The following is a 57671-nucleotide window of genomic DNA, read 5'->3' as shown; positions in this document are numbered from 1 at the left end:
AACCTTAGACTCGCGCTTAGTGTTAACAGGATAATGCTCAGCTAAATAAGCGCTTATATCTTTATTAAGCGCAGTATCTGCGCCCGCATCAACCATATAGCTTATTAATGTTTGCCAGTCCTGCTGGCTATAACCCGCGCTGCGCTCAAGGTTAGTTAAACTATGGCAACTAGCACAAAGCTGCTCAACTACTGGCCCCTTATCGTTGCTCAGCACTGGTAGCGGTGCAAACAAAGTGCCCGACACAGCCATTACCAAAACGTATTTATTAAATAAAAATCGATTTTTACTCATAACGCCCTCCCTTGTTTTTTAATATTAAAGCATAGGGCGATGGTGTTTACTATATGTACAGACAAGCCGACTAGAAGGTAAGTTAATTTGCAGAATAAATGCCTCAAAAATAGACCTGAGCACAGTGGCACAGGCTTTACGTTAGTTACTTAGCTGATGCTTAAGTGTGCTTTAAAACGACTAAATTGCACAAAGAGAATAATAACCGCTTAAAAAACCTGATTTAAAGTCTTCAGAGTCTATCGGTATGTAAATTGCTGGTACTACTGTTCTTACTTAAAGAGTTACATATTGGTAACTCACGCTACAACTAAATAATCGAGGGTAATATGAGTAATAAACAGCTAATTACGACGATAGGTATAGGTCTGGCCGCTGCATCAGCAGGTATGTTAACAAGGAAAACTTTACAAAAATCGTGGGAAAAGGTTACCAACGAACCAGCCCCAAAAGATAGGCCAAGCGAAGAAACAGATCTTAAAGAGGCCGTTACATGGGCAGTAGTCTCAGGTATTGGTGCGGGTGTTGCAAGAATGGCCGTACGCTACGTACTAGACAAGCGCCGCTCCAAATAAACCTACCCAATTAATACCTATTATAAGTATTAAGCGTAATACGGTAAGGTTCTACAAGGCGCCTTGCGACAACCACTCCCCAGTTGTCGCAAGCAATTTGGCAAAAGCCTAGGTTAAGGTTACTTAACTATTGAGCTAAAAAATGGATTAATACCCAAATCGGGGTTCAGTGATGAAACTTAAAAAGTCCGATGGCGCGGCTGCGCAACTTATCCGACCTACATAGATTGAAAAACTGGAGGTGCCTTGCAATATGACCCTTTATTTTAAGCAGATACACTCTATTGGACATTAACTCCCTTTCAAAGTTGTTGCCTGCCTACAAGCTTGCGTATAATGCCCACATTCCGGCTGCATTTTTTAGCCGCTAACTTGGATTTTAATAATGAAAAAACTCTCTGCAGTGCAAATAAAACAGCAAGCGCTTGTACTCAATACTGCTGAAAAATTAGAAGAGCAAGGCCGCGCTGAGCTCCCAGACATGCTGCAATGCTGGTTTGATGTGGAATATCACTTATTTCCAAGTTCACTACTGCTGTATTTTCAGTTTGAAAACGAGCAAGCCTTAGCAGCCGCAGAGCCAGATTTATTAAAATGGCAAAAACGCTTAAGCGGCGCAATGCTTAAAAAAGGCGTGATTTTAAAGGATATGCGTAAACATTTAGTGTTTACCTTAAAAGGGCCAGATGATTAATAGAGGGTTTTAAAGGACTATAAAGCCTTTCGCTCGTATCGTCGAAGCGCATAAAACCATAATGAAAAGCCGTTGCATTGCTGTAACGGCTTTTTACTTTTATGAGAACTTAAAGTAGAACCTATAAAGATCAATTTTTGACTCAGGGATTTTTATTAGCCGATGATACTAATTGGCCGTTAAACAATACTAATGCACGGCAAAAGCAAATTTCAGTCGATTCAACGTTAATCGGTTGCCCTAAGTTAGTAATAATAGGATAGTAAATTACACATAAAAAATAGCCTTATATTAGGAATATTATGATCAAAGTATTATTAGCGACCAGCTTAATTGCCTCTTCATTCGCTGCTTTAAGTAATCCTTTAACTGTTGAAGAACAGCGTATCAACAAAGCCCAATCGGCAATGCCAAATGTTTTAAATGCATTTACCTCACAAGTATCAAATTTTGAGCAACAGTTTAAAGAACTTAACAACTTTAAAAGTGCAAAAGCATTAGTACAAAACTTTAGCTTTGAACTATGGGAAAACGCAAAACAACGCATAGCAAAAACCAATAACTACGACGACCGAGAGCTTTACTGGGCACGCTTGCTTTCAAGCAAAGTAATACGCACAACGTCACCTAAATTTTCAATTACGCAGACTCAACTAAATACTTTACTAACCCTACTTGAGGAAGGCAGTAGAGGCCGTACCGACCTTGCTTTTTCATCAGGCAGTACTAAAAAAATATTACTAACGGGTTTTGACCCTTTTTTACTCGATAAAAACATAAACCAAAGTAACCCCTCAGGTGTTGCGGCGTTATTACTCGACGGCCAAGTTATTAATTACAACGGCATAAGCGCAGAAATTAACACTGTTATGGTGCCTGTACGCTACGAAGACTTTGATCAAGGTATAATAGAGTCGCTACTTGCCCCATACTACGCACTTAATAATGTAGACATGGTAGTAACCGTAAGTATGGGCAGAACAGAATTTGATTTAGAGCACTTCCCGGGTAAACGCCGCAGTGTAACCGCTCCCGATAATGCCAATATTGTGTATGGTGGAACGCAAACAAGCCCAGTAATACCAAAACTCAATGGCCGACCACTCCCAGGCAACGAGTTTGTAAAATTTAGCTTGCCTGTAACTTACATGCAACAAGCCAAAGGCCCTTATAAAGTTATCGACAATCATGAAGTCACCACGCTTGAAAAAACCTATAAAGCGGGTTCGTACGGCGAGCTTAAAAATAGTATTGCGGTAAATGGCGGCGGCGGTGGTTACTTGTCTAACGAAATATCGTACCGAAGTATTCGCCTACGCGATGCGCTTAATTCAAGTATACCTACAGGGCATATTCACACCCCACGTATACAACAGTTCGAACCTGAAACAGAAGCTAAAATAGTAAAACAAATAAAGGCAATGCTAGAGCAAAGCTTAGTAGCGCTATAGTTTATAACTACTAGTTTAAGCGCATAAAAAGGGCAATAATATTGCCCTTTTTTAAATGGGGTTACTAGGGCAGGTTTTGCATTTTTCCTTAATCACAAATGGCAAAAAGAAAGACCTGACCCTGCTGATTTTTGACCGTTAACAGTTATTCTTCGATAGCCTTAAGCTTTTTATAAATAAAAAGATCATCTTCTATTTTAAAAATAACTAATATTAATAGCTTTAAGTAAAGTAAATACGAATTTTCATGCAGATAAACTTCAGTTGGGTTAGCCTGTGTACCATGTAAATAGCTATTTCTTAAGTCGTGCCCGTTTGTAAACTCACTTTTGTTTAAGTAGTAATTGAAATAGTTTTGCTCAGGTATTGCGAAAAGTGAACTTCCAAAAAGCACTATTCCATCCTTACTCATATTCATAACTTCGCCTTGAATATCGGCAGGATAATGGTGAAACGAGGCAACCTCATTTTCAAAGATATCTCTTAATATTAATATTCGGTTCCAATTTGTGACTTGAACGCAATTATTTTCATCGACAGATATATGATTCTTATCTATCAAATAATTTAAATGCTCATGCTGATGTTCTTCATAATTTCCAAACTTTATTTCTTCTTCACTCACCAACAAATCAACAAAATTTCTGTATTGCTTATCTTTGAAAGGGTCAACATAAGTCAACAAAGTCTGATCCGAAAATAGCAGATGGGTTAGCGAATCAACTTCTTGATTACCTTTGTTAATGTATATGTACTTATTATTATTTAAGCTTGGAATATCTTTGATTGCTGTAGGGCCAGATGACATTTGCAGGAGTTCAAAATCAATATATTCATTTTCTACGAATAATTTATATTGCTTTAATATCGATTCAAACTCAGGTGCGATTGTTCTTATTTTCTCTAAAGCAGAAGCATTTTGAGTAGGGACTGTAAAATTGGCGTTACTCGGTAAGTCAAATAATTCCGGTAAAGTATCAATGAAAACTGTTTTTAGAATATCCTCTAATGAATATTTAAGCCCTTTTAGTATATTAGAATATGTATAAATTTGGGCCATAGATGCCATTTCTAATTGTGTGAACGCAACACCATAAACGTATTCAGTTTTTGACCGAATTCCTAAAGTTCTTTCAAAAATTCCAAGCTGATTTTCTTTGCTCGTTAGAGATACGATATTCTGTTCATCCACGTACTCAAAAAGTGTCTTGAAGTTTCTATACAGAATATATGGGTGATTATTTTCTTTAATGTAATCTAAGCTAAATTCGTAATGGATTATACCCTGCTCAATCCAAGCATGTTTAATTTTAGAAGCATTTTCTGGATAACTAATAGCTACCCCGTATTCAAATGATGAACTAGAACCATTATCGAAAAAGTCTTTAATAGACTGTTGATATTTTCTCTTAGCCGCCAGTTTAGTTTTATCTGAGATGCGGAAGTCACTATGTCTTTTAGCATTCTGTATTATAGGCAGATAGTTAGTATTACAATGCTCTGAGTCGATGTACGAATAAATAATATTTTCTTTGTCTTGAACAGTTAAACAACTAGGGAGGTACAATTGAGTTTTATTAAAGCTATCTTCAACTTCATATATAGACAAAAGGATCTCAGCACTTTGCTGGGCACTTTTAAAATATTCGCAAAGGGTAATCTTATATTTATTAACCAATTTTTTTTGACTCAACAAGTACCTAATTTGATGTGGGTTTTTCTTTATAACCTCTTCTATTTGAGATGGTGATATTCTTTTAAACTGTTGATAATTACTTATTAATACCCAGAAGCTTTCATAGTAACCGTGAAATATACTTTCAAAATGTGGTAGGAAGTTACTATCATCAATATTAGTTATAAACTTACCAATTACAGTTCTGAAACCATTAACTTTTTCTTTATAAGCAGCAATGTCTTTTTCAGACCAATTTTTAAGGTATATCGCTTTTTCAAAAAACAGCGATATATTGTACAGTTCAAGTATATCGTTTATATCTTTGATATCTTCCAATAATTCGCTATTCAATAGAGGCTCTGCTTTTGATAAATAGTGACCACTCGACATGTCGTGTATTGAGTGAAATACAACTCTATCTCTATCTCGCTTACTCATAACTAAAATATACCACTTAACTTCGTATCAAAATTCTTTCTGCTAAACTATAGAGTTTATACATGTATTACAAATACTTAATGGAATATTTCACTAGTAATGATGCCATATATTTTTGTAAAATAAGTTAGTGTCCTATGTGAGCTAAAAATAACCCACTTCTACCAACAGCAAAAGGGTAAGTTGCTTTATATACTTCGGAGAGCTTTATACGACTAACATGCGTGTAAAGTTGTGGTGTAAGAATGCTAGCATGGCCTAACACTTCTTGAATGTGGAGAGGATCTGCGACATTGTCTAATATCTTAAAATACAGAGGGTCAGCTATTGTTTATTGCCAAGACCAAACACCAATCTCACGTTTAACACCCTCCCCCCGTCATTACGCCCTGAAAATAAGCAATTGATAAGTAATGTCGCGCATGGATGCGCGATAAGGCGAAACTAGGCCATGGATGGCCTATCTTCGCCGCTTACGTTCACATCAATTAATTATTTGAAGGAAATAGCGTGATGCTCGGGTGCGCTGAGAGTGTCCAGAGAGGGACCAGCGGCAGCCCCTCTTTGGCTGCTGTCGCCAGCGCGACAAAACCTTGAATAAGGTTTCTAATCTTTAAAAGGTACGAAACGTATTCGCGTTATCGGTGATGATAACCTCAAACACCTATTCAAATACTGATTCGGGCTCCCGCCCGCGCGTCAGCAAGCTGTACGCCTACAAGAAATAACACATACGCTTGGCTTTTGAGCGAGTAAGTATATTTGTGAGTCGTTGGGTTTCGTTTCACTCTATCCAACCTGCGCCCATATTATTTATGGCGAATCACCACGCACAAAAAAGCCGTTACATTGCTGCAACGGCTTTTATAATTTTGATAAATTCCCAAACTATAATAGAGCTTACTCACCATTAAAGATCAAAAATTAGTCTCTGCTGTGGTTGTTGAATATAGTTTGCAACTAATATTCGATAACTTATGAATACATTAAGATTTATAGTTGAGCGTACTGCATATTATGATTACCCATTAAATTGTACAAACTTTTCAAATTACCTTCTGACTCTGGGTCATCCCAACCTCTCAACCACCTTACTTCGATACCCAAATATTGTGCCCAAGCCACTGCTTTTTTCATTTCTCTAAATTTACCATTTTTGGCGCATGACTCTATGTACTGGTTAACAAGCAGATATTGATTCCGACCAGCACTATACTTAGCCTGATTAAACGCTTGCTCATAATACATATAAGATTTTTCGAATGATTTATGATGGTAGTAATAATTTGCATAACACCAATTACATAACCACCCCAAAACATTATCAAGCTCAGCTTGCTTCAATTTATTATGATAATTATCGATGTTATTCAAAGAATCATAGTTATTCTTTAGTAACATTCCTTCATTAAGCAACTCAATAAATTTTGATGGTATCTCTTTTATAGCTGGAGTTAATGCCAGTTGTGTTAGTACTTGGTGACCAGTAAAAGAGCCAACATGAGCTAAAACTAATTTAGCCTTTTCTATTTTGTTTAATTCTTGAAAAGATTCATGCGCTATATAACTTTGTAATACCTCAGTACCGTGCCTAACAGCTAATGCATAATGCTCCCAATACCTAGAAACCTCATAAAAATAACGCCGATTAATATCAACTTCACTTGTGAAACCGATAGATTTTTTTAAACCCTTTATTGATTTATCTAACTTTGAATTTATGCGGTATAACCTACCAGATTGACCTTTAACATGATCAATGCAACTAATTAAAAATTCACGACCAAAATTACTTTCCAGTTCTCTAAAACAATAAGAAGAAACCCGCCCAATAAATAAGATTATTTTTAAACGCTGCTTTTCTGATTTACTAAGTAACCTTCTTAAAGATCCATTAGAAGGACACTCCAACAACGACAATGAATATTCTAAATTGTTAAACAGTGAACTAATACTTGGAATTTGATCAGTTGTGCTCCAATGCTGAGCATTTTCTAAGTTCTGGTTTGCTCTGTAATCATCCACACTTTTATCTGGGTAGTGAAATGATGATTGGCTAATAGATAAAGACTCATAAATGAGTTGCCATGCTTTTCTTAATGGCCAGTTAATATTTTGCCCTTCAATATCGGGCAAAGCCCACTCTTTTAAGTTTGGTAGATTGAGCTTTGAGGCTGGCACATTTATTTTTAAGTAGTTCTTATAAAAAGAAAGTAAGACCCGATCTAATAAATATTGTTGGATAAACCATTTTGAAGAATTTCTTTTATTGAGATATGTACCATCATCAGCTAAAACACTTTTATAAGTGACGAGCAGCTCTTCGACAGCTTCCAATACCATAAAAATAACTCTCTCTTCACCTAAAGCACTTTCAAGCAATAATCTAAGTGAATCAATTAACTCTTCAAGCTTACCATCAATTTTCGAGCTTTCGTCAGCCAAACGTTTTAACTTGGTTTGCAGCTTTTTCTTATTGCTCTCGCTCAAGAATGAATTACTTCTATCCTTTTGTGCCAGAAGCCCAGTAATATTAAAAATCTCACGAACGAGATCACCGATAGTCGGAAATGTAGCTTTATTATTTTCCATTTAAATAAAGGGCCTCAAGGGCCCGTTCCTTATTATTTTTTGCCACTTTTAGGAGCAGCATTACCTCTATCTCCACCTGATTTATTGCCTGTAGTAGATGGCCAGTTACCACCAGGGTCTGGATGACTAGAAGCGGGTTTTGATGAATTTGGTTTTGACATAATAATATCCTCAATAATTAGTTAAAAAAATAAAAACAACACCTCAGCGTTGATTCGCCTAAAACTATAACTATTCAATTAAGTTCTGACTTCAGGCATTTTGGAAACAAAAAATAACTTACCAAGAACATCAACATTTCAAAATTCATATGTATAAATTATCTATACTTTGGCAAAGGCTTCACCTCTATCTTACTCACTTGAATTAAGGCTCTATTACAGTCTTTGTGAAGGGGTTAAATCTCGCCTTCATACATTAAAGTATTAGCTGATAAATATTGCATTTTGCTATGACCAAACACCAATCTCACGTTTAACACCCTCCCCGTCATCACGCCCTGAAAATAAGCAATTGATGAGTAATGCATTTCATGGATGAAATGAAAGCTATGCTTGCACATGGATGTGCTTTCATGGCGCTTACGTTCACCTCAATTAATTATTTGAAGGAAATAGCGTGATGCTCGGGTGCGCTGAGAGTGTCCAGAGAGGGACCAGCGGCAGCCCCTCTTTGGCTGTCGTCGCCAGCGCGACAAAACCTTGAATAAGGTTTCTAATATTTAAAAGTACGAAACGTATTCGCGCTATCGGTGATGATAAACCTCAAACATCTATTCAAATACTTATTCGGGCTGCCGCCCGCGCGTCAGCAAGCTAAACGCCTACAATAAATAACACATACTCTTGGCTTTTGAGCGAGTAAGTATATTTGTGATTCGTTGGGTTTCGTTTCACTCCACCCAGCCTAGAGGAACTACAGAGAGGTGCAGGTCTTGTTTCTTGCCAAGACCAAACACCAACCTCACGTTTAACACCCTTCCCCGTCATCACGCCCTGAAAATAAGCGATTGATGAGTAATGTCGCGCATGGATGCGCGATAAGGCGAAACTAGGCCATGGATGGCCTATCTTCGCCGTTTACGTTCACATCAATTAATTATTTGAAGGATTAAGCGTGATGCTCGGGGCGTCGTGGGGTTCCAAGGGGCGGTCGGCGGTAGCCGCCCCTTGGTTGCCGCCAGCAATCTGGCAAAAAACCTTGAATAAGGTTTCTAATTTCTAGAAGTGCCCAACGTATTCGCGCTATCCGTGATGATAAACCTCAAACATCTATTCAAATACTTATTCGGGCTGCCGCCCGCGCGTCAGCAATCTAAACGCCTACAATAAATAACACATACTCTTGGCTTTTGAGCGAGTAAGTATATTTGTGATTCGTTGGGTTTCGTTTCACTCAATCCAGCTTATGCAACTTGTGTTGTAAGGCGAAAGTTAAGTGCTTTCATCACTTTAAAAATAGTTTCCCAACGTGGCTTGGTTTTACCGTTAACTGCTTTATATAAGCTTTCACGGTTTAACCCCGTTGCTTTAGCAATATCACTCACGCCATGTTTTTTTACTAATAAGCCAAGTGCTTCAATAAAGGTATTTGGATCATCATCAGCTAAACACTCTTCTAAAAATGTATTAATTTCTTGCTGTGTTTCCATATAGTCAAACGGGTTAAAATCTGATGTTTGTAGCGTCATAGTAATTACTCCAATTTATTCAACTTGCTAAACAAATGTAGCCCAAAGGCTACATGCGTGCAATTTTATTTAAGGGATACCGAATTTTGATTTAGCAATCAACGCGTCAGCAAGCTAAACGCCTACAATAAATAACACATACTCTTGGCTTTTGAGCGAGTAATTATATTTGTGATTTGTTGGGTTTCGTTTCACTCTACCCAACCTACGCGCATATTATTTATGACGAATTACTATGCACAAAAAAGCCGTTGCATTGCTGCAACGGCTTTTTAATTTTGATAAATTCCCAAACTATAATGGAGCTTACTACCCATTAAAGGTCAAAAATTAGTCTCTGCTCTTAGTCGCGATAAGTCTCAACCGGTGGGCATGAACATACTAAGTTACGGTCGCCGTATACGTCATCAATACGTGTAACGGTTGGCCAGAACTTGTTTTTAGCTACTGCAGGCACTGGGAATGCAGCGTAAAAACGGTCGTATGCGCGGTCCCATTCGTTACCTAACACGTCGCCTTGTGTATGCGGTGCAAACACTAGCGGGTTGTTTTCGATTGACCATTCGCCAGAGATTACTTTTTCAATTTCGCCTTTAATTGACACCATTGCTTCGATAAAGCGGTCAATCTCACCTTTTGATTCAGACTCAGTTGGCTCAATCATTAATGTGCCAGCTACTGGGAACGACATAGTTGGTGAATGGAAGCCGTAATCTTGCAAGCGCTTAGCTACGTCCATTTCAGTAATGCCTGATAGCTCTTTAAGCGGGCGCAGGTCAACAATACATTCGTGAGCAACACGGTTGTTACGACCACGGTATAAAATTGGGAAGTGCTTGCTTAGCTCATGCGTTAAGTAGTTAGCATTAACAATTGCCATTTCAGTGGCTTGTTTTAAGCCCTCGCTGCCCATCATGGTGATGTAAGCCCATGAAATAGGTAAAATAGCGGCTGACCCGTAAGGCGCTGCCGATACCGCACCGTTACCAATGTTAGTACCTGGTACGTTAATTACGCTGTGGTTTGGCATAAATGGCGCAAGGTGCGATTTAACACCAATTGGACCAACACCTGGACCACCGCCACCGTGTGGAATACAAAACGTTTTATGTAAGTTTAAGTGCGACACGTCCGAGCCAATAAAGCCTGGGCTTGTTACGCCAACTTGCGCGTTCATGTTTGCGCCGTCCATGTAAACTTGGCCGCCGTGCTCATGAATAATGTCACAAATTTCGCGAATTGTTTCTTCGTATACGCCATGCGTAGACGGGTATGTGATCATGATGCACGATAAGTTTTCAGACACTTCCTCAGCTTTTGCTTTAAGGTCGCTCATGTCTACGTTACCGTTTTTGTCGCAGTTAACTACCACAATTTTCATGCTCGCCATTTGCGCTGATGCAGGATTAGTACCGTGCGCAGAGCTTGGGATTAAACATACATTACGGTGTGCGTCGCCGCGTGACTCGTGGTATTTACGAATCGCGATTAAGCCTGCGTATTCACCTTGCGCGCCAGAGTTTGGCTGTAGTGATACTGCATCGTAACCGGTAATGTTTACTAACCAGTCGTGTAGCTCGCCAATCATTATTTGGTAACCCTCTGCTTGATCTAGCGGGCAGAATGGGTGAAGGTTTGCAAACTCAGGCCACGTAATTGGGATCATCTCAGCAGTCGCGTTTAGTTTCATGGTACATGAGCCTAACGAGATCATTGAGTGATTAAGCGATAAGTCTTTGCTTTCTAGTCGCTTAATGTAGCGAAGCATGTCTGTTTCGCTGTGGTAGCTGTTAAAGTTTGGATGCGTTAGTACTTCGTCGTCACGTACTAAACTTGCAGGGATAGACTCGCTGCCATTTGCTTCAACGTCTGCTGCAATAGCGTCAACACTTAGGCCATGGCCTTCGCCTAAAATAATATCGAATAACTCAGCGATATCTGCACGTGTTGTAGTCTCTGATACCGAAATTGAATACTCGCCTTCGTGGTTTGTTGCAAAGTTTACGCCTTTTGCAATTGCACGCGCTATTACGTCGCCTTTGCTATCGCTTACTACTGTTAGCGTATCAAACCAAGTGCTGTGCTTAAGTGCGATGCCTTTAGCTTTAAGGCCACTTGCTAAAATATCAGCAAAGCGATGTATACGCTGCGCGATAGTTTTTAAGCCTTGTGGGCCGTGGTACACCGCGTAAAACGCTGCCATGTTGGCAAGTAATACTTGTGCTGTACAAATGTTTGAATTGGCTTTGTCGCGGCGAATGTGTTGTTCGCGCGTTTGCATTGCCATACGTAGTGCGTCGTTACCTAAACGGTCTTTAGATACACCAATAATACGACCTGGTAATGAACGCTTGTATGCGTCACGTGTTGCAAAAAATGCAGCGTGTGGACCGCCGTAACCCATAGGTACGCCAAAACGTTGAGCCGAACCAAGAACTACGTCTGCACCTAGTTTACCCGGCGCTTTTAACAGTAATAAACTCATTATGTCGGCAGCAACACAGGCAATCGCCTTTTTGCTTTGTACACCAGCAATTAGGTCAGTTATGTCTACCACTTCGCCTGATGTAGTTGGGTATTGGAACAATACGCCAAAAATGTCGTGGTTTACGGCATCTTCTGCTTTACCTACAATTATTTCAAATCCAAACTGCTCGGCACGCGTTGTTACTACGTCGATTGTTTGTGTGTGTACGTCGTCGGCAATAAAAAAGGCATTGGCTTTTTTAGCTTTTGATACGCGTTTTGCAAGGCCCATAGCCTCCGCAGCCGCTGTTGATTCGTCAAGTAGTGACGCACTTGCTAAATCAAGACCGGTTAAATCTAGGGTCATAGTTTGGAAGTTTAATAATGATTCTAAACGCCCTTGAGCAATCTCTGGCTGATACGGTGTGTACGCTGTATACCAACCTGGATTTTCTAGTACGTTACGTAAAATTACGTGCGGTACGTTAGTTGGGTGGTAGCCTTGGCCAATGTACGATTTGAAAACTTTATTTTTGCTGGCTACTGATTTTAAGTAGCTTAGTGTTTCAACTTCAGTACGGCTTTGTCCAACTGTTAGCGGTTGCTCTAGACGAATGCTAGCCGGTACAGTTTGGTCAATGAGCTCTTGCACACTCGATACTTCTAAAGCACTTAGCATATCGCTTACTTGTGCTGGGCTTGGCCCAATATGGCGGCGAATAAAATCTTGCTTTTGCTCTAGTTCTTCAAGAGATTTGGCGTTTGACATGTGTCCAGATTCCTATGATCCAAAAAATGTGGCTACTGCTGATGGGTAAACAGCAATAACTTAAAATTCTTATAATTTAACAGCTTACTTTGTATGGAAAAGTTAACTGTAAAATCATAAAAGCCCCGATATCTAAATAAAACACACGGGGCTTTTAGTTATCTACAAAGAATAATTATTCTTCGTCGATAGTGTGCGAGTAACCTTCAGCGTCTAATAAGTTGTCTAGCTCAGACTCGTCAGATGCTTTAATACGGAATAACCAACCGTCGCCGTAAGCGTCGTTGTTTACTGTTTCAGGTGAGTCTTCAAGTTCTTCGTTAATAGCAACAATTTCGCCACTGATAGGTGCGTAAATGTCTGATGCTGCTTTAACTGACTCTGCTACTGCACAGTCTTCGCCAGCGTCTACTTCGTCGCCAACTTCTGGTAATTCAACAAATACCATGTCGCCAAGAAGTTCTTGTGCATGCTCAGAAATACCAACAGTAAATGTACCGTCGCCTTCGTTACGAACCCACTCGTGTGAAGGTGCGTATTTTAACTCGCTAGGAATGTTGCTCATTTTATTTGTCCTTTGGTTTATATTGGGAGGATATCAATCACTGTAATTACACTGATTGATATAACCAAATTATTTAAATTATTGATTTACCGTTACGTACAAAGCTAGGCTTTACTACTTTAACGTTTACTAATTTTTTACGCATTTCTACTTGAGCTGTATCGCCTGTTGAACGTGGTACACGTGCAAGGGCTACACTAAAACCAAGTGTTGGTGAGAAAGTACCTGAGGTAATAACCCCTTCACCACCATCAACAATTACTTTAGAACCGCTACGCAAAACGCCTTTTTCTTCAAACACTAAGCCAACTAGTTTGTCAGTGCTTTTTTCTGCGCGTTGCTTAACAAGTACGTCACGGCCAATAAAGTCGCGATCTTCTGGTTCCCATGCAATGGTCCATGCCATGTTAGCTGCAAGTGGTGATACGCTTTCGTCCATATCTAGGCCGTAAAGGTTCATACCTGCTTCTAAACGTAGCGTGTCGCGTGCACCTAAACCAGCAGGCTTAACACCTGCGTCTAGCAGTTGTTGCCATAAATCGGCTGCTTGGTCGTTCGGTACTACTATTTCGTAACCGTCTTCGCCAGTATAACCCGTTGTGGCAATAAATAAATCACCTACTTGAACACCAAAAAACGGCTTCATACCTTCAACAGCAGCTTGTTGCTCAGCATTTAAAAGAGTGGCTGTTTTTGCTTTAGCGTTAGGGCCTTGCACTGCAATCATTGCAAACTCTGGGCGCTCTGTAACAGTTACGTCAAAGTCGCTCGATACGTTAGCTAAATGCGCGAGGTCTTTTTCGCGCGTTGCTGAGTTAACAACTAGGCGGTAAAACGTTTCACTAAAGAAATAAATAATTAAGTCGTCTATTACACCGCCTTGCTCGTTAAGCATGCCTGTGTAAAGCGCTTTGCCTGGTACGGTTAATTTTGCAACGTCGTTAGCTACTAGCTTACGTAAAAATGCTTTTGCTTGAGGCCCTTCAATATCAACAATAGTCATGTGTGATACGTCAAACATACCTGCGTCGGTACGTACGCTATTGTGTTCTTCTATTTGTGAGCCGTAGTTGATTGGCATTTCCCAGCCATGAAAATCAACCATTTTTGCGCCCGCTTCTAGGTGCTTAGCATGTAGTACAGTTTTAGAAGTCATAACATTCCTTCACGTTTAAATTAACCCTGTTTAGGGCGTGGCTTAAATAGATATAAAAACAGGTAAACATTGTTATGCTCGCCTGTTGTTTTTATTCGTTATGCGGCTTCACTATGCATAAGTGCAAAGCCTTGCGCTTGCATGTAGCTTTGCCATTTTTGTAATTCTTGTTGTTTAGCTACTAATACAAAGTGTTGTTCGTCGTTTTTATCAATGGCGGTAATAAATACATCACCGCTTTGTGCACCGTAGCAAAGTTGCGCGTCAGAAAGGCGCAAACCTGGTGTTAATTTAAAAGCATTAACTAGGGTATCAAATGCGTTGTCGCCACTTAAAATAAAGCTTGCTAGGTCGGTGCGTACTACATAATCAATATCAAAACGTAATTGCTGCTCGTTTATAAGCGCTTGTAGTTGAAGGCTTGCGTTGTGTGGTAGTACGAATCTAAAGGCGGTTTCGCTAAAGTAATAAACAGCAAAACTGTAGTCAGAATTATAGTCGCCATCAAGCGTGCCTTTTAAGCCTAAACCGCTGGCGGTAAGCTTAGTTAAATCAAGGCCTAAAATAGTGCTTAAAAATACACTGGTTTCGGTTCCGCTAAAATCCATTACAACGTGATTGTTGTTAGTTTGCAAAGCGTTAGTAACCGCACTACTTGCGTTGCTGTGGTGGGCAAACATTATTGGGTTAAAAGTCATAACAAACACCTGTGTATTTTCGATTACAAAAGTATATTGCCCACGTCTATCAACAACAAATTGTAATTATTTATCAATTGATAAATAATACTTATATATATGGCTATATAAATTTTAATTTTAAATATGAAAAACATATCAACAGACGGTTTACGTACTTTTGTAATGGTAGTTGAAATAGGTGGCTTTGCTAAAGCAGGCGATTTACTTGGCCTGTCGCAACCTGCTGTAAGTTTGCAAATCAAGCGCTTAGAAGACGTGCTTGGCTATAAACTATTTAAAAAACAAGGGCAGCGCCAAGTATTAAACCAGTACGGCGAGCTATTATTGCCTATGGCAAAACAAATGATGCAACACAACGATGCTATTTTGCAGCAGTTCACCTCAGAAAACATTGCAGGTAAAGTGCGCTTGGGTATTCCGAGCGAATTTGCAGCGCGTATTTTACCCTCAATTATTGGCGACTTTGTGGCGCTCTACCCTGAGGTGTCGTTAGAGGTTAAGTCGCGTTTAAGTAAGCATTTGCTTTCGGCTTCTCGCCAAGATCAGTTTGATTTAGTACTTGCGCTAAATGAGCGACTCAACTCTGATAAGTTTCCTATTTTTATGCAAGACGAACTAGTGTGGGTGGGCGACCTGTCACTTGCGCATAATGAGGTGGTTACCCTAGTTACCGCACCAGAGGGATGTATTTATCGTCGCCGTGCTACTGATGCATTAAAAAGTGCAGGCATTAAATACCGAATAGTTTATAGCAACGCCGATTTAACCGGCCTTATTGCTGCATTAAAAGAAGGCTTAGGTATTACGGTACTTGCCAAAAGTACAGTACCGAGTGAGCTTAACTATCAGGTTCAAACCAAGCATTTACCAGCTCTTGGTAATATTGGTATTAGCTTGGTTAAAAGTTCGGGTGAGTCGGAAAATGCGGTAGATAAACTCGCTGAATTTATAGCTCTACGCTTGGGCTAGCGCTTACGTAGCACATATAATTCGTTCAGCCTTTATAGCTAGTAAAGCAATTACAAAATAATACAAAAGAAACAATTTAGTTAATTAAGTTGCATAAGCAGGTGTTTTTAGTTCTATTAAACTGAATAATTAAATAGTTAATAACATTGATTCGTATTCGTTAACGTGTTCAAATTGCGCCAATTAAGATAGTTGACATGATTAGGAACACAATGAACCCTAAGTTTTTAGTATCTACTTTAGCAACTGCGGTTGCTTTGTCTTTTAGTGCTACTGCAATAGCAAAAGACACCAGCAATAAAGAACAACGCTTTGAACAAATTACTGTTATTGGCTCTCAGCAAGCAATTAACGATATTCCTGGTTCGGCTACGTTTATTTCTGAAGAAGATCTTCAAAAATTCCAGTTTACCGATATTTCTCGCGTTTTAGCGTCTGTTCCGGGCGTTTACGTGCAAGAAGAAGACGGTTATGGCCTTCGTCCTAATATTGGTATGCGCGGTACAGGTACTGGCCGTAACGATAAAATATCAGTAATGGAAGACGGTGTATTAGTTGCACCAGCACCATATTCAGCACCTTCTGCATACTACTTCCCTACTATGGGTCGTATGGAATCTATTGAAGTATTAAAAGGCGCAGCCTCAGTTAAGTACGGCCCGCGTACTACAGGTGGTGTTTTAAACTTACTTTCGCGCAGTTTACCAACTGAGCCAAATAGCTCAAAAGGTATGGTAGATGCAGCCCTTGGTAGCGACGGTTACTACAAAGGCCACGCTTACTTTGGTAAAGAAAAAAATAACACAGCGGGTTTAATTGAAGTATTTACTTACGGCGCAGACGGCTTTAAAGAGCTGCCAGTAGGCAATGACAACACCGGCTTTGAAAAAACAGATTTACTATTAAAGTTTGGCCATACGTTTGGTCAAAACGATGCGCATAATCTTGAGCTAAAAATTAAGTACTCTGACGAAACATCAGACGAAACATACATGGGCTTAACTGACGAAGACTATCAAGAAAGTCCTTACCGTCGTTATGCTGCATCGCAAAACGATGAAATGAATACTCGCCACAACGCATACCAACTTAACTACGCGTACCGTTTTGGTGATGGCTATGAGTTTTTAGCTACGGCTTACTTAAACGATTTTCATCGTAACTGGTATAAAGCCAGCAGCGTAGGCTTAAGTACTCTTGAGCAGTACAGCGATTTTGAAGCAAACCCTACAAGCGAAGGTATTGAAGGTATTGGCGTTAAAGCTAATAACCGCGACTACCAAGCTAAAGGTATTCAGTCTGAATTACATATTCCTGCAGGCGATCACTATGTGACTGTTGGCGTACGTTACCACGAAGACGAAATGGATCGTTTTCAGTGGGAAGACAAATACACACTTAATCAAGACCTAAGCTTAACACTTACAGAGCAAGGCGTTCCGGGCTCAGACAGCAACCGTGTAGATAGTGCAGAAGCAAGTACCTTGTTTATTCAAGACGAGTGGACAATTGATGCATTAGTAGTAAGTGCAGGTCTTCGTTATGAAGACATTACTATTACGCGTGAAGAGTGGTCTAAATCAGATCCAACACGCAGCAACGGTTTAACTAAAGATGTGTCGAACGACACTGAAATTTTAGTGCCGTCACTAGGTGCTACTTACACACTTAACGAAAGCGTAACGCTACTTGCGGGCATTCAAAAAGGGTATGCACCAGCAGCACCTGGTAATGCTGACCAAGAAGAAGAAGAAAGTGTAAACATTGAGTTTGGCTCTCGCTTTAATATGGATGGCTTTAGCGGTGAAGTAATTGCCTTTTACTCAGACTACGACAACATGCACGGTAACTGTACTGCAGCGGTTGGTTGTAGCGACGACAACATTGGCGACCAATACAACTACGGTGAAGTAGAAGTAGCGGGCTTTGAATTTAGTGCAGCACGTACGTTTGCAACTGATACAGCTATGTTCCCAGTTAAATTAACGTACACCTACACAGACTCTGAGTTTAAAAACGATTTTGATTCAGAAATTTGGGGCGCGGTAGAAAAAGGCGATGCAATGCCTTACGTACCAGAAAACCAAGTAGCGTTATCGTTAGGTGCTGAGTTTTCTGCGTTTGTAGTTAACAGCCAAATACGTTACGTATCTGATGCGCATGCTAACTTAACGCAGTCGGGCTTAAACGCAATTGATAGCCGCGTAGTATGGGATTTAGCCGCTAAATACTTAATCGATGAAAATCAAAAAGTATACCTAAACGTTGATAACTTGTTTGATAAAACATACGTTGCTAACCGTTCAAACGGTGGCATTCAGCCAGGTAAGCCGCGTACGGTACAGATGGGCTACACATACTCATTCTAACGAGTTAAATAGCTCTCTAGCTGCGTTAAAAATAACTCATATAAGAACAACTATATTTCGTTATTTTTGCCTTGCTATAGAGTTATTTTCCTATCGCTATAATAGAGCATCAATTCAGTACAATTGGTGCAAAGTTAAAGCGGAAATTACAGACACAAAAAAGCCGAGATTGAATTTCAATCTCGGCTTTTTAATACATAAAACTTATCGTTTTATATATTAGTTATTTGCGTTACGTTGGCGTAATACTTCAAACAAACAAATACCCGTGGCTACCGATACGTTTAAGCTTGAAACAGTACCCGCCATTGGGATTTTAACGAGCATATCGCAATGCTCACGCGTTAAGCGTCGCATGCCCTCGCCTTCTGCGCCCATAACAATAGCCATTGGCCCCGTTAAGCTTGCATCAAATACGTGGTTATCAGTTTCGCCAGCGGTACCTACAACCCATACGCCTGCATCTTTAATTTCGCGAAGCGTACGTGCAAGGTTAGTCACTTGAATAAGCGGAACTGTTTCGGCTGCGCCACATGCTACTTTACGTGCGGTACCGTTAAGCTTAGCCGACTTATCTTTAGGTACAATCACAGCGTGAACACCTGCCGCGTCTGCACTACGTAGGCATGCGCCTAAGTTATGCGGATCGGTAATACCATCAAGCACAAGTAAAAACGGTGTGTCTTCACGAGCGATTATCGCATCAAGATCTTTTTCATTAAACGTTGGCGCTGCTTTTACGTTAGCAATAATACCTTGATGCTGCTCACCTTTTGATTTGCTATCAAGGGCTTTACGCTGCATAAACTGTACTGAAATACCAAATTTACGTGCTTCATCAATAATCGGAGTTGAGCGTTTGTCGTCACGACCTTTAAGGGCGTAAATTTCTAAAAAGCGCTCTGGTTCGCTTTCTAAAATTGCTTCAACAGAATGAAAGCCAAAAATTAATTCATTACTCACGTATTGTCTGCTCCTGGGCTAGTACGTTTGCGGGCATTTTTGCCTGCTCTTTTAGGCTTTTTAACGGCCTTCTTCTTTGGTTTTTTCTTTACGGCAGAGTCTGCTGCTTTTTTATCTGCAGGTTTTGTTGCAGACTTATTTGCAGGCTTGCCTTTATCTTTATTTGCTGGCTTTTTTTTACCTTTTGGTTTGTCATCGCTGTGCGACTTTTTACCTGGTACTTTGCCTGCTTTTAATTGCGAACGCACACTTGCTGGCGCATGCTCAGACTTACCTGAACCTTTTTTTGGTGCACGACGACGTGAGTATCTGTCTTGTGCAACATCGCCTTTAAGCGTTAAGTTTATACGGCGATCGTCTAAACTAACCGACGCAACTTTAACTGTTACCTTATCGCCAAGGCGATAAACTTTGTGAGAGTGCTCACCTATTAGGGTGTGTTTTGCAGCATCATGCGCAAAAAACTCGTCGCCTAAATTAGTAACGTGAATAAGCCCATCAATTTGTAAATCGTCTAAACGAATAAACAAACCAAAGTTAGTGACCGATGAAATAACACCATCAAACTCTTCACCTACATGGTCTTGCATAAACTCACATTTAAGCCAATCAGCTACTTCGCGAGTTGCATCATCGGCGCGGCGCTCTGTTGTAGAACACTGCTCACCTAGTTGATCAACTTCATCGTCGGTATAAGCGTATTCGCCAGACGTTTGCTGACCTTGTGCTTTTATTACTGCTTTAATAGCACGATGCACTACTAAATCTGGGTAACGACGTATTGGCGATGTAAAATGCGCGTAAGCCGATAACGCTAAACCAAAGTGACCAATGTTATCTGGCTGATATACAGCTTGTTTCATTGAACGCAGTAACATAGTTTGAATAAGTTCTGCTTCTGGGCGGTCACCTAGTCGCGCTAATACTTGCGTTATTTCTTTTGGTGTTGGCTCGTCGCTTAATGTACTTTCAATACCTAACTCGCCTAAAAACTTAGTAAAGTTACCTAGTTTTTCTTGGTCTGGTTCGTCATGCACGCGATAAAGCGCGCTTGCTTCGTGCTTTTCAAGAATTTTAGCCGCTGATACGTTGGCTAAAATCATACATTCTTCAATGAGTTTGTGCGCGTCGTTACGAATAACAGGCACTATTGATTCTATTTTACGCTGAGCGTTAAATACAAAACGTGTTTCTAGGGTTTCAAACTCTATGGCACCACGGTCTTGGCGTGCAGCTTTAAGTGCCATGTACATTTGCTGTAAATCAGTTAAATGTGGCACAACGGCTGAGTATTCTTCGCGTAGTTTTTCGTCGTTTTGTAAAATGGCATTTACTTTGGTGTAAGTTAAACGTGCATGCGAGTTCATTATCGCTTCGTAAAACTTATAACCGGAAAGTTTACCCGCGCTCGACACGGTCATTTCGGCAACCATACATAAGCGATCTACTTTTGGATTAAGCGAACATAATCCATTAGAAAGCACTTTTGGTAGCATCGGAATTACTTGCTCAGGAAAATACACTGAGTTACCACGCAAAATTGCTTCTTTGTTAAGCGGCGTGTTCATTCCTACGTAATGCGATACATCGGCAATAGCAACCCATAAGCGCCAGCCACCTGATTTTTTAGGTTCACAATATACGGCGTCATCAAAGTCGCGTGCATCTTCGCCATCAATAGTTACAAGTGGCAAATCACGTAAATCTACGCGACCTTGTTTGTCAGCTTCTTCAACAAATTCACCTAGGTGAGCAACTTGTGCTTCAACTTCTTCTGGCCATACATGTGGAATATCGTGATTGCGCAGTGCAACTTCAATTTCCATACCTGGGGCTAAATGCTCACCAAGTACATCTATAACTTTACCTACCGCGTTCATGTTACGGCTTGGGTTTTGCGTAATTTTAACCTGCACCATTTGGTTATGGCGGGCACCGTTTTCGTTGCCTGGTAAAATCATTATATCTTGCGTTATGCGCGGGTCTTCAGCGACTACAACAGCAACACCGTGCTCAACAAAGTAACGGCCAACAATTGGCGCGCGCTCGTTAGTAAGCACTTTTATAATACGTGCATCGCATTTTGAGCCAGAACCACGTTTAGTGCCTTTAGCTAGTACAATGTCGCCATGTAACACCATATTCATTTGGTGCTTAGCAATAAACCAATCTTTACTCTCGCCTTCAACTTCTAAAAAGCCGAAACCGTCTCTGTGGCCTATTACTTTGCCTTTGGTTAAACCGGCTTCGTCAATTAGGGCGTAGCATTTAAATTTATTGAAATACAGCTGTCCGTCACGCTCCATAGCGCGAAGGCGGCGTTTAAATGCTATTTGGCGTTCGTCATCGTTTACTGCTAGTTCTTCACATAATTGCGCGTAGTTAGCAGGCTTTGAACGCTCTTGAAGGTGAGTAAGTATAAACTCACGACTAGGGACTGGGTTTTCGTACTTTTCTTGTTCTCGACTGAGATTTGGATCTTGGTTTGACATTCACTATCTTGTTAGTTGGTTATGTAGGTATTTTAACCCATATAGTTATAATGAGACAGGTAAAAGCTATTAAACTTTTAAGAAAGCACTTTTACCTTGCTGTTTACCTTGCTGTATAGTTTAAAAATCTAGCGCAATGGGGCTTAACGATCCCTTAACTGCAAAGTGTTTAGTCATCTCGTAGCAATGCTAAAACCTATACTATTTTTTTTGTAGGTTTTTCCACAGCAGTTTACTTATATTATCAATAAAGCTTGGGTCTTCTTCTTTCATCGTAAGTAAAATCTGCTTATTCATTTGTGTTTTATTTTGAGCGTAAATCCAACGATTTTTATTAAACTGCTGGGCAAACTCAAGTACACCCGCTTGTAGTTCGTCGTTATTTGCAAACACAGCTTCAACTACTTTGTTCTCTAGCAACTGCTGTGCACCAACCCGCTCTCCTGACATAGCTAGGCGATTAAAGAATGTTTGCGAAATTGCTTTATTAATTATAGGAAACATCGATGGAACAAACGGCACCATTACATCCACTTCAGGAAAACAAAAAAAGCCTTTGTCTGATTTCATAAATCTAAAGTCGCACGCACACGCAAGTACAGAACCATTACCATAAGTATGCCCGTTTAACGCAGCAATAATAGGCATAGGAAAAGTAACTATACGTTTAAATAAGTCACTTATTTGAATCATAAAGTCTGAAATTGCTGCAGGTAAAATACTTGGATTAGACATCCATTGAAGGTCGATACCCAATGACCAGTTTTTATCACTTGAAGACGTTAAAATAACTGACTTAATATTTTGTTCTGCTTCAATGTGGTCTAGGTGTAAATTAAACTCAGCCAAAAACGCTGGGTTGTGGCGGTTTTCAGCGGTATTCATGGTGAGTATAGCGATATTATTTTTAGTTGTTAGTTCTATTAAGTTTGCCATTAAAACCTCTTTTAGCGCTTTTTAAGCTAATTTTAAGCGCTGTTCGTTACTTTTACATATCATAGTAATACTTTGCTTATAATTTATAAACCCACTAATTAAAGCCACCCTTTTTGTTTAGCTATACGCGCAGCATCTATGCGGTTAGTGGCGTTTAATTTTGCAATGGCGTCCGATAGGTAGTTACGCGTAGTCCCTTCGCTAATAAATAGCTGCTTGGCTATGTCGCTTGTTTTAAGGCCATCGCTTGCAAGTTTAAGGGCTTTTCGTTCTTTATCCGTAAGTGGATCTGCGTCGTCTAATGCATTAATAGCAAGTTCTGGGTCAATTACCTTTTGTCCCTGCATTACTTTTTTAAGCGCATTTATTAACTCTTCACTTGGTGCTTCTTTTAAAATAAAACCTTTTACGCCAGTCGTAAGCGCTCGCCTAATATAACCCGCACGAGAAAATGTAGTCATAATAACCATTTTTATAGCAGGAAATTTAGCGGCTATTTTTTCGCTAAGCTCTATACCATTCATGGTTGGCATTTCTATATCGGTTAAAATTATATCGGGATGCAAATCACTATCAAGCGCCTCAATTGCATTAAGTGCATCTTGCCCGTTACTTGCTTGACCAATAATCTCAATATTAAAATCAAGCCCTAACAATGCTGCTACTGCGTCGCGTACAAGCGCCTGATCTTCCACTAAATATACTCTGATCATTATAAATCCTTAGCTGTAATTGGAAGCACTACTTTTAAAGTAAAGTTATCGCCACAGGCAAATACTGCACTGCCATTTAGTTGCTCTGCTCGCTCTTTAATACCATTTAGGCCATTGCCCGAATTCAATGTACTGCACGGACCATGGTCAATTACGGTTATAAGTAACTGCTGCGCTGTTTGTTCTATATTTATTTCGCAATTTTTTGTATTGCTATGGCGTAATAAGTTAGTAACTGCCTCTTTAATTACAAGGCCTGCTATACCCTCTACTTTAGCGGGCAGAGCATTTAAAACCACATTAAATGAAACGTTAAATCCTTGCTCTATTAACCTTTGCTTTAACTGTGCTACTTGGCTGACAAGATTAAGCTGTTTTAAATCACTTACGGCGCTTCTTACATCGCTAAGTAACTGCCTTGCCAAATCGGCCACTTGTGCAATTTCGCTATTTGCTTGAGCGTAGCGCTCTCCTTGGTTTAATTTATTAGCAAGCTCAGCTTTTAAAGCAATAGATGAAAGTGAATGACCTAAAATATCATGCAAGTCGCGAGCTATTCGTTCTCGCTCTGCAATAGCTGCTAATTGCTCTAGTTGGTTAGCGCTTTCTTGTTCGCGCTTTTTGTATAAGCTTTCTCTTTTTGCTGCAATACCGTAACTAAATAATGTGGCGCATAGAATCAAAGCAACGCCTAAAAAGTATTGAACCTTACCTATATCTCCAATATATGTGCTTAATAAAACCGTGAATATAATTGCGATCGCAGCATAAATTCTTTGACGGGAGCTGTAAGAGTAGCCTGCTATATAGGCTACGAAACCAAATAAAGTAGGCGTACCTGTGGTGTAAAAAGTAGCGCAAAAACAAATTAAGAGCATGGCTACAAATAACTTAGTCACCCCTGCACTTTTACAGTTTATTGCTTTTACATACAAAAGAATAAAAGCAATATAGAAGGCTAAAGACATAACAATTTGGTTAACTGTAAAGCTCGAAAAATTAATTATTAGCGGGAGTAAATAAAAGCCGGTAAAAATTAAATGTCCATATTTCCAAAAACCTTTATCACTTTGTTGAGAAAAGCTGCTTAACGAGCTCATACTAATACCTCAGGCATATTATTTTTACTTATAGCACTATTTTTATTAATAAATATAAATAACATAAAAATGCATACCAGCATAAAGCAATCTGCGTACGTAATAGTAAAACTTAACGCCTCTAGCACTTCATTAATAGTTAAGCTGATTAAAATTAAAGAATTCATAATTACCTCCTGTTGAGTAAGGTAACTATGCCCGCGTACAAAAATAATAAGAGTGTGAAGTGTCATCAACTTTAATGACTTTTGTCATGCGGTAAAAAATTCATCTTAAGAATTTTTAAGCAATGTTAATATATTCAAAAAGTACAACAAGGAAGCTAAATGCAGCCTCAGCAACAAAGTTTAATTTATTTACACATAGCGGTATTACTTTTTGGCGGGACCGCTCTATTTGCCAAACTTATTGGTTTAAATGCTTTAGATATTACCGTTTACAGAACTGCAATTGCAGGAATGGCTATTTTAGCCATGCTTTATTTTCAAAAAAAACAAATTAAACTCAACAAACCTAAAGACTATCTTATTGCGTTATTTTTAGGTGTTGCGGTGGGTATTCACTGGGTTACCTATTTTGCTGGTATGCAAATGGCCGGTATAACTATTGGAATGCTGGCATTTTTTAGCTACCCCGTAATGACGGTGTTTTTAGAACCCTTATTTAATAAAAGCAGGCCAAAAGCAAAAGATATAATAAGTGCAGCGGTGGTTGTTTTAGGTATTTACTTATTAGTACCAAGTGCAAACTTGGGCGATGATGTAACCCTAGGTGTAATAACAGGTGTGATATCAGCATTGTTTTTTTCAATAAGAAACATTACTCATAAGCGCTACTTTAGCCAATATGGCGGGCCGCAAACGATGTTTTATCAAACCTTAGTGGCAAGCATTATGTTGTGTGCATTTATAGAAGTACCAGTGTATGAGGTTAGTAATCATGACCTGATTTTAATTGCTGTAGCGGGTGTTATATTTACAGCTACACCGCACTCGTTATTTGCAGCAAGTTTAAAGCATTTATCAGCGGCAACTGCGGGGTTAATTTCTTGCTTGCAGCCACTTTATGGCACCATACTGGCTATAGTAATTATTCATGAACGTCCTACTGTTATGACGTTAGTTGGTGGATCACTCATAGTGAGTGCCGCTTGTTTTGAAACGTGGTCAATCACTAAAAAGGCTCGACAATGAAAGTATTTGCACACCGTGGTGCCAGTGGGGATTTTCCTGAAAACACCAAAAGCGCTATTTTAGAAGCGTTAAAAGTAGGTGTTGATGGTATTGAAGTAGATATTCAAAGTTCCTTCGATGATTACATGGTAATACACGATTCATGGCTTGATAGAACCACCAGCGGTAAAGGCAGGGTGAGTAACTTTACCGCTCATGAGCTCTCTAAGCTTGATGCTGGAAATGGTGAAAAAATTCCTACCCTTCAGCAGCTGTTTGATTGGAATAACAATAAATCTTTATTAAATATTGAGCTTAAACACACGTTTGCACTAGAAAGGTTTGTGGCTCAATTAGAACAAAACATTGAAGCTAAAAAAATATCGAAAACCAATATTTTAGTATCATCGTTTGATCATCATCAACTACAGTGGCTTAAAAACAAGCTACCATGGCTTAAAATAGGCGCCCTTACTTCTTCTATTCCAATTAACTATGCAAAGTTTGCTAGTGATTTAAACGCTTATAGCGTACATGCAGATAAAACCTTTATAAATAAGGCCTTTGCAGAGGATGCAAAAAAAAGAGGCCTAAAGATTTATGCTTATACAGTCGATAGGGAAGAAGATATAGCGCTAATGCTTGGGTATGGCATAGACGGAATTTTTACAAATTACCCAGCGCGAACCAAAGCTTACTTGTTGTCGTTACAAAAAGGCTAACTTACATTCCCCTCACTTAAATAACAATCGTAGGGCTTGAGCATAATGAGTGGTTTCATGAAAATTTATAACTATATAGAGCAAACATTCTTTTTTACGTTAACCCGTAAAATAGTCGGTAATTTAAGTTTTGTATTATTGTTCCAAGCAATTACGTTATTTTGGCTGCATCAGAGTTTAAGCGAACAACAGCAAAGTACAGGGCTATTTTGGCTGCTTACGCTTGTGATTATATCTGGTTTTATTTTTACTCTTTTTTATATGCGTTTTTTAATTGTTCGCCCTGTTACTGCTATGCGCGATACTTTGATAGAAATAAACCAACAAGATGCAAATTTAGCAGCAAAACTTCCCCACTTTTCGTATGACGAATTTAAAGATTTAAGTTCACAATACAATATATTTACTGCCCATTTAAGTGAGTTACTCAGCACAACATATAACAGTGCTCAAGCGAGTGCACGCAGCAATACACAAGTCACTGAATCAATGAAAAATACTGAGCAATCAAGTGAGCAACAAATACAGTTAAGCCACAGTATTATTAATGCCAGTATGCAAATAACCCAAAGCTTACAAGACATAGTAAATAATACAGATAGCGTACATAACGTTAATAATGAACACCTTAACTTTGTAAAACTATCTGCGTCAGAACTCGCTGCTTTAGTAGAGCAGGTAAAACTTATTACTAATATGCTAGGTAGCTTTTCAAATACAATTGCGGGACTAAAAGAGAACAGTGAAAACATTCGTAGTATTTTAAAAATGGTTGAAGAGTTTTCTGATCAAACTAATTTGTTAGCCCTCAACGCCGCAATAGAAGCAGCTAGAGCGGGTGAAGCTGGCAGAGGATTTGCCGTAGTTGCAGACGAAGTACGCACGCTTTCAATAAAGGTAAGTGGCGCAACTAGGCAGATTAGCGACTTTATAAGTCAGATGAATGATTTGGTAAACGAGACAAATAAAGAGTCAGAGCAATTAATGACTCACTCTAATAACGCACAAAGCTCAATTAGTGCAACCTGTGATGGCTTTACTAAAATGCTTAGTGAGTTTGAGCACAACCAGCAGCAGCTGCAACAAATAGCCAGTGCTGTACATTTGCTTGAGGGCACCCAAAGTACGACTCACCAATCGGTAGAGCAAATCGTAGCTTTAGGGGAGCAAGCTAAACAACAAATAGATACGGCATTAGCCGATAGCGAGCAATCTCAACAGCTTAGCTTACAAACCCAACAACAGTTAAAGCGCTTTGTGCACTAAGAAGCGTTTTCGGGCTCAGATAAATATGGTAAATTACGCAGCTATTAATTTAAGTGTGTAAAGCGTGTGAGCAACCCTACCCCAGACTATGAAAAATTAGCCCTGCAAATAAAAACCTGGGGGCAAGAGCTTGGCTTTAGCGAAGTGGGCATTACTGATATTGACTTATCTAAGCACGAAGCCCAATTGCAACGTTGGCTTGATGCAGGCTACCACGGCTCGATGGATTATATGGCTGCCCACGGTATGAAACGCGCCCGCCCTGCTGAATTAGTGCCTGGTACACAGCGTGTTATATCCGTAAAAATGAATTATCTCCCTCCCGATGCTGGCTTTGCAAAAACCTTAAAAAATAAAGAAAAAGCATATATAAGCCGCTATGCATTAGGTCGTGATTACCATAAATTAATGCGTAATCGTTTAAAAAAACTCGGCCAAAAAATAGAGCAAGAAATTGGCGAGTATGGCTTTAGACCCTTTGTAGATTCAGCTCCTGTACTTGAGCGTCAACTTGCCGAAAAAGCGGGCTTAGGGTGGCGTGGTAAGCATTCGTTATTAATTAACCAAGAAGCTGGGTCGTGGTTTTTTTTAGGCGAGCTATTTATTGATTTACCTCTACCAATTGATGCAAAAAACACCTTTGAAGGCTGCGGTAAATGCGTTGCTTGTATTACTCTTTGCCCAACAGGTGCAATTGTAGAGCCCTACGTTGTTGATGCACGTAAATGTATATCGTATTTAACCATAGAACACCAAGGGACAATACCAGAGCAGTACCGAACTTTATTAGGCAATCGTGTTTATGGTTGTGATGATTGCCAGTTGGTATGTCCTTGGAATCGTTATGGACAAATAACTGACGAAAATGACTTTCATCCTCGCACTCAATTAAAAGATAAAGATTTACTTGAGCTGTTTGCTTGGGATGAGCCTACATTTTTAAAAAACACCGAAGGCAGTCCTATTCGTCGCATTGGCCACGAACGTTGGTTACGTAATTTAGCAGTTGGTTTAGGTAATGCAGAGTTCAGCCCCGCTATTATTAATGCCCTACAAGATAAAAGCCAAATATGCAGCGAACTTGTTTTAGAGCATATTGAATGGGCACTTGCTCAGCAAAACGATAAACAACGATTACAAATTCGTAAAACAGCTAGGTTAATTAGAATTGTAGAAAAAGGCTTACCAAGGGATGCATAGCACCGCTTAAGTAAACCTTTATATTGCGAAGTAACTAGTTTTTCAAAAGTAACGATAGATCTTGTTCTATCTCTGTAAAGGCTGCTTTGACTTGTTTAACAGACTCTTCTCTTGCTACTGAGTTTTGGATAGTTTCATCTACTTTTTTATAAATAAACACCTCCTGATCTTCATCCAGTCCCATTGATGGGATACGTTCTTCGAGCTCTTCTTGTAACTGTTTAAACACTTTTTCGTTGTTTTGACGGTTTTCATTCAACAAGCTAATTAAGCTATGAAACTTACTATGAACAGTACTTGCTACGGCATTAAGTTTCGCTCGTTGTGATTCAAGCATTTTCTTGGTCATGATGGCGCGTAGCTGCTGCTCGGTAACACTGACAATAAAACATACGTGGTCGCGTATACGACCATGCTTATCAGGGTCATGATCGGGCATATTTAAAATGAGTAAGCTAATCAATTCATAGTTAACTAAAATTCGGTGCGAAAACTCATGTAAGCGCCCTTTGTTTTTCAGCATTTCAAATAGCTCCACCACAATAGGTGAACACACGCCGTTTAGCGCAAAGTGGCTAATTTCATTATTTTCTCTAAATTCTACATTGCTTTGTAAATCAAAAGACTGAAGGCAATCTACAAGCGCTTTACCTAGCTCTTGAGGATCGTTAATAAAGCCTATGTTTTCAACGTAGTTAACTATTTGCCCCATTTCACTGCTATTGGCCATTGCATTAAATGCAGTTGATGTTGCATCTTCAACTTGCTTTTCTAGGCTTTGCTTTTCAACGAGTACTTGATTTAAATTTTTAAGCTTAGATTTAAGTTCGTCATGGCCAAAAGGTTTTACAATATAATCTTCTGCGCCAACAGAATAGCCTTCCATGCGTTCTTCAACAGTGCCGCGAGCAGAAACAAACATAACAATAATGTGTGCGGTATTTGGATTTGCTTTAAGTGCTTTACATACTTCATAGCCGTTCATTTGCGGCATACTTACGTCGAGTAATATAACCTGAGGCATATAACCTTCAACCATGTTTAAACACTCAGGACCATTTGTTGCTACTTGTAATTCAAAATCAAGCTCCTCTAAAATTTCCTCAATAATTTCAAGGTTAAAGGGTTCGTCATCAACGGCAAGTATTTTAGTTAAGGCCATAATTTATCATCCATTCAAATTCTTTAAAAAGTTACTTGGTATGCCAAAAAACAATTAATTAGTGTGTTGTATTAACTGATCTTCAGCTAAATGCTCGTCTAAGTTTATTTCTAATGGCACTTGTATAGATATAGTTGCACCACCATTTTCGTTGTTACGTGCAGTGATTTCACCTTGGTGTAAAGATACAAACTCTCTACACAATGCAAGGCCTAACCCTGTGCCACCAGCACCACTATTTGTTTTACTGCTTTGCACAAACTTAGTAAAAATATGCTCCAACTCATCTTCTGGTATACCGACCCCATTATCGGTAACCTCTATAGTAGCAAGCTTATTATCTGACTCTAAATTTACCCGTATTTTACTTTTAGGTTCGCTAAATTTAAGTGCGTTACCTAGTACGTTTCGAAGTAACTGGTTTATTTGCTCTTCATCACATTGTGCAATTACAGGTAATGGCTGTGCGGTAAATATAATCTCAATTTCTTTTTCCATTGCCGTACCAGACACATCATCAATACTTGTTTTAATAATATTCGCTAAATTATAGGGACGAGGGTTAAATGGAAACTTGCCTACATCTAGCTTAGATAGGTCGAGTAAATTATTTAGTAACGACAGTAAACGCTCACCACTACTCTCTATTCGCGATAAATACTTAATGAGTTTTTCTTTTGCAAAATCTCCAGCTTCTAATTTACTTAAACCAAAACGAGAAAAGCTTAAAATAGAGTGCATAGGTGTTCGAAGTTCATGCGACATGTTTGCTAAAAATTCTGATTTACTTAAGTTTGCAGCCTCAGCCACATTTTTAGCATGCTCGAGTTGTGAAGTACGTGCTCTTACTTGCTCTTCAAGAACATCTTTTGCTTCAAGTAATAAATCCTCTTTTTGCTTAAGATGGGTTACATTTTTAAATATGACCGCAAGTGCTATTTCGCCATGGTGATCTATCTCATTAAAAGAGCCAACTAAGGGTATATAACCTCCTGCTGTTTTAGATAAACGTAAATCGCAGCTAAATTGTCGATTACTATTTAATGTCGAAATCTTATCTTTAATACCTAAAATTGAATCATCATCTAAAAAATCAAATACTGATTTACCTTCGAGTTCATTAAACGGTAAGTTAAATAGTCTCAAGCAAGCATCATTAGCTTCTATCACTCTACCGCACTTTTCAAATAACATAATTGCATCGGGCGTATGTTTATAAATAACCTGAAGTAGGCTGTCTTTTTCAATTAGGGCATCAACCGTATCTTGTAGCCTTTCTACAAGCTCTGCGTTATGACGTTTTAATAACTCTGTTTGCCATAATTTATGTATTGATTGTAATAGTGAGCTATCGTTTAAAGGTTTAATAAGTACGTCTTCTACACCTTGACGAATTGCGTCGATCATTGAAACTTGATCAGGGCGTGAGGTAAATAACAAACAGCGGCAATGCGGTTGGGTTACTTTTAAATTTGAAAAAATTCCTAAACCTGTTCCGTCATCTAAAATAAAATCGCTTATCAGTATATCTATTTGCTTTTCTTTACTAATTTCTAAAGCTTCTGCGGAGGTTGTTGCAGTATGAGTCTCGATATGAGCACCGATTAAGCTATTTTTCATTTTTTCGAGACGTTCAGGAACATGGTCGACGAGTAAAATAGTAGGTAATTGCAAAATATGGTTAGAGCCTAATTCTAATAGGCTCTCTAAAAGAGAAGTAATTTCTTTATTAGAAAAAAATGGGTAGACCACGGTTGCGTCAGGCGCAATATGATTTAGCTCGCTAAACGCAGTTAGTTGTTCACCGCTTTGTGCTTTTGGCGCAAGCAGCATAAAGCGCTCTTGCGCTACTTCGCTTACAAGCGGTTTTATAGAATCAACAGGCACACCATGGGCAACAACAACTAAGTCGTAATCGCCTATATTGGTATACATGTCTAGCATGCTGAAATGAATTAATTCGACCTCACACCCTATTAATTCTAAAAGCACTTTCACACGCATCGCGATGACACTACTACTATCAATAATTAATATTTTTCGAATCATCAAGCCACACTTCAAATTAATAAACTTAATATCCTAATAGCGTAGTCTATTTTTATTTAATTGGCATAAAGCCCTATCGTTATTTTGTAAAAAAATATTACAAGCTTTCAAAAAACAGTTTATTTAAGATGCTTTCCAAAAATAGTCAGGCTGTAGGGCTTGTTATCCATTATGGCAACGCTTGGTAACTCGCCCCATATTTCAAAATCAAAATGCTTAAATAATTTAACACTGGGTAAATTATGATTAAAAATAAAACCAAGCAATACTTTAATATTTAATTGCTTAGCTTGTGTTTGAGCAAATATCATTAGCTTTTTACCAAGCCCTTTACCTTGTGCTTTACGGGTAATGTAAATGCTCATCTCTACTGTGCCATCGTAAGCAGGACGCCCATAAAACGATTTATAACTTACCCAAGCAAGTACTTGGTTATTTTCGCAGTAAACATAAATAGGCCTTTTATCGTTATGGCTATTAAACCAGTCACGCTTTTCGTCAACAGTAACTTCTTCGGTATCTGCAGTTACCATTCGCCCTGCAATGGTTTCGTTATAAATGGCTACAATTTCATTAAGATCATCAATAGTTGCTAAACGGGTTGTCATAGGTCATTCAAAGGTTGATCAATTTGTTTCATATTAGCGTATGATTATCCAATCAAACAATTGAAAAGTTTAGGTAATGTAATGCTAAAAAAAATTATAATAGGATTAATGGCTTTATTTATTAATGCCCCACTCCACGCTGAAACATCATTAACTATTAACCAAACCTCTACCCAAGACTGTCAAGATTTTACCAATGTCGATGTTCGAAAGCTTCGCTCAAAAGAATCTATTAATTTATGCCAATTTAAAAATAAGCCTTTATTAATAGTAAACACGGCAAGCAACTGTGGTTTTACACCCCAATTTAAAGGCCTTGAAGCGCTATATCAACGATACAAAGAACAAGGTTTAGTCGTATTAGGGTTCCCTTCTGATGATTTTTTTCAAGAAGAGGATAGTGAAAAAGAAACTGCAAAAGTATGCTTTGTAAATTATGGTGTAACCTTTCCTATGTTTGCTACAAGCGAAGTGCGTGGTAGTAAAGCGAATCCAATTTTTAAATATTTGAATGAGCAAACTAGCTCTCCAAATTGGAACTTTTATAAGTATTTAGTGTCTGCTGATCGTGAGACGGTTTTACGGTTTAACAGCAAAGCAGCACCTGATTCAGAACAAATGATTGCTGCAATTGAAACTGTGCTTTCTGATAAATAAGTTTATACTGGTACAATTAGTTGAAACTAACTAGAATGATATTTTAATTCGGTTAAAAAAACACCACACTATACTCGGGAGATTTTATGACAGTAGCAAGCGCACGACATATACTTGTAGACAGTGAAGCACAATGCTTAGACTTAAAAACAAAAATTGAGCAAGGCGAAGACTTTGCTGAATTAGCCAAAGCGCATTCAAACTGCCCATCAGGTCAAGATGGCGGTGCTCTTGGTGAGTTTGGTCCTGGTATGATGGTTCCAGAGTTTGATAAAGTTGTGTTTTCAGCTCCAATTAACCAAGTACAAGGCCCTGTGCAAACTCAATTTGGTTATCATTTACTTGAAGTTACTAGCCGTTCAGAATAAATTTAACTGTATCGTAAGTAACGTTTTATAAAAGCCGCTTATGCGGCTTTTTTATGGAGTAATTATGCAATTAATTGGTTCTGTACCTTCACCTTACGTGCGCCGAATTAGAATTTGGGCACAACAAAACAACTGTAAACTAGAGCTTGTGAGTCTTGATATATTTTCTGAGCAAGATCGCCCTACTATGGCCAGTAAAAATCCAGCTCGAAAGATTCCCATTCTGGTAGATGGCGACTTAACACTTAGTGACTCTAATTCTATATTGCGCTATTTACTTGAAAAAACAGGTCAACCAAAACTAACGTGGCCGCAAGAGCACTTACTTACGACTATAAATGCCTGTAACGATTCGCTAGTAGAAATGCTGCTATGTAAACGCTCTGGATTTGACACCAAAAGCGATAAACTCTTTTTTAATTTGCAAAACGAACGAATTGAACAAACATTAAGCTTTTTAAATACCCATTTAAGCGATGAAGAATTTAAAAGCTGTGAATACCTCAACATCAGTTTATACTGCCTGCTTGATTGGATTTGCTTTCGTGAATTAACTGACTTTAGTCAGTATTCAGAGCTTGTTGCTTTTCAGAAGCAATATGGCAAGCGTCAAGCAGCAATAGATACTAATCCTCGTCACTAATTTAAAAAGGTAAACACATGAGCGATATCGAAATTGAATCACAACTAGTTAACTTTGTAGAAAAAGTACGTGTTAGCGAAGTAATTTGGGCACTTGGTGCAGAAGATAATGGCTTTGTAGTGTGCGATTCTAACCAATTTGACGAAACTGACGTACTACTGCTTTGGGAAAGTGAAGAAGCAGCTAAAGCGCAATGTAAAGAAGAGTGGAAAGACTACAGCCCTGTAGAAATCAATCTTGATGAATTTTTAGATGCATGGGTTGAAGATTTAAATGAAGATAACGCACTTGTTGGCATTAACTGGAATGATGACCAAGTATGTACAGAGATTGAACCTACTGGTTTAGCTCGCGCTTTAAGTGAGTAATACTTTATACGCTTTATTTTAAGAGCGGATAAAACCCGACTAGCATCTACTGCTAGTTGGGTATAAAATAAAACACATCATTATTTTCAAGGTATTACGTTGAAAACCCATCTTGGTCGCCGGCCCTTTTCAGCCATGGAACTGCACACTCTTTATAATGGATATATATACGGTGATTTTAAAGTTGCACGTGAGCAACCAAAACACTGGCATTTTTGGCTTCCTCTAATTGCATACTACAGTGGTGCATATAGCGATGAAATTGGCTATCTAACGCTTGATGATCTGTCCCTTGAAAAAGATGTCTTATGTTTTAATTTTCATACTCACGGTAAGATAAAACCTCGCTTAGTTCCAGTGCATCAGGCACTTATAGATGCCGGGTTTAATGAATATTTAGCATTCATAAAATCACAAAATCAACAACGATTAATGTTCGACTTACCCGCTAAAACTGGCAGATACAGTGAAAAAGTCCGTATTTGGTTTTCAGGTGAAGGTGAGCGAGCCGGCTATTTACAAAAGTGTGATATACCAAACGTTGATCAACTCGGTATGAAAACAGCCATAAGCAGTCTTCGTCTTAACTTTGAGCAACAAGTGCGTATACATGCTCTGCAAGCCAACTCTAAAGACGCCTTTAATTATCTCATGGGATTTAACGAATACCCACATAATGAATTTAAGGACGTGCTTTTATTAAATAACGTGATCCAAAAAATACGTATTATTAACCCACACCTGCATTGGCAGCGTTTTATAAGACGCGAAAGCCACTGACAAACTTTGTTACTATTTCCCCTTAAAGTCATCGTTATAATCAATTACTCTATTAAAAAAAACTGTTAGGATATCTAACCCCCTAATAATATGAGCATAAAAAAGCCTATTTAGGGTAGTTTCTAACAACAACAATCTAGGGATCACTATGTTTCTTAAAAGCCTCTTAACAGTGAGCGTTGCTTTGGCAATGGGTGCTGCAAACGCTAACGAATTCGTTATTGAAAAACTCGCAAAACCAAGTTCACAACAGGTATCGTTAACACTCGATCCGAGCCAAGATACATTCACAGGGATGACTGAGATTTCCCTAGAAGTACTAAAACCAACAAAATACATTGAATTAAATGGCGTAGCTTACGCTGTTAAAATGGCGCAACTGCTTGGCGACGAAAACTGTGACTTAAACAACGAAATGCTTAAAACAGGTAAAGTTAAATTTAGCTGTGATGAGCAAATTCAACCAGGTAAATACACCCTTAAAGTTGATTTTTCAGCGCCATATAACCGTCAAAGTGTTGGTTTATACAAAACGTTAGACCAAGGCACACCTTACTTATTTACTCAATTTGAAATGAGTGATGCACGCCGTGCATTTCCTGTTTTTGATGAGCCAAGTTACAAAATTCCATTTCAGTTAACGATTACCGCGCCTACATCACAAAAAGTATATTCAAATACGCCTGAGCTTAAAACAACGGTTGATGGCGATATGACCACACACTTTTTTGATAAAACGCCGCCAATTCCTTCATACTTAGTCGCGATGGCTGTTGGCCCATTTGAAGAATTAGATATTAAAGGCATGCCAATTCCTGGTCGTGTAATTACCCCTCAAGGTAAAATTCACTTAGCCCAATACGCAAAAGAAAACATGCCAAAAGTACTGGGCGCACTTGAAGCGTATTTTGGTATTCCTTACGTTTACAAAAAATTAGACTCAGTAGCGGTACCAGAGTTTCCATTTGGCGCAATGGAAAACTCAGGCTTAGTAACCTACCGAGAAGATATTTTATTAGTTGATTTAGCTGCAGCAACACGCAGTAAAAAACAGCGTAATGTATCAATTATTGCTCATGAACTTGCTCACCAATGGTACGGTAATTTAGTAACCATGAAATGGTGGAACGACTTATGGTTAAACGAAGCATTTGCTAGCTGGATGGCTGCAAAAATTACTAAGCAGCTTAACCCTGAGTTTGAATCGCACTTAGACCTGCCACAAAACAACGTAATGGCACTTGATGCACGCCTAAGCACCAAGCCTATTCGTAAGCCAATTAAAACCGAAGCCGACATTATGGACGGTTTAGGTCTTGCTTACAGTAAAGGTAGTTCAGTACTTGCTATGGTTGAAAACTGGATTGGCGAAGATGCATTTCAAAAAGGTATTCAAAGCTACTTAAAAGAGTTTTCATATAAAAATGCTGAAGCGGCCGACTTATGGGAAGCACTTGGTAAAGCGTCAAATAAAGACGTAGCGAGTGTTTTAAAATCGTTTATTGAGCAATCTTCTTTCCCACTAATTAAAGTAACTCAACAAGGTAGCAAATTAACTATTTCACAAAGCCGCTTTGTAAACGCAGGCGTTGATGCGCCAGAGCAGCTATGGAATGTACCAGTTGCAATTAAATATGGTGCTGGCGATAAAGTAAAAACAGCAAACGTATTACTTAATAAACAAAGCCAAACACTAGATTTAGACTTTGAACCAGAGTGGATTTATCCCGACCAAGGTGCATTAGGCTACTACCGCTGGGTAATGGATGATGCACAATTTAGCGCACTTGTTAAAAAGGCGCCAAGCGTACTTAGTGACCGTGAACGCTTAGCGTTACTATCTGCTACTGATGCGCTACTTGATGCTGGTGTTATATCTGCTGCTAAGTTAATGCAAACACTTGAAGTGTTCGTAAGCGATAGCCACCCTCGCGTAGCAAATACCGCACTAGGTTACTTAGTGTCGCAACAGCGCACTTTTAAAGACGATAGCAATAAAGACCTATGGCCTGAATTTATTCGCGGTGCAGTAACGCCTGCTGCTAAAAAATATGGTTTAGAAGCAAAAGCGGGTGAAGATGGTGCTATTGCACAACTTCGTGCAGCCGTTGTATCACGCTTAGGTTTTGATGGTGAAGATCAAAACGTTATCAATAAAGCCAAAGAACAAACGCAGGTTTATTTAAATGATCCACAAAAGGTAGACCCATACTTAGCGGGTACGTACTTAACTCTTGCTGCTTTTCATGGTGACAAAGCGCTGCTTGATCAATTCATGACAACGTTTAAAACGACTAAAGATCCGCAAGTACGCACAAACATGCTTGCAGCTATGGGCTTTTTTGGTAAACCTGAGTTACAAAAAGCGGTATTAGCTTATAGCTTAACGGATGAAGTAACGGCATCTGACATGCGTACTATTTTGTCAGGTCAAAGTTACACAGATGAGCGCCAAGCATTATTTATTGATTGGGTTTACAGTAACTACGATAAAGTAACAGCAAGCTTACCGCCGTTCTTTATACCTAACTTGCCGTACTTTACAACTGCAAGCTGTGATGCAGAAAGTTTAGCGACAACAAAAACCTTCTTTAACGAAAAAGTAGCTGATGTAGCTGGTTACGCTCGTACATTAAGTAAGCTTGAAGAAAGCACAAACGATTGTATCGCGCTTAAAACACGTGAACTTGAATCGGTTAATAGCTTTTTAAAAAGTAAGTAATTATTAGGTTTATTGAGCTATAAAAATACAAAAGCCGCTGAAAATAAATTCAGCGGCTTTTTACGTTTATATTTTTGCTTTATTAATTACCAATAATCATAGTTAGCTTGGCTATAAAATCTTTGGCTGCTTGCTCAGAATTTATTTTAAACGCAACACCGTAGTGAATAGGTTGAGCGCTTTTAAAAATGCGCGTAGGAAAGCGTGTCATCTCACTGCTATGGAAGTACCCTTGCGCACGCGTCACGCCATCAATATCATTAAAATCATCGCTAAACACTTCAAATGCTGGGCGAATTACTATTTTACCCTTGCCGCTTTCGCTGTGGGTATAAAATGCTTCTTTAGAGTTTACTAACATGTACTCTGCAATATTTTTAATCTTAAAATTACTTCTGCACTGTAATTTAATGAGCTGTTCTGTCAGCTCGTCTGCACTATAAGCCACGTGTAATCCCTATTAGTTAATTTGCGTATTAGATTAACGCATACACACAATAAAATCTGAATTTATTTGTCTGCTTCACTTTGTTATATCACATACAAAAGCGAGTTTTTCATTGTTGTAACTCATTCTTGTTATATTTGTTTCGCAGTAGGTGCTTAAATTAAGCCATTGCGATACTTCATCACTTCCATCAAGTTTACGCTGATAAACGCGGTTTTTAATAGCATAAGCAATAGTCGCATTATCTTTTAAAATAAAATCTTGAACTTGAGCCGGTAACCTTAATAGGTCTTCAACTTGTTTATCTTGTGGATTAAAACTCGCTAAAATGTGTTGCTCGTTTTTAGTGTAACTAAATAAAAATGCAGCCATTGAGTTGTTATAAATAAGCGTTCGGCCAATATTACTGGCAGCTATTTCCCCCTTCGCTTGTGCAACTGAAGTATATTGAAGCGTGTGAGGCTTTCCTAAAATAAACATCACTAAATCATTTTGGACACCCCATGCATGGTATCCAACAGGTTCAATCCAATCAAAAATACGACGTGGCGCATCTTCATTTTTGAGTGGGTATTGCCACAATTTTTGCTTACCGTCAGCTTCTACAACAATCGCTGATATCGCATCACCACTTGGCATAACTGTTGGTGAGTATTCGCTTACGGGAGAGTTAGTTATATTGGTAACTTTTTTTGACGTGAAATCATAATAAGCAATATCAGTTTGGCTTTGCCCTTTATTAATTACTTCATGAGTAAAGTATAAACCTGTACTTGTTAAGTGCGGTTGGTTGTTATAACTATTTTTATCGCTCACAATACTAACTTGTACCCCGAAAGGTGTATTTAAATCAGCAAGTAATACTTGGCTTTTTGGCATGCTAGCCTGCACCACTATTGGGCTCAGCGCTGCTATAGAAAATAATCCAAGTAATGGTTTAATAAGTTTCATGCTTTCTCTCGTTTTAATTTTAAGCACCTCATGATAACGTTATTTGCTGATGGCGTCACTTGAGCTAAGTCAGTCAACTCTTAAGATACCCAAACGACTTAAAATAATGTTAAGTTTAGTCTGGTTATAAAACCTGGTCCTAAAAAAGAGAATTAACATGTCAGCTAAAAATCCTATTATTGCGATTACGGGTTCATCTGGTGCGGGTACAACCACCACAACGAATGCAATTAAACATATTTTCCGTAGCCTTAATATTCAAGCGGCTTTTGTCGAAGGAGATAGCTTTCATCGTTACACTCGCCCCGAAATGGATAAAAAAGTTCGAGAAGCACAACAAGAAGGTAAACATATTAGTTACTTTGGCCGAGAGGCCAATGACTTTGGCGCTTTAAAAACGCTGTTTGAAAACTATAGCGAAACAGGTCAAGGAAAGTTACGCCGCTACTTACATACCTTTGATGAAGCCGTTCCGTACAATCAATTACCTGGTACATTTACACCTTGGCAAGATCTTGACCATAATACTGACATTTTGTTTTATGAAGGGTTACACGGTGGTGTAGTTGATCAAGATGTAGACGTTGCAAAGCATGTCGATTTATTAATAGGCATGGTTCCAATTATTAACCTTGAATGGATTCAAAAATTAATACGCGATACATCCGAACGAGGCCATTCTCGCGAAGCGGTTATGGGCTCTATTGTGCGCAGTATGGATGACTATATAAATCATATTACCCCGCAGTTTTCTCGTACCCATATTAATTTTCAACGCGTGCCGACCGTTGATACATCAAACCCATTTAGCGCCAAAGATATTCCATCTCTTGATGAAAGCTTTGTAGTTATTCGCTTTAGGGGGATTGATGATGTTGATTTTCCTTATTATTTACGGATGATCGAAGGCAGTTTTATGTCTCGTATTAATACGCTTGTAGTACCAGGGGGCAAAATGGGCTTAGCTATGGAGCTGGTTCTTACTCCACTTATTAAAGATATTATTTTGAAAAAGCGTGCACTGGAAAACTTAGCACCTTTGGATATACCTATTTAACTCCTCTTCTAAGATTGAGCTCTCTCACGTACACTGCTGATTTTATTAACAATAAGGGACATTGTGTTGTACTCATTAAAAATTATTGTGGGTTCTAAAAACCCTGTAAAAATTAACGCGGCTAAACATATTTTTGCAATGTATTTCCCTGAACATGAAATTGATTGCCAAGGTGTTGATGCCCTATCCAATGTGCCAGATCAACCTATTGGCGAAGAAGAAACACGTGTTGGCGCACAAAACCGTGTTAATTATTGCAAAGAGCATTACCAAGCTCACTACTACGTGGCAATGGAAGGCGGTGCAGAGCAATTTAGCTATGGTGCAGCAACCTTTGCTTACGTAGTTATTGATAATGCCTTAAATCAGGTTGTAGGGCGCAGCAGCAACCTCCCCTTGCCTCAAGTGCTTTATAACGCATTACTTAACGGCGAAGAGCTTGGCGATGTAATGGACAAAGCATTTAATACCACCAACGTTAAACAAAAAGGGGGCGCTATTGGGTTACTTACAAACAATCACGCCACGCGCGAAAGCACCTATACACAAGCACTCACTTTAGCTATGGCGCCCTTTCTACACGTAGATCTCTACAGCCAAACAAATTAATTTAGGAAGTTTAATGAAATACAACTATGTATTGTTTGATGCAGACGAAACCTTATTTAGGTTTGATATTTTAGCGGGCATGACTCGCATGTTTAAAGCTTACAACGTAGATTTTAGCCAAGACGACTATATTCATTATCAAAAAACCAATAAGCAGCTGTGGGTTGATTATCAAAATGGCACTATTAGCGCAGATTACTTACAAGTAACACGCTTTAATGAATGGGCTTCAAAACTCAATGTGCCCGCAAAAGAGCTAAACGATGCTTTTTTAGATGCTATGGCGCAAATTTGCGAGCCATTACCTGGTGCTATTGAGCTTTTAAATAAACTTAAGCCAAATGCTCGATTAGGTATTATTACTAACGGATTTGCCCGCTTACAAACCGTACGCCTTGAGCATACTGGCTTAAAAGATATGTTTGAATGGTTAGTAATATCTGAACTTGTGGGTATAGCAAAACCAAATAAAGCGATTTTTGAGCACACATTTGAGCTAATGGGTAACCCAGATAAAAGCGAGATACTTATGGTGGGTGATACTGCTGCAAGTGACATACTTGGCGGCAACAATGCAGGTATCGATACCTGCTGGTTACAACACCCTGGTGAGCAATTAGCCGATGGAATAAAACCAACCTATACAGTAACTCATTTAAATCAGTTACAAGCTCTTTTAGAGTTATAATAGAGTAAATTTTACGCAAAAAAATGACGCTAATTAGCGTCATTTTTTATAACTGTTTGTGAGCTGTTCTTTTACTGCTTTTAGGCTGGAGCTAACTCAAGACCGGGTGCAGGCATCGTCACAGGCGTTTCAAATGTTGCCCACTCCCATGCTGACTCTGTAGCCATAATTTTACGTAGTAATTTATTATTTAAATCATGACCCGATTTAAATGCAGTTACTTTACCCAAAAGGTTATGACCTGTCATAAACATGTCACCAACACAGTCTAATATCTTGTGCTTAACAAACTCATCGCTATAACGTAAGCCATTAGGATTTAAAACTTTGAATTCATCAAGTACCACAGCACTATCCATGCTACCACCTAGCGCTAGGTTGTTTGCATGCATGTATTCAATATCTTTCATAAATCCAAAAGTACGCGCACGGCTAATTTCTTCAATAAAGCTTTGCGTTGTTATATCCAACCCAATACGTTGGCGACTTTCATTGATAGCTGGGTGGTTAAATGCAATCTCAAAGTCGATATGAAAACCATCATATGGTTCAACTTCAGCCCACTTACCATCTTCTTCAATGCGTACTTTTTCTTTAATACGGATAAAGCGTTTAGCAACGTTTTGTTCTTCAATTCCGCCTTTTTGTAACAGATATATAAATGGTAATGCACTACCATCCATAATCGGCACTTCTGAGCTGTCCAATTCTACAATTAGATTATCAATGCCCATTGCAGCAACAGCTGCAATAAGATGCTCAGTAGTTGATAAGCGAACACCATCTTTGTTAATTAAACAGGTACACAACTGCGTATCACCAACGGCTTCAGGTGTTGTTTCAAAATCAACAACCGGATCAAGGTCGACACGACGAAATACAATCCCAGTATTTGCGCTCGCAGGTCGGAGAGTTATTGTGACCTTCTCACCTTTATGAAGTCCAATTCCTATGGCTTTGACTACTTGTGCAATCGTACGCTGTTTAATCATAGGTATGCTCACTTTTAAATCAGTTACAGTTAGACGGCGGAGTTTAACATAAATCCTTTTGCCTTTCAATATTTGTACATATTTCAAACAAAAGTATTATTAAATGTTAATCTGCCTGCTTACGTAAAAAAGCGGGAATATCAAAATAATCACCACCTTCTGATTTATCTGCTTTTTTACTATTTTGCGCTGAAGAACTTGAACTACTTGAACTCGTTGAAGGCGCTTTCTCTTTACTTTGCGCTTGCTCTTTAGTCGTGTTTTCTTCAGCGTTTGTATCTTGGCTTGCAAAGCTTGGCACGTACATGCTGCTCGTTTGGTTTGATGTGCTTGCAACATCAGAACCTGATGCTTTTTTAAAGCCGTTATCAACAATACCAAACTGTGGACGGCGATCGCCGCCTAAACCAGTTGCAACAACCGTTACACGTAGCTCATCAGTCATCTCTGGGTCGATTACCGCACCAACAACAACCGTTGCGTTTTCTGACGCAAGTGCTTTAACGTGATTACCAACAATTTCAAATTCTTCAATCGCAATGTCCATACCAGCGGTAATATTAACTAAGATACCTTTAGCACCTGTTAAATCAACGTCTTCTAGTAGTGGGCTTGAGATAGCGGCTTCTGCAGCTTCTTGTGCACGATCAGGACCTGACGCAGACGCCGTTCCCATCATTGCAGTACCCATTGCAGACATTACTGTTCTAACATCGGCGAAATCCACGTTAATTAAACCAGAACGTGTAATTAGCTCTGCTATACCTTGTACCGCACCAAATAATACGTCATTAGCTTTAGCGAAGGCATCTAGAAGTGTAGTCCCTTTCCCTAAAACTTTAAGCAATTTATTGTTAGGAATTGTAATAAGTGAATCTACAATTTCTGACAATTCATTAATGCCTTGTTCAGCGGCTGCTGCACGTTTTTTACCTTCAAAATCAAAAGGACGTGTTACAACTGCAACGGTTAAAATACCGAGTTCTTTAGCAATTTTAGCAACTACCGGTGCAGCACCAGTACCTGTACCACCGCCCATACCGGCTGCAATAAATACCATATCGGCGCCTTCAAGGCTGGCACGAATTGTATCTGCATCTTCTTCAGCCGACTTACGGCCTACTTCAGGGTTTGCGCCCGCACCTAACCCAGAGGTTATTTGCGTGCCTAGCTGAACTGTAATATCGGCAGCAGAGTTACGTAATGCTTGCGCATCCGTATTAGCGGCTATAAAACGCACGCCTTCTATTTGTTGTTTTACCATGTGCTCAACAGCGTTACCGCCACCACCGCCCACGCCGATTACTTTTATTACAGCTTCTTCGCTGTGTTGTTCCATTATATCAAACATGTTTACTCTCCGACTTGAGTCTTAAAACTCGCCTTGGAACCATTTAGTAATGCGGTTCCACCAATTATTGTTATCCTCTGCTTTCGACTTTTGTGCATTCATCGATTGCATGGTACGCCCGTATTGTAACAAACCAACAGCGGTTGCGTACGAAGGATCATCTACATAGTCTGTCAAACCAACCATCCCGATTGGTTTGCCTATTCTTACTGGCATTTGGAAGATGTCTTCTGCCACTTCCATAGCGCCAGTCATTTTAGCGGTTCCGCCTGTTATAACGAGACCTGCCGCAATTTGGTCTTCTAAGCCTGAACGACGAATTTCTTCCATCGCAAGCTCAAATAATTCTCTAAAACGAGGCTCTACCACCTCAGATAATGTATGGCGCGACATTAATCTTGCTGGTCGTCCGCCTACACTTGGTACTTCAATTGTGTCTTCGCTACTTGCCATTTGGCTACTAGCACATGCGTATTGTACTTTGAGTGACTCGGCATGTGATATAGGTGTGCGAAATATTTTTGCAATATCACCAGTAACTTGGTTACCCGCCACTGGAATAACCGCGGAGTGACGAAGTGCACCATTGATATAAATGGTGATATCCATAGTACCGCCACCAATATCAAGTACTGCAACACCTAGCTCTTTTTCGTCATCTGTTAGTACAGAATAGCAAGACGCAAGGGCAGTAAAGATAAGTTGATCGACTTCAAGACCACAGCGTTCTACACATTTTTCGATATTTTTTGCCATGTCGTTTGAGCACGTAATGATATGTGCACGCGCTTCCATACGAACGCCGCTCATGCCTAGTGGGTTTTTAATGCCCTCTTGCATATCGATGCTGTATTCTTGCGGCAATGCATGTAGCATTTTACGCTCTGCTGAAATAGGCACAGAACGCGCAATATGTATTACGTTTTCAATGTCTTCGTCAGTGACTTCGGTGTTATTAATTGCCACCACACCACTTTCGTTTTGACACTGTATATGTTTGCCAGAAATACCCAAATACACAGAGCTTATACGACAATCAGCCATTAACTCGGCCTCGTCTATTGCTCGTCGAATAGACTCAGACACTAAGTTTAAATCGTTAACGCCGCCTTTATCCATACCATGAGATACTTGGCTGCCCACACCAACAATGCTGAGCTTGTTATCTGCGGTGATTTCACCTACCGTGGCAACCACTTTCGAGGTGCCAACGTCTAATCCTATTACTAGGTTTCTTTCTGCTGACTTAGTCATGCCTTACTCTTATTTTGTAATTGTTCTTCTTGCATTGGCTTAAAGCTTACTGCAAGGCCGGTATCATACCGTAAATCGATTGTATCTACTTGTGCATCTGCACGTTGTTCCATTCGTGGATAAACGTCTATAAAACGTTGTACACGCTTGGCTTTATCTTTACGCCCTAAATTTAAGCGAATTCCGTTATCTAGCCAAAGTTGCCACGAAAAACGCTCCGATAATGCCAAACTTGTTAATGTTAAACCATTAACTCTGAGCATTTCATCAAATTGCTTAAAAGCAACCCACGCCTCTTCTTCGCTACCTTCTGGGCCATATAACTGCGGTAAGTTATCATCTAACTTATCGCTGCTGGCTTGAAATGCTTGGCCACTTTGGTTGAGCAACAAGTCGCTATTCCAGTGAGCAACTACTTCATGTTCAACTACATACACCTGTATAGTATCAGGCCATTGTTTACGTACCGAAGCGGTAGCAACCCAAGGCAAGTCTTGAACTAGCTGCTGCACGTGCTTAACATCAAGTTCAAAAAAACTACTTAAATCGGCTTTTTTAATTGCTTTTATAATTGCCGTTTCATCTGTGTATTTGGGATGCCCTTGCACTGTAAGGTGCTTAATTTGAGCATCTTTATTTTCAACTAACCAATCAGATACACCTGTGGTTATTTGTACTAAGCCTATAACCACAACCAGAAAAAAACTCACTCCAAAAATCAGCGACCAATTAAAGTTAAGTTGCTGTTTTAATTGTTGAGCTTTTTCTAAAAGGGGATGCATATTAAAGCGTTTGCTCTAAAATGCGAACAACTAATTGCTCAAAAGTTGCCCCGTTCGCTTTTGCAGCCATCGGTACTAGTGACTTTTCAGTCATGCCTGGTACTGTATTTACTTCTAGCAGGTAAAAATTCCCTTGCTCGTCTTGCATAGCATCAACACGACCCCAACCACTTGCACCCACTAAATCAAACGCATCTAGCGATATGGCTTGTAAGTACTTAGTATCTTGCTCTGATAAATCTGCAGGGCAATGATACTGGGTTGTATTTGATTGATACTTAGCTTGGTAATCGTAAAAGCCATTAGGTGTCGTCATCTCAATGACTGGTTGTACATCCTCGCCTAGCACCGTGATTGTAAATTCACGACCAGTGATCCACTGCTCTACAAGTACTTGGTTATCAAACTTAAATGCATTAGCTAGTGCATCTTCAAGCTCTTGTGTTGTACTTGCTTGCGCCATACCTATGCTTGAACCTTCATGCGATGGCTTAACCATGACCTTTTTAAATTCATCCATAATGGCTTTAGCATCAAAGCCTTTTTTAGCATCAACTACGGTATAAGGTGCTGTGCTTAAACCCGCTGATTTAAATAAGTGCTTACAACGTACTTTATCCATAGCAAGTGCTGAACCTAGTACATTACTGCCCGTGTAAGGCAAGTCCATAAATTCAAGTGCTCCCTGCACTGTGCCGTCTTCGCCACCACGGCCATGCAAAGCGATAAAAACGCGATCTACATTTAATTCTTTTAACTCCCACAAAGAACGACTTTGTGGGTCAAATGCAATTGCATCAATACCACTATTTTGCAGCGCATTTAAAACAGCCTGACCCGATCGTAAAGACACTTCACGCTCTGCTGAGTTACCACCTAGCAGTACCGCTACTTTACCAAATTGTGTGTTTACCTGAGTCATACTTCACCTTGCTTAAGTTTTTCTATCGACATACCCGTTGCAGCTAATGTTTTAACTAACTGACCTATATTACCAGCGCCTTGGGTTAATACTAAATCATTGTTTTGTAAATTTGCGGCCAAAACACCTGCAAGCTCAGCATTTGTTGCTACGTGCAGCGGCTCTTTGCCACGTTGACGAAGGCTACGACATAAGCTTTTGCTGTCGGCCCCTACAATAGGATCTTCACCTGCGCTATACACATCAAGCAATAGTAACTGATCTACATCAGCAAGAACTTTTACAAAATCTTCGTATAAGTCGCGTGTACGAGAAAACCTATGAGGTTGATATACCATTACTAAACGCTTATCAGGCCAACCTTCACGTACTGCTGCAATTGTTGCTGCAACTTCTGAAGGATGATGCCCGTAATCATCAACTAACATCACATTGCCACGCTCGTTTTCAAATTCACCATAGTGCTGAAAACGACGACCAATACCTTCAAACTTCTGCAGCGCTTCTAAAATTGCATGATTCGCAATATTTTGATCTTTTGCCACAGCAATCGCAGCGGTTGCATTAAGTGCGTTGTGTCTACCTGGCATATTCAACGTGGCAGTTAAACACTCACCTTGCTTGTTAGTTACTGTAAATGTGCACGTATTAGCTGATTGGCTAAAGTCGCTCATGCGATAATCAGCATCCTTCGATTCGCCATACGTAATAACTGGGCGACCAAAGCGCGGGATAAGCTCAGCTGCAACTTCAGAGTCAATACATACAACAGCTAAACCATAAAACGGCAAGTTATGAATGAAATCGACATACGTGTCTTTCATTTTTTCAAGACTGCCGCCATAAGTATCCATGTGATCTTCTTCAATATTTGTGATGACCGAGACCATTGGCTGCAAGTGTAAAAACGACGCATCGCTTTCATCAGCTTCTGCTATTAAAAAATCACTTTTACCTACTTTTGCGTTACTACCTGCGCTATTTAACAAGCCACCAATAATAAAAGTTGGATCGAGCCCTGCTTGTCCATAAATACTTGCAATTAGGCTTGTTGTCGTTGTTTTACCATGCGTTCCCGCAATCGCTATACCGTGGCGAAAACGCATTAGCTCTGCGAGCATTTCTGCGCGGCGCACAACAGGGATTCTTGCGGCTTTAGCTGCAATAATTTCAGGATTTGTTTCATCAATCGCGCTTGAAACAACCACTACATTGGCATCTTTCACGTTATTTTCATGATGGCCAATAAATACCTCAGCACCGACTTTAATTAAGCGATCTGTCATAGCGCTATGAGCAATGTCAGAACCTGTAATACGGTAGCCTTCAAAAGCGAGTACTTCAGCAATACCGCCCATACCGGCTCCACCAATACCAATAAAGTGAATGGTTTCTATTCGGCGCATTGCTGGGCGCGTGTGTTTTTCTTGTACTGACGTTTCTTTCACTTATTTTCTCTTATTTGTTACTTGCTCACAGTGCGTTGCTACGCTTGCTGTGGCATCTAAAATGGCTTGTTTTTTTGCATTTGTAGCCATTTCAGTAATTAATAAAGGTTGGGCTAAATATGGGCTTAATAGTTCAACAATTGATTGTTTATTAAACTGCCCTTGTGGCATTAATAATGCGCCATTAGCCATCACTAAATATTGTGCGTTTGCTGTTTGATGGTCGTCCACAGCATGTGGAAAAGGGACAAAAACAGCCATTTTACCTGCTGCTGCAATTTCGCTAACAGTTAACGCACCAGCACGGCAAACAACAATATCAGCCCAGCTATACGCCGCGTCCATATCATCAATAAATTCAGCTATTTTTGTACTACCATCCGCAAAGCCATGCATTTTATAAGCTGTTTCTACAGTAGATAAATGACCTTTACCTGTTTGATGCCATACGCTTATAGGAGCTGTGTTATTTAGTACTTTAAATGCTTCTGGTAATGTTTGATTAAGCACTTGTGCACCAAGCGAGCCGCCCACTACTAAAATATTAATAGGGCTTGATACATCGCGTTTGGCTATATTCATAACGCTTTGGCGAACTGGGTTACCTACTAGCTCGGCTTGACCCTGTGCAAAAGCACTTGGAAATGCTGCTAATACACGTGTAGCCACCTTAGCTAGCAGTTTATTACTCATACCCGCTACAGCGTTTTGCTCGTGAATAACTAACGGAATACCTAAACTCTTTGCGGCAATTCCCGTGGGTCCCGTAACATAACCGCCCATTGCGAGTACTACATCAGGACGCTGTTCTTTCAATACCTTACGCGCTTGCAATACTGCATTAACTACCATGAATGGGGCTTTAATAAGACGTTTTAATCCGTTACCACGAACACCTTTTACATTAATAAAATCAATATCTATATTATGCTTAGGTACAACGCTTGCTTCCATTCGATCTGGTGTGCCAATCCAGCTAACTTGCCAGCCCTGCTGTTTTAAATAATCAGCCACTGCAATACCAGGAAAAATGTGTCCGCCAGTTCCACCAGCCACTACTACTAATTTTTTACTCATCGCTTGCCTCCACGTGAGGTGGCTTGTTTGGTTGCCATTTTGGTTTCAAAATCTACGCGCAATAAAATGCCTGTGGCAATGGTCATAATTAACAAGCTTGAACCACCATAAGAAATAAATGGCAGGGTTAAACCCTTAGTTGGCAAAATACCCGCGCTCGCACCCACATTCACCATGGTTTGAAATGCAAACCAAATACCAATGGCAAACGAAAAATAGCCTTCGTATTCTTTGCCACATTTAAGCGCTTGTTGGCCTATTAATAACGCTCTAAATACTAAAGTAGCTAATACCATTAAAATACTTACAACGCCTATTAAACCAAGTTCTTCACCTATTACAGCAAAAATAAAATCGTTATGCGCTTCAGGTAAATATTGCAGTTTTTGTACACTGTTACCTAAGCCTTGGCCAAACCAACCACCTTGGCTATAAGCCATTAGCGATTGAACTAACTGATAACCTTTACCAAAAGGATCATCCCAAGGGTCCAAAAAGCCGACAACACGCGCCATTCGATATGGTTCAACAATAATCAGTAATACAACTAAACCGACGCCAGTTAGAATAAGCACAAAGAACTGCCATAATTTAGCGCCAGCTAAAAACAGTAAACCAACCGTTGTTACAAACATAACAACCACTGTGCCTAAATCAGGTTGCAGCAAAATAAGTAGCGCATATACTGCAAATACAGCTATTGGCTTTGCAAAGCCTTTAATATTTTCTTGTACTTCTTCGCGTTTTCTTACCAAATAACCCGCAATATAACTAAAAAAGTATAATTTAGCGGCCTCAGCAACCTGAAAACCAACAGGACCAATAGGTATCCATCGTTTAGCACCATTCACTTCACGCCCAACAATTAATACCGCTATTAACAGCACCATACCTAGTATTAATAAATAAGGGTTGGATCGTTTCCACCAATCCATTGGCACACAAACACTTATCCAAAAAAGCACAAAAGACATTGCCAAAAACATGCTGTGGCGAATAGTAATATGGTATGGGTCATCAAATAACCGCTCAGCGGTCGGCATTGAAGCGCTGGTTACCATGATAAAACCAACACCAATTAACATAATTACGCAGTACAACAGCGGTACATCATACAACTGACCTGAAGGTTTTGGTGTTAATGCATCTCTTATATCGGCAAAAGCAATCATAGTTGCCCTGCCATAACACATTGAATAAAGTCATCACCACGTTGCATATAGTTGTTATACATATCAATGCTGGCACATGCAGGTGCTAACAAAACAATATTGCCTGTACTACTAAGTACGTTGGCCAAAGCAACGGCTTCTTCCATGTTGTTAGTTAAATAGCTCTTATTGGTAATCGCAGCTAAGTCACTTGCATCTTTACCAAAACAAATTAATGCTTTTACATGCTGTTCTATGTAGGGTTTAAGTGCGTTTAAATCAGCGCCTTTAGCATCGCCACCTGCAATAACAATCAGGTTTTCACCATTACTAGCCAAACTATCTATTGCAGCAATGGTCGCTCCAACATTCGTTGCCTTTGAATCGTTAAAATACTTTACACCGTTAAGCTCAGCTACAAATTGGCAGCGATGAGCCAACCCATTAAATTGACCTAACGCGTTCTTATATTGATCTTTACTTACTTCAAACGGACTTAAAAGCGCCATTACTGCAAGCGTATTTAAATAATTGTGTTTACCCACTACCGCAAGCGTATCAACAGGTAAAAAGGCATCGCCTTTAAGCATAAAATGAGTTTCGCCATTATGCTGCGCTAAATGGTAATCACCTTGTTGAGCACCAAAGCTGATTAGGGGGGTTGTACCGCGCTCAACTGGATGTGTTTGAATATCGTCTGCATTGACAACAATAAGCTCTGCACCGCCATAAATACTTAGCTTTGAGTCTATATAAGCTTGGTAACTGTCGTATCGGTCAAGGTGATCTTCTGACACATTTAATACCGTTGCACTTACAGGTTTTAAACTCGTTGTGGTATCTAACTGAAAACTCGATAACTCAAGTACATACACATCAAAATCATCATTGAGTAAATCAAGTACCGCTGTGCCAATATTCCCACCCAAAGCAACTTTATAGCCGGCTTCTTTTAACACTTCATAAGCGAGCGTAACCACGGTTGACTTACCGTTAGAGCCCGTAACAGCAACAACCGGTTTTGTATTAATGCGTGCAAATAACTCAACGTCACCAATCACTTCAACACCTGCGTTAATTGCATTTGCAACAGCTGGTATTTTTAAGCTAAGCCCAGGGCTTATAATAATCATATCGCTTGAACAAAGCTCTGCGTCATCCAAATTACCAAAGTGGGTATCTAGAGTTGGCGCGTGCTCTTTTAACCAATCAATCCCCGGCGGGGTTGCTCGGCTATCAACGACCTTGGGGGCGAGGCCATGAGATAATAGAAAACGCACAATGCCCAGACCGGTTACACCGAGTCCGAGCACTGTTATTTGTTTGTTTTTTATCTCGTTTAAATACTGCATTTATCGAATCTTTAAAGTAGCTAAGCCAGCAAGCACTAGCACAACAGAAATAATCCAAAAGCGCACAATAACGCGAGGCTCTGGCCAACCTTTTAATTCATAATGATGATGAATCGGCGCCATTCTAAAAATGCGTTGTCCGCGCAATTTATACGACCCCACTTGTAATATTACCGATAGTGCTTCCATTACAAATACACCGCCCATAATAATAAGTAGTAACTCTTGGCGTACTAAAACAGCAATAATACCTAATGCGCCACCAAGTGCTAATGAGCCAACATCACCCATAAATACTTGTGCTGGGTAAGTGTTAAACCATAAAAAGCCAAGCCCTGCACCCACAATGGCAGTACACACAACTACAAGCTCACTCGCTAGCGGTAAATGTGGAATATGTAAGTAAGCCGAAAAGTTAATATTACCTGTTAAGTAAGCAATAATTGCCAATGCTGCAGCCACCAAAATAATTGGCACAATCGCCAAGCCATCTAAACCATCGGTCAGGTTTACTGCGTTTGATGTACCTACTATCGCAAAGTACGTAAGCACAATATAAAACAAACCTAATTGCGGTAATACGTCTTTAAAAAATGGAACAACAAGTGATGTCTCAGATGCTTGTGCACTGGTAAAGTACAAAGCAGTAGCTACAACTAATGCAATGACCGATTGCCAAAAGTACTTCCACTTAGCAATTAAACCTTTTGGGTCTTTACGAATAACTTTACGGTAATCATCAATAAAGCCAACAATACCTAATGAGCCAATTACAAACAGTGTTGCCCACACATATTTATTTGATAAATCGGCCCAAAGTAGCGTGCTGGTAAAAATAGCCGCTAAAATAAGTAAGCCACCCATAGTCGGTGTACCCGATTTAGACAAATGCGATTGCGGGCCATCGTCGCGAACTGTTTGACCTATTTGCATACGTTGCAAACCACGAATTAACTTAGGCCCCAAATAAAGAGACATAATTAGCGCAGTTAAAATACCTAAAATGGCACGTAGCGTTAAATACGAAAAAACATGAAAACCACTAAAATACTGTGTTAAATACTCTGCCAGCCAAACTAACATTATGATACTCCATTGATGGCTTGTTGCTGGCCATTAACTAAATCGGTTACTAATAATTCCATGCGAGAACTGCGCGATCCTTTCACTACTATTGTTGTTTTTTTATTCACTTTATTAATACTTTCTTGAATTTTTTGCTGCATCTGTTCGCGGCTCGAAAAGTGACGATTAGGGAGTTCAAACACATCACTTGCGTATTTACTTAACACGCCTAATGTAAATAACTCATCAATCCCTTGTTCAAGTGCATACTCGCCAACTTCTTGATGGTACTTACGTGCATCTTCACCAAGCTCACCCATATCTCCGAGTGCTAAAATGCGGTGACCTTGCATATCACTTAACAAGTCAATCGCAGCCTTTACCGACTTAACATTGGCATTATAGGTGTCATCAACCACGGTAAGTAAATCAGACACTTCAATTAAATTAACGCGCCCTTTTACATCACCCATTGTGGCAAGTGCATTGGCTATTTCTTCAAGGGTTACATCAAATTCACTGGTCAGCGCCGCAGCGATAAGTGCATTACTAATATTATGCTTACCAGGTAGTGCCAAAGTAACAGGCACTTGCTTGTTTTTAGTGCAAAGCGTAAAGCTTGCACGTGCATTGGCATCAAGCGTGATGTTCTCTGCCCAAATGTCTAGTTTTTCGGTTGTAGAAAAGCGTTTAACATTACGCCCTTCAAGTTTATCTAACCAATACTGGCTAAATTCACTATCGCAATTAACAATGGCAACGCCGTCATCTTTTAGGCCATCAAAAATCTCACCTTTAGCTTTTGCAACGCCCATTAAGCTACCAAAACCTTCCAAGTGAGCTGCTGCAACATTACATACAACGGCCACATCTGGTTTTGTCATTGCCGTTGTGTAAGCAATTTCACCTAAGTGATTTGCACCTAGCTCAATAACAGCAAAACGATGTTGAGGCTCTAAGCGCAATAACGTAAGAGGGACGCCAATATCGTTGTTAAAATTACCTTTAGTAGCTAATACATCACCGTGAACCGACAAAATTGCTGCACACATTTCTTTTACGGTGGTTTTGCCTACACTCCCTGTAATTGCAATTGTTTTAGGCGCCACTTGGGCCATAACAGCGGTGCCAATTGTACCTAGTGCAATACGTGTATCGCTTACTATAAATTGTGGAATATCCACATCAACTTTGTGCTGAACAATAACGCCTATAGCGCCTTTTTGTTTAGCCTCAGCTATAAATTTATGGCCATCAAAATTTGGCCCTTTAAGTGCTAAAAACACTTCGCCATCGCACACTGTGCGAGTATCAGTATTTATATTAAGCACGTGTTGATTATCACCTTGATAATCAGTTGTTAGCACATTAGCTAACCAATCAAAATCCATTGGGATCATTGTGTTATCCCTCTTACTGCTTTTTTTAGTTGTTCTTGTACATAGCGGCGATCGCAAAAGTCGATGCGCTTATCGCCTATAATTTGATAATCTTCGTGGCCTTTACCTGCAATCAAAATAACATCATCAGCTGTAGCGTTTTCTATAGCAAAACGAATTGCAGTTGCTCTATCAGCCTCTAGATGTGCATTTTGAGGATGGGTTAGACCGCCTGCTACATCTGCAATAATGTCATCAGGATTTTCTGTTCGAGGGTTATCGCTGGTAATAATCACTTTATTAGCGTTTTGCTCTGCAGCTTGCGCCATTAATGCGCGCTTACCTTTGTCTCTGTCGCCACCGCAACCAAATACACAACTTACACCACCTGGCACATGCAACTGCAATGCTTGTAATGCAAGTGCAAGTGCATCGGGTGTATGGGCGTAATCAACAACACACGTTGGCATGCCAGCTTGACTAAAAGCTTGCATTCGACCAGCGACTGGCTGTAACTGCGCACAACCAGCAACTAGTTGTTCAAGCGGATAACCTAGCCCTAGTAATGTAGCGAGCGCTGCCGTTAAGTTATATAAGTTGAATTCGCCAAACAGAGGCGATTTAATTGAAATATCACCCCAACTTGTCGACAACTGCGCCGAAATACCTTCACTTGAATATTCAACATCAGAAAAATAAACGTATCGGGCATTCTTAGGAGCTAAGTTTTTGCGGCCATAACAAATTAGGTTATTAAAATCATACTTTTCAAGCCATTGCTCAGCTTGAAAGTCATCTTGATTGAGCACTACAACTTGCGGCTCAAAATCACGGAAAAGCATTAATTTCGCATCACCGTAACTTGCCATATCACCATGGTAATCTAAGTGATCGCGCGAAAGATTAGTAAACACAGCCGCTTTAAACTGACATTTAGCAACGCGTTGTTGCACTAACCCATGAGATGATACTTCCATGGCTATCAGCTTTTTATGCTGCGAATTTAAATCGCTCAAAATATGCTGTAAATCAACTGTTGAAGGCGTAGTGTTTATCAGTGGAATTAAGTTATCAGGATGGCCATAACCTAAAGTGCCTATAATAGCCGAATCAGTACTACAAAATTGCGCTAAGTGGGCAATCATTGCTGTGGTAGTCGATTTACCATTTGTACCTGTTACACCAATTAAATCAAGAGTCTGACTTGGTTGGCTATAAAAGCGACTAGCTAATTCTGGAAGCTTTTTATCAAGCTCTGAGACTAAATACAGTGGCTCAAAACTGCTTTCAAATTCACATAATCTGTCAGCAATGATAGCTATTGCGCCATTTTCAATTGCTTTAGCAATAAATTGTCCGCCATCAAGTGTATGGCCTTTAATAGCAACAAATACATCACCTGGCGTTACTTCACGGCTATCAAGGCGTAAATGCTTTACCAGTTGCGAGGGCGCATCTATTTCGATGTATTTTAAAATATCCTTTAAATCACGCATCGTTATCTTTACCTTGTACGTACGCAACCTCTTCCTTGTCAGGCGCTACGTTTAATATTCTTAATGCGTTAGAGATGATTTCTGCAAATGCAGGGCCAGCGGTGGCACCTCCATAGTACACATCACCACCTGGTTCATTAATCATAACTACCACGGCTAAACGAGGATTACTTGCCGGTGCTACACCTGCAAAGTAACCTACATATTCATCACCATAACCACCTGCTACGGCTTTTTTAGATGTACCTGTTTTACCGGCAGCACGATACCCATCAACTTTTATGTTGCGAGCAGTACCGTCTTTTTCAAATACACTTTCCATCATGTGGACTACGGCTTCTACGTCTTTTTGTTTAAAAATACGTTCGCCTTCAGGTATATTATCTTGCTTTAAAATAGTCAGTGGTCGATTAACTCCACCAGCGCCTAACATGGTATAAAAGCGCGCCATTTGCGCAGTACTTACCGAAATTGCATAACCAAATGATAAAGTGGCAATTTCAAAGTCAGACCAACGACGATTTGGATAAAACAAACCGCTGCTTTCACCTACCATTCCAGTACCGGTGTCACTGCCAAAGCCTACTTTTTGATATAAGCCAACAAGGTAATCTTTAGGCACTAACTGAGTAACCTTCGCAACCCCCATATTTGAGGAGTACTTTAGTATTTCGCGCAGTGTTAGTTCGCCGTGATTACGAGTATCTCTAACTAAACTACCACCTAAACGCATCCAACCTGGGTAGGTATCAATCGTGTCATCTGCCTGAATGGCGCCGTAGTTTAGCCCAGCCAAAATGGCTAGAGGCTTAACAGTTGAGCCTGGTTCAAACAAATCTGTAATTGCGCGATTACGACGCTTATGAGGTGCAGCATCGCTTAAGTTATTTGGATTAAATGAAGGACTATTTACCATTGCCAGCACTTCACCGGTTTTAACATCAACTACCATAGCTGAGCCCGATGTGGCTTTGTAAGTCAGTACAGCTGATTTTACAGCTTTGTAGGCAATAGCTTGAATTCGTTGGTCAATACTTAGTTCTATACTTTCTGGCTCTACGCGCTCACGCTCGTCAAGCACTTCTACTTCACGCCCTTGTGCGTCTTTACGTATAGTGCGGCGGCCTTCCTCGCCCGTTAAAGCGTTTTCGTATAGCTTTTCAATACCTTCAATGCCTTTACCGTCTATATTAGTAAAACCAATAACATGCGCGGTAACCTCACCGGCGGGGTAATAGCGTTTAGATTCATCTAGTAAATGAATACCTGGTAGGCGTAAATCGCCAATATAATTTGCTACAGCAGGAGTAACTTGGCGCTT

Annotated in this window: 51 protein-coding genes (2 of these 51 only partly in view); 18 read left to right on the top strand and 33 right to left on the bottom strand. The window is 39.6% G+C overall.

What is annotated here, in order from left to right:
* Positions 1 to 294, bottom strand: partial view of a cytochrome C gene (locus tag H5118_RS02015; protein WP_182693645.1) — the 5' end (the start) only. Its footprint begins 939 nt before the window's first position; the window shows 294 of its 1233 coding nt (coding positions 1-294); it begins with the start codon at positions 292 to 294; its stop codon lies beyond the left edge, outside the window.
* A 329-nt stretch (positions 295 to 623) separates the two neighbouring features.
* On the opposite strand from H5118_RS02015, the gene H5118_RS02010 reads away from it, so the two are divergent.
* The 3 genes from H5118_RS02010 to H5118_RS02000 all read left to right on the top strand — a co-directional run bounded on the left by H5118_RS02010 (position 624) and on the right by H5118_RS02000 (position 3014).
* Complete coding sequence (locus tag H5118_RS02010; protein ID WP_002958040.1) at positions 624 to 869, top strand: DUF4235 domain-containing protein; 246 nt, start codon at positions 624 to 626, stop codon at positions 867 to 869.
* Between the two features lie 385 nt (positions 870 to 1254).
* Positions 1255 to 1563, top strand: a complete 309-nt coding sequence (locus tag H5118_RS02005) for a hypothetical protein (protein ID WP_182747598.1) — start codon at positions 1255 to 1257, stop codon at positions 1561 to 1563.
* 302 nt (positions 1564 to 1865) lie between these two features.
* Positions 1866 to 3014 carry a hypothetical protein gene (locus H5118_RS02000; RefSeq protein WP_182747596.1) on the top strand — a complete coding sequence of 383 codons (1149 nt, stop codon included), beginning with the start codon at positions 1866 to 1868 and terminating at the stop codon, positions 3012 to 3014.
* Positions 3015 to 3159: 145 nt separating this feature from the next.
* Here H5118_RS02000 and H5118_RS01995 read toward each other — a convergent pair whose 3' ends face one another.
* The 8 genes from H5118_RS01995 to H5118_RS01965 form a co-directional block, all read right to left on the bottom strand.
* Positions 3160 to 5130, bottom strand: a complete 1971-nt coding sequence (locus H5118_RS01995) for a hypothetical protein (protein WP_182747594.1) — start codon at positions 5128 to 5130, stop codon at positions 3160 to 3162.
* A gap of 993 nt (positions 5131 to 6123) precedes the next feature.
* Entirely contained in the window at positions 6124 to 7722 is a 1599-nt protein-coding gene (locus tag H5118_RS01990; protein WP_182747592.1) for a hypothetical protein, read from the bottom strand.
* A gap of 32 nt (positions 7723 to 7754) precedes the next feature.
* Positions 7755 to 7883: a hypothetical protein gene (locus H5118_RS20515; RefSeq protein WP_259397874.1), complete on the bottom strand. Its 129-nt coding sequence runs from the start codon at positions 7881 to 7883 to the stop codon at positions 7755 to 7757.
* A gap of 1244 nt (positions 7884 to 9127) precedes the next feature.
* Positions 9128 to 9412 carry an addiction module antidote protein gene (locus H5118_RS01985; RefSeq protein WP_096793685.1) on the bottom strand — a complete coding sequence of 95 codons (285 nt, stop codon included), beginning with the start codon at positions 9410 to 9412 and terminating at the stop codon, positions 9128 to 9130.
* Positions 9413 to 9755: 343 nt separating this feature from the next.
* On the bottom strand, positions 9756 to 12647 hold the full coding sequence (gene gcvP, locus H5118_RS01980) for an aminomethyl-transferring glycine dehydrogenase (RefSeq protein ID WP_182747590.1): 2892 nt from the start codon (positions 12645 to 12647) through the stop codon (positions 9756 to 9758).
* A gap of 175 nt (positions 12648 to 12822) precedes the next feature.
* Positions 12823 to 13212, bottom strand: a complete 390-nt coding sequence (gene gcvH / locus H5118_RS01975) for a glycine cleavage system protein GcvH (RefSeq protein ID WP_002958029.1) — start codon at positions 13210 to 13212, stop codon at positions 12823 to 12825.
* 73 nt (positions 13213 to 13285) lie between these two features.
* Complete coding sequence (gcvT, locus tag H5118_RS01970; RefSeq protein ID WP_002958027.1) at positions 13286 to 14368, bottom strand: glycine cleavage system aminomethyltransferase GcvT; 1083 nt, start codon at positions 14366 to 14368, stop codon at positions 13286 to 13288.
* Between the two features lie 98 nt (positions 14369 to 14466).
* Positions 14467 to 15066: a hypothetical protein gene (locus tag H5118_RS01965; RefSeq protein ID WP_182747588.1), complete on the bottom strand. Its 600-nt coding sequence runs from the start codon at positions 15064 to 15066 to the stop codon at positions 14467 to 14469.
* Between the two features lie 126 nt (positions 15067 to 15192).
* Between H5118_RS01965 and H5118_RS01960 the strand changes: the two genes are divergently transcribed.
* Positions 15193 to 16038: a LysR family transcriptional regulator gene (locus tag H5118_RS01960; RefSeq protein WP_002958025.1), complete on the top strand. Its 846-nt coding sequence runs from the start codon at positions 15193 to 15195 to the stop codon at positions 16036 to 16038.
* Positions 16039 to 16250: 212 nt separating this feature from the next.
* On the top strand, positions 16251 to 18407 hold the full coding sequence (locus H5118_RS01955; RefSeq protein ID WP_182747586.1) for a TonB-dependent receptor domain-containing protein: 2157 nt from the start codon (positions 16251 to 16253) through the stop codon (positions 18405 to 18407).
* A gap of 219 nt (positions 18408 to 18626) precedes the next feature.
* On the opposite strand, the gene rlmB is transcribed toward H5118_RS01955, so the two are convergent.
* The 6 genes from rlmB to H5118_RS01925 all read right to left on the bottom strand — a co-directional run bounded on the left by rlmB (position 18627) and on the right by H5118_RS01925 (position 24778).
* Positions 18627 to 19370, bottom strand: a complete 744-nt coding sequence (rlmB, locus tag H5118_RS01950; protein ID WP_182747584.1) for a 23S rRNA (guanosine(2251)-2'-O)-methyltransferase RlmB — start codon at positions 19368 to 19370, stop codon at positions 18627 to 18629.
* Positions 19367 to 21862 carry a ribonuclease R gene (rnr, locus tag H5118_RS01945; protein WP_058154169.1) on the bottom strand — a complete coding sequence of 832 codons (2496 nt, stop codon included), beginning with the start codon at positions 21860 to 21862 and terminating at the stop codon, positions 19367 to 19369. The genes rlmB and rnr overlap by 4 nt, the downstream gene beginning before the upstream one ends.
* 201 nt (positions 21863 to 22063) lie before the next feature.
* The gene (locus H5118_RS01940) at positions 22064 to 22798 is read right to left on the bottom strand and encodes an enoyl-CoA hydratase/isomerase family protein (RefSeq protein WP_002958021.1); all 735 of its coding nucleotides are present in this window, start codon (positions 22796 to 22798) and stop codon (positions 22064 to 22066) included.
* A 98-nt stretch (positions 22799 to 22896) separates the two neighbouring features.
* Positions 22897 to 23511 (bottom strand): DNA-binding response regulator, encoded by a 615-nt coding sequence (locus tag H5118_RS01935; protein ID WP_024599310.1) that lies wholly within the window; start codon positions 23509 to 23511, stop codon positions 22897 to 22899.
* Positions 23511 to 24611: a sensor histidine kinase gene (locus H5118_RS01930; protein WP_182715726.1), complete on the bottom strand. Its 1101-nt coding sequence runs from the start codon at positions 24609 to 24611 to the stop codon at positions 23511 to 23513. Before H5118_RS01930 ends, H5118_RS01935 begins: the two co-directional genes overlap by 1 nt.
* The gene (locus H5118_RS01925; protein ID WP_164487629.1) at positions 24608 to 24778 is read right to left on the bottom strand and encodes a hypothetical protein; all 171 of its coding nucleotides are present in this window, start codon (positions 24776 to 24778) and stop codon (positions 24608 to 24610) included. Before H5118_RS01925 ends, H5118_RS01930 begins: the two co-directional genes overlap by 4 nt.
* A gap of 159 nt (positions 24779 to 24937) precedes the next feature.
* On the opposite strand from H5118_RS01925, the gene H5118_RS01920 reads away from it, so the two are divergent.
* The 4 genes from H5118_RS01920 (at position 24938) to queG (ending at position 28971) form a co-directional block, all read left to right on the top strand.
* Positions 24938 to 25804, top strand: a complete 867-nt coding sequence (locus H5118_RS01920) for a DMT family transporter (protein WP_182747582.1) — start codon at positions 24938 to 24940, stop codon at positions 25802 to 25804.
* Positions 25801 to 26505 carry a glycerophosphodiester phosphodiesterase family protein gene (locus tag H5118_RS01915; protein ID WP_182747581.1) on the top strand — a complete coding sequence of 235 codons (705 nt, stop codon included), beginning with the start codon at positions 25801 to 25803 and terminating at the stop codon, positions 26503 to 26505. The genes H5118_RS01920 and H5118_RS01915 overlap by 4 nt, the downstream gene beginning before the upstream one ends.
* Positions 26506 to 26550: 45 nt before the next feature.
* Positions 26551 to 27771, top strand: a complete 1221-nt coding sequence (locus tag H5118_RS01910) for a methyl-accepting chemotaxis protein (RefSeq protein WP_182747579.1) — start codon at positions 26551 to 26553, stop codon at positions 27769 to 27771.
* 66 nt (positions 27772 to 27837) lie between these two features.
* Positions 27838 to 28971 (top strand): tRNA epoxyqueuosine(34) reductase QueG, encoded by a 1134-nt coding sequence (queG, locus tag H5118_RS01905; protein WP_182747577.1) that lies wholly within the window; start codon positions 27838 to 27840, stop codon positions 28969 to 28971.
* Between the two features lie 34 nt (positions 28972 to 29005).
* On the opposite strand, the gene H5118_RS01900 is transcribed toward queG, so the two are convergent.
* From H5118_RS01900 to H5118_RS01890, 3 genes are all read right to left on the bottom strand, one after another.
* On the bottom strand, positions 29006 to 30133 hold the full coding sequence (locus tag H5118_RS01900; protein ID WP_182693580.1) for a PleD family two-component system response regulator: 1128 nt from the start codon (positions 30131 to 30133) through the stop codon (positions 29006 to 29008).
* A gap of 54 nt (positions 30134 to 30187) precedes the next feature.
* Entirely contained in the window at positions 30188 to 32182 is a 1995-nt protein-coding gene (locus H5118_RS01895; RefSeq protein WP_182711443.1) for an ATP-binding protein, read from the bottom strand.
* A 119-nt stretch (positions 32183 to 32301) separates the two neighbouring features.
* A complete protein-coding gene (locus tag H5118_RS01890) occupies positions 32302 to 32790 on the bottom strand; it encodes a GNAT family N-acetyltransferase (protein ID WP_182747575.1) in 489 nt (162 codons plus the stop codon).
* An 81-nt stretch (positions 32791 to 32871) separates the two neighbouring features.
* Between H5118_RS01890 and H5118_RS01885 the strand changes: the two genes are divergently transcribed.
* From H5118_RS01885 to H5118_RS01860, 6 genes are all read left to right on the top strand, one after another.
* On the top strand, positions 32872 to 33447 hold the full coding sequence (locus H5118_RS01885; protein WP_182747553.1) for a glutathione peroxidase: 576 nt from the start codon (positions 32872 to 32874) through the stop codon (positions 33445 to 33447).
* Between the two features lie 86 nt (positions 33448 to 33533).
* A complete protein-coding gene (locus H5118_RS01880) occupies positions 33534 to 33815 on the top strand; it encodes a peptidylprolyl isomerase (RefSeq protein ID WP_002958009.1) in 282 nt (93 codons plus the stop codon).
* Between the two features lie 64 nt (positions 33816 to 33879).
* Positions 33880 to 34458 (top strand): glutathione S-transferase family protein, encoded by a 579-nt coding sequence (locus H5118_RS01875; protein WP_182747552.1) that lies wholly within the window; start codon positions 33880 to 33882, stop codon positions 34456 to 34458.
* Positions 34459 to 34475: 17 nt separating this feature from the next.
* Positions 34476 to 34826 carry a DUF2750 domain-containing protein gene (locus H5118_RS01870; protein ID WP_002958007.1) on the top strand — a complete coding sequence of 117 codons (351 nt, stop codon included), beginning with the start codon at positions 34476 to 34478 and terminating at the stop codon, positions 34824 to 34826.
* A 99-nt stretch (positions 34827 to 34925) separates the two neighbouring features.
* Positions 34926 to 35606: a hypothetical protein gene (locus tag H5118_RS01865; protein ID WP_182736763.1), complete on the top strand. Its 681-nt coding sequence runs from the start codon at positions 34926 to 34928 to the stop codon at positions 35604 to 35606.
* A 148-nt stretch (positions 35607 to 35754) separates the two neighbouring features.
* Complete coding sequence (locus tag H5118_RS01860; protein WP_182747550.1) at positions 35755 to 38328, top strand: M1 family metallopeptidase; 2574 nt, start codon at positions 35755 to 35757, stop codon at positions 38326 to 38328.
* 82 nt (positions 38329 to 38410) lie between these two features.
* On the opposite strand, the gene H5118_RS01855 is transcribed toward H5118_RS01860, so the two are convergent.
* Both H5118_RS01855 and H5118_RS01850 read right to left on the bottom strand, forming a co-directional pair.
* A complete protein-coding gene (locus tag H5118_RS01855) occupies positions 38411 to 38776 on the bottom strand; it encodes a hypothetical protein (protein ID WP_007376965.1) in 366 nt (121 codons plus the stop codon).
* Between the two features lie 75 nt (positions 38777 to 38851).
* Entirely contained in the window at positions 38852 to 39727 is an 876-nt protein-coding gene (locus tag H5118_RS01850) for a hypothetical protein (RefSeq protein ID WP_058154159.1), read from the bottom strand.
* A 157-nt stretch (positions 39728 to 39884) separates the two neighbouring features.
* Here H5118_RS01850 and H5118_RS01845 point away from each other — a divergent pair, with 157 nt between their 5' ends.
* From H5118_RS01845 to yjjG, 3 genes are all read left to right on the top strand, one after another.
* A complete protein-coding gene (locus H5118_RS01845; protein ID WP_002958002.1) occupies positions 39885 to 40784 on the top strand; it encodes a phosphoribulokinase in 900 nt (299 codons plus the stop codon).
* A gap of 63 nt (positions 40785 to 40847) precedes the next feature.
* Positions 40848 to 41393, top strand: coding sequence for an inosine/xanthosine triphosphatase (gene yjjX, locus H5118_RS01840; RefSeq protein ID WP_096040826.1), 546 nt, complete (start codon positions 40848 to 40850; stop codon positions 41391 to 41393).
* A gap of 13 nt (positions 41394 to 41406) precedes the next feature.
* Positions 41407 to 42081: a pyrimidine 5'-nucleotidase gene (gene yjjG, locus H5118_RS01835; RefSeq protein WP_182711439.1), complete on the top strand. Its 675-nt coding sequence runs from the start codon at positions 41407 to 41409 to the stop codon at positions 42079 to 42081.
* Between the two features lie 80 nt (positions 42082 to 42161).
* Here yjjG and lpxC read toward each other — a convergent pair whose 3' ends face one another.
* The 13 genes from lpxC to H5118_RS01770 all read right to left on the bottom strand — a co-directional run.
* Positions 42162 to 43073, bottom strand: coding sequence for a UDP-3-O-acyl-N-acetylglucosamine deacetylase (gene lpxC, locus H5118_RS01830; RefSeq protein ID WP_002957999.1), 912 nt, complete (start codon positions 43071 to 43073; stop codon positions 42162 to 42164).
* 106 nt (positions 43074 to 43179) lie between these two features.
* Positions 43180 to 44424 carry a cell division protein FtsZ gene (gene ftsZ / locus H5118_RS01825; protein ID WP_058154155.1) on the bottom strand — a complete coding sequence of 415 codons (1245 nt, stop codon included), beginning with the start codon at positions 44422 to 44424 and terminating at the stop codon, positions 43180 to 43182.
* A 21-nt stretch (positions 44425 to 44445) separates the two neighbouring features.
* Entirely contained in the window at positions 44446 to 45678 is a 1233-nt protein-coding gene (ftsA, locus tag H5118_RS01820) for a cell division protein FtsA (protein ID WP_007582937.1), read from the bottom strand.
* Complete coding sequence (locus H5118_RS01815; RefSeq protein ID WP_002957996.1) at positions 45675 to 46460, bottom strand: cell division protein FtsQ/DivIB; 786 nt, start codon at positions 46458 to 46460, stop codon at positions 45675 to 45677. Before H5118_RS01815 ends, ftsA begins: the two co-directional genes overlap by 4 nt.
* Position 46461: 1 nt before the next feature.
* On the bottom strand, positions 46462 to 47382 hold the full coding sequence (locus tag H5118_RS01810) for a D-alanine--D-alanine ligase (RefSeq protein ID WP_182747548.1): 921 nt from the start codon (positions 47380 to 47382) through the stop codon (positions 46462 to 46464).
* Positions 47379 to 48830 carry a UDP-N-acetylmuramate--L-alanine ligase gene (gene murC / locus H5118_RS01805; protein WP_182747546.1) on the bottom strand — a complete coding sequence of 484 codons (1452 nt, stop codon included), beginning with the start codon at positions 48828 to 48830 and terminating at the stop codon, positions 47379 to 47381. Before murC ends, H5118_RS01810 begins: the two co-directional genes overlap by 4 nt.
* Positions 48831 to 49907 carry an undecaprenyldiphospho-muramoylpentapeptide beta-N-acetylglucosaminyltransferase gene (murG, locus tag H5118_RS01800; RefSeq protein WP_182747544.1) on the bottom strand — a complete coding sequence of 359 codons (1077 nt, stop codon included), beginning with the start codon at positions 49905 to 49907 and terminating at the stop codon, positions 48831 to 48833.
* Positions 49904 to 51079 carry a cell division protein FtsW gene (ftsW, locus tag H5118_RS01795; RefSeq protein WP_024606332.1) on the bottom strand — a complete coding sequence of 392 codons (1176 nt, stop codon included), beginning with the start codon at positions 51077 to 51079 and terminating at the stop codon, positions 49904 to 49906. The genes murG and ftsW overlap by 4 nt, the downstream gene beginning before the upstream one ends.
* Positions 51076 to 52410 (bottom strand): UDP-N-acetylmuramoyl-L-alanine--D-glutamate ligase, encoded by a 1335-nt coding sequence (gene murD, locus H5118_RS01790; RefSeq protein WP_182747543.1) that lies wholly within the window; start codon positions 52408 to 52410, stop codon positions 51076 to 51078. The genes ftsW and murD overlap by 4 nt, the downstream gene beginning before the upstream one ends.
* Positions 52411 to 53493 (bottom strand): phospho-N-acetylmuramoyl-pentapeptide-transferase, encoded by a 1083-nt coding sequence (gene mraY / locus H5118_RS01785; protein WP_154903862.1) that lies wholly within the window; start codon positions 53491 to 53493, stop codon positions 52411 to 52413.
* Entirely contained in the window at positions 53493 to 54875 is a 1383-nt protein-coding gene (gene murF, locus H5118_RS01780; RefSeq protein ID WP_165743106.1) for a UDP-N-acetylmuramoyl-tripeptide--D-alanyl-D-alanine ligase, read from the bottom strand. Before murF ends, mraY begins: the two co-directional genes overlap by 1 nt.
* Positions 54872 to 56350, bottom strand: a complete 1479-nt coding sequence (gene murE / locus H5118_RS01775; RefSeq protein WP_182747541.1) for a UDP-N-acetylmuramoyl-L-alanyl-D-glutamate--2,6-diaminopimelate ligase — start codon at positions 56348 to 56350, stop codon at positions 54872 to 54874. Before murE ends, murF begins: the two co-directional genes overlap by 4 nt.
* Positions 56343 to 57671: the 3' portion of a penicillin-binding transpeptidase domain-containing protein gene (locus tag H5118_RS01770; RefSeq protein WP_182747539.1), read on the bottom strand. 489 nt of this gene lie beyond the right edge of the window; the window shows 1329 of its 1818 coding nt (coding positions 490-1818); its start codon lies beyond the right edge, outside the window; it ends in the stop codon at positions 56343 to 56345. The genes murE and H5118_RS01770 overlap by 8 nt, the downstream gene beginning before the upstream one ends.

It is taken from the genome of Pseudoalteromonas sp. SR41-1 (assembly GCF_014164015.1).
Taxonomy (GTDB): Bacteria; Pseudomonadota; Gammaproteobacteria; order Enterobacterales; family Alteromonadaceae; genus Pseudoalteromonas; species Pseudoalteromonas distincta.
Note: the sequence above shows the minus strand (reverse complement) of the source record. Positions and strands in the feature narration are given on the sequence as shown.

Coding starts and splice junctions, on each gene's coding strand:
- gcvH (WP_002958029.1), bottom strand. CDS start 13,212: ATGAGCAACATTCCTAGCGAGTTAAAATACGCACCTTCACACGAGTGG.
- H5118_RS01910 (WP_182747579.1), top strand. CDS start 26,551: ATGAGTGGTTTCATGAAAATTTATAACTATATAGAGCAAACATTCTTT.
- H5118_RS01925 (WP_164487629.1), bottom strand. CDS start 24,778: ATGAATTCTTTAATTTTAATCAGCTTAACTATTAATGAAGTGCTAGAG.
- H5118_RS02000 (WP_182747596.1), top strand. CDS start 1,866: ATGATCAAAGTATTATTAGCGACCAGCTTAATTGCCTCTTCATTCGCT.
- H5118_RS01895 (WP_182711443.1), bottom strand. CDS start 32,182: ATGATTCGAAAAATATTAATTATTGATAGTAGTAGTGTCATCGCGATG.
- ftsA (WP_007582937.1), bottom strand. CDS start 45,678: ATGACTAAGTCAGCAGAAAGAAACCTAGTAATAGGATTAGACGTTGGC.
- H5118_RS01870 (WP_002958007.1), top strand. CDS start 34,476: ATGAGCGATATCGAAATTGAATCACAACTAGTTAACTTTGTAGAAAAA.
- lpxC (WP_002957999.1), bottom strand. CDS start 43,073: ATGATTAAACAGCGTACGATTGCACAAGTAGTCAAAGCCATAGGAATT.
- ftsW (WP_024606332.1), bottom strand. CDS start 51,079: ATGATTGCTTTTGCCGATATAAGAGATGCATTAACACCAAAACCTTCA.
- murD (WP_182747543.1), bottom strand. CDS start 52,410: ATGCAGTATTTAAACGAGATAAAAAACAAACAAATAACAGTGCTCGGA.
- ftsZ (WP_058154155.1), bottom strand. CDS start 44,424: ATGTTTGATATAATGGAACAACACAGCGAAGAAGCTGTAATAAAAGTA.
- H5118_RS01900 (WP_182693580.1), bottom strand. CDS start 30,133: ATGGCCTTAACTAAAATACTTGCCGTTGATGACGAACCCTTTAACCTT.
- murF (WP_165743106.1), bottom strand. CDS start 54,875: ATGATCCCAATGGATTTTGATTGGTTAGCTAATGTGCTAACAACTGAT.
- H5118_RS01955 (WP_182747586.1), top strand. CDS start 16,251: ATGAACCCTAAGTTTTTAGTATCTACTTTAGCAACTGCGGTTGCTTTG.
- H5118_RS01920 (WP_182747582.1), top strand. CDS start 24,938: ATGCAGCCTCAGCAACAAAGTTTAATTTATTTACACATAGCGGTATTA.
- mraY (WP_154903862.1), bottom strand. CDS start 53,493: ATGTTAGTTTGGCTGGCAGAGTATTTAACACAGTATTTTAGTGGTTTT.
- H5118_RS01915 (WP_182747581.1), top strand. CDS start 25,801: ATGAAAGTATTTGCACACCGTGGTGCCAGTGGGGATTTTCCTGAAAAC.
- H5118_RS01940 (WP_002958021.1), bottom strand. CDS start 22,798: ATGGCAAACTTAATAGAACTAACAACTAAAAATAATATCGCTATACTC.
- H5118_RS01875 (WP_182747552.1), top strand. CDS start 33,880: ATGCAATTAATTGGTTCTGTACCTTCACCTTACGTGCGCCGAATTAGA.
- H5118_RS01880 (WP_002958009.1), top strand. CDS start 33,534: ATGACAGTAGCAAGCGCACGACATATACTTGTAGACAGTGAAGCACAA.
- H5118_RS02005 (WP_182747598.1), top strand. CDS start 1,255: ATGAAAAAACTCTCTGCAGTGCAAATAAAACAGCAAGCGCTTGTACTC.
- H5118_RS01885 (WP_182747553.1), top strand. CDS start 32,872: ATGCTAAAAAAAATTATAATAGGATTAATGGCTTTATTTATTAATGCC.
- H5118_RS01990 (WP_182747592.1), bottom strand. CDS start 7,722: ATGGAAAATAATAAAGCTACATTTCCGACTATCGGTGATCTCGTTCGT.
- H5118_RS01930 (WP_182715726.1), bottom strand. CDS start 24,611: ATGAGCTCGTTAAGCAGCTTTTCTCAACAAAGTGATAAAGGTTTTTGG.
- H5118_RS01995 (WP_182747594.1), bottom strand. CDS start 5,130: ATGAGTAAGCGAGATAGAGATAGAGTTGTATTTCACTCAATACACGAC.
- H5118_RS01845 (WP_002958002.1), top strand. CDS start 39,885: ATGTCAGCTAAAAATCCTATTATTGCGATTACGGGTTCATCTGGTGCG.
- H5118_RS01815 (WP_002957996.1), bottom strand. CDS start 46,460: ATGCATCCCCTTTTAGAAAAAGCTCAACAATTAAAACAGCAACTTAAC.
- H5118_RS01965 (WP_182747588.1), bottom strand. CDS start 15,066: ATGACTTTTAACCCAATAATGTTTGCCCACCACAGCAACGCAAGTAGT.
- H5118_RS02010 (WP_002958040.1), top strand. CDS start 624: ATGAGTAATAAACAGCTAATTACGACGATAGGTATAGGTCTGGCCGCT.
- H5118_RS01960 (WP_002958025.1), top strand. CDS start 15,193: ATGAAAAACATATCAACAGACGGTTTACGTACTTTTGTAATGGTAGTT.
- H5118_RS01935 (WP_024599310.1), bottom strand. CDS start 23,511: ATGATCAGAGTATATTTAGTGGAAGATCAGGCGCTTGTACGCGACGCA.
- murG (WP_182747544.1), bottom strand. CDS start 49,907: ATGAGTAAAAAATTAGTAGTAGTGGCTGGTGGAACTGGCGGACACATT.
- H5118_RS01850 (WP_058154159.1), bottom strand. CDS start 39,727: ATGAAACTTATTAAACCATTACTTGGATTATTTTCTATAGCAGCGCTG.
- murE (WP_182747541.1), bottom strand. CDS start 56,350: ATGCGTGATTTAAAGGATATTTTAAAATACATCGAAATAGATGCGCCC.
- H5118_RS01810 (WP_182747548.1), bottom strand. CDS start 47,382: ATGACTCAGGTAAACACACAATTTGGTAAAGTAGCGGTACTGCTAGGT.
- gcvP (WP_182747590.1), bottom strand. CDS start 12,647: ATGTCAAACGCCAAATCTCTTGAAGAACTAGAGCAAAAGCAAGATTTT.
- H5118_RS01860 (WP_182747550.1), top strand. CDS start 35,755: ATGTTTCTTAAAAGCCTCTTAACAGTGAGCGTTGCTTTGGCAATGGGT.
- H5118_RS01890 (WP_182747575.1), bottom strand. CDS start 32,790: ATGACAACCCGTTTAGCAACTATTGATGATCTTAATGAAATTGTAGCC.
- H5118_RS20515 (WP_259397874.1), bottom strand. CDS start 7,883: ATGTCAAAACCAAATTCATCAAAACCCGCTTCTAGTCATCCAGACCCT.
- yjjG (WP_182711439.1), top strand. CDS start 41,407: ATGAAATACAACTATGTATTGTTTGATGCAGACGAAACCTTATTTAGG.
- gcvT (WP_002958027.1), bottom strand. CDS start 14,368: ATGACTTCTAAAACTGTACTACATGCTAAGCACCTAGAAGCGGGCGCA.
- H5118_RS01985 (WP_096793685.1), bottom strand. CDS start 9,412: ATGACGCTACAAACATCAGATTTTAACCCGTTTGACTATATGGAAACA.
- rnr (WP_058154169.1), bottom strand. CDS start 21,862: ATGTCAAACCAAGATCCAAATCTCAGTCGAGAACAAGAAAAGTACGAA.